We start from the raw sequence: 48,599 nt of genomic DNA, 5'->3' as shown, positions 1-48,599 counted from the left end.
TCGCGAACCATGACGGTGCGCTCGGCATCGGAGATCGCCTGCATGGCGCGCACCCAGCGCTCGTCCTTGATGTCGTACTTCCTCAGGTCGAGGATTTTCTGGCGATCGAGCTTGCCCTTCTTGTCGACCTCGAATGCGCCGAGGACGAGCGTCTTCAACTCCGCCGTCGCCTCCGATGTGATCTCGCGCAGGTATTCGTCGATCAGGGCCTTGGCCATGTGGATTTCCGGACCGAACTCCATGAATTTGCCGACCTTGAGCTCTACCCGCTGCAAGTCGTCGAATGTGCGCAGCGTGAAGTTCCCGCCTGGCCCGCCGATCGTCACGCCATATTCCTGCTCCAGGAGCGCGATGACGCCGTCGAGGTCCGCTCCTGTGTGGCGGCGGAAGCGGGATACCTGCGCGGATAAGTCCAGGGCATAAGCCATGATCTTGCGCACGACCTCGTCAATGAGCTGATCCTTCGGCTTCACCAGGGACCAATCGATCCAGCGGCCCTCGGCGTCCTGGACGTGGGGACGGCCGTTGATCTCGACGATGCCGACCGGGGGCGAGAGCTCCTCGTACTGGTCAGCCGGAATGAGGCGGCCGCGAATGTCCTCGATGTACGTCTTGCCGTTGACCTCGAAGGTCGGCCGGGCGGGCTTCTGATCTGCGATGATGCAGGCTTCCATGTTCAAAGTCCTTTCTTGGATGCCTCGACGGCGCGTCGAAGACCGGACGCGGCCGCAATGAGGGCGTGAATTGACGGGATTTCGTCGCGGGTGTTGTTGGCGGCGTCGACGCGGGCCGAAGCCCGCGCCACGTTCTGGATCGCCTGTTCAAGTGCGGCGTCGCGGTTGCGGATGCGACGGGCGAAGTCCCGCTCATGCTTTCGGGCCGCATCGACGTTCTCGGCGACAATGGCGCGGATGTCCTCGACCTGAAGGTCGAGGAGGAACGCCTTGTCGACCGGGTACGTGAGCAGGACGGTGCTCATGGCGTCCCGCCCTGTTCATCAGGCGTCCCGAGAACGAGCGTCCGGCCGGGAAAGCGGACGATATGCCCGCCAGCCTGCGCCTGGTCGCGAAAGTCGCGCAGCTCGCGGAGGTGAAGATCGTCCTCTAGGTCCTCTGCGAGGGCGATGAAGGTGTTGAACCGCTTGACGAGGTTGCGCACCTCGCATGGCCGGAGGAACAGCCGAAGCCCCGCGCGGCCGCGAAGGCTGGCCTGAGTGACCTTGAGGAGATCGGAAAGGGCAGTGTTCATTTCTTCCGCCCTCCGTCGAAATCGACCTTGACTACCTTGCCCTCCGGGTCACGGAGGAACTCGTCGAGTACGACCACGCTTTCGCGATCGAGGCCCGCCCGCGCCGTAGCGCCAGCCTCGCCGAGGCGGTGGATGGAAAGCTCCATCTCTACCTTCGTCGCGTAGCGCCGCAGGACGGACAGCCGCCTGACCAACTGCTCCGCGACGGTCGCCGGCATGGTCTTTCCGGGCGCCGTGTAGGGCAGGATCATCATGACAAGGTCGATGATGTCATTGCTGATTGTGTCGTCGTGGAGGACTGTGCTCATTGCATGTCCTCCACGTCGCGGTTGCGCCACGCGGCCTGCAGGTGCTTCAGCTGCAGCTCTTCGCCCAAGCCCATCGCCAGCATGTAGGCCAGCTTGACCGTCTTCTCGATCTGGCCGAGAGCACCGCCCTTGTGGCCGATGCCGAGCAGGAAACGAACGCAGTCTTCGGCCGTGATGTCCCAAGCCGCGACATAGGCTTTCACGTCCTCCGGATAGGGCTTCGACAGCTTGAGCCGCTTGCCGATCCTCCGCTTGAGCTGCGCATAGCTTGGCCCGCCGTTGGCCTTGCCGAACCGGCTGTATACCTCCTCGTTGCCGACGAGCGCGATGCCGCAGCCGTAGATGTCCATGAAGTGCCGGAGCTGGTTGATGGCGTCGTCTACGAGGTTCTGCGCCTCGTCGACGATCAGGAGCGTGCCGCCGCCGATCCGCTGCAGCTTCGCCCCGATCGCCCTGGTCAGTTTCGCGGGGTTCAACTCGCGCACGTCGAGCTCCGCCGCGAGCTCGACGAGCATACCGTGCACGGTCTTGGTGTGGGGGCTGACGGTGGCATGATAGACGTGGGGCCGGGTCGCCGCATAACGGCGGCATGCGGCCGTCTTGCCCATGCCGGCGCCGATCGTGATCATGACCATGTCGCTGGCGATCTGCGCCCATTGCAGGGTTTCGAAGATCTCGGTCCCGATCCGCGTCGTGATATAGTCGGGCGATGCAGGGATTTTCGCTGATGTTGCGGCGCCATCCTCGAAGGCGTCCAACCAGTTGGCGACCATACGGTTGTAAGGTTCCAAACGGCCAGTATAGGTGCCCGAGTACCATTGGCTGAAGGTGCCTTCCTTCATCCCGGTGCGCCGCGTGACCTCCGCCTTCGAGAAGTCGTTGGCAACAGCGATGCGCTGCACGCGCTCGGTGAGACCCTGCCAGTCGCGGATGTCCTCGTCGGAATGCTTGGCAAGGAAGTCCGAGGAAGGCCTCGGGCGATCCCAAGGGCTGCCTGCGGCTGGTCTTGTGGTGACATGCTTATTCATCTAAAAGGTTCCTTGTCAGATGCCCTTTGGGGCTGATTGGGCGGGACTGGTCTCCCGCCCTGTTTTTTGTCGGAACCGAACTCACTACATCTGCGGTTCATGCGGGCGGCCGAACGCACTATTTGTCGGCCGTATTCCCTTTCGGGAATTCGAGGATCGAGGCGCCGCCGGTGACCTGTGACAGCGCCTTCGAGAAACTTTCGGAAAATTGCTCGTCGCTGATTGCCTCTTGGGCGACTGGCGCGAGGTTGCCGGTAAAGAGGCGGGTGACGGCGGGACGCACGGGCTCCGGCCGCTCGGAGACCTGCTTGCCCTTGTCGAGCAGCGCGCCGAGCTCCATGGGAGAAAGCTTGCGATGCGCCTTCGCCAGCGCGGCATGCGCCTTGTGGAACTCGGCGCGGTTCCGGGCGTGCGTGCGGGCGGCGTTCTGGGTGTCGAAGCCCGTATCCGCGATGCACTCGGCGTCGCAGATGAAGCGATTATCGAGGTCGTAGACCTTGATCGGCTTCGCCAGTTGGTCGGGATCGAAGCGGATCGTCACCTGCTTGCCCATGTACTGGTTGAGCGCGACGTGCCAGTAGCGGTTGCCCATGAAATGGACTTCCCCCGAGCCCTTGTGCGTGCGGATCGCCTCGGAGGCGAGCAGCCACAAGAAGCGCTGCGCCTCGGTCGGCTGGCGGACCATCGTGGTGGGCTGGCGCATGCTCTCGGCGAACACTTCGTCAAAGGAGCGGCCCTGCGCGGTCTCCGCCCTGCGGCCCTTGCGGGCATTGTGTTCGGCGACCATTTCAGCGACCAGGCGTGTGAGGCGGTCTATATCGATCGCCGTTTGCGCGTAGTTCTCGGGCTTGTCGTTGGGATTTTTGCCCGTATAGGCTCCCGCGCAGATGGGATGCTTGGAAACCTCCTCCGCGAAATCGCGCCATGCGCGTTCGACGGGCTTCGACTGGCCGGAGTAGGGCAGCACGAAATGCGTCTCAATCTGCAGGGCGGTAAGCAAACCCTGCGGATCCTCGGGCCGCACCTTGAAGCGATAGCGGCTCCGCGTGCCGCCCGAGATCTTCTTGCTGGCGAAGGCGCGGCCATTGTCGAGATAGATGCGGTCCGGAATGCCGTAAGTCTCGACCATGTCGCCTATGACCAGGCGCACGACCTCCCACGTCTCGGCTTCGGCAAGTCGCCATGCGAGGATTTTACCGGAGTAAAGGTCCTGGATGCCGACGAGGTAAACGCGTGTGGGCTTGTCGCGGCCGGGAAGCCAGACGAAGAGGTCGAGTTTGTGACCGTCCATATTGACCGCCTCCATCGCATGGAGGTGGCGGCGGGTGCGGCGCTGAGCCGGATAGAGCGTCTTCGCCCGTTCCTTGCCTTCGCGGGTCAGCACCTGGATTGCCTTCGGCACCTCCTTCTCCAGCCGCCGGCGCAAGGCGCGTTCAGACGGGATCGGCGACCAGGCGTGCTCCGCAGCCGCCGAGAGCATCCGGCGATAGCAGGACGAGAAACCGGGCTTCTCCGGCCGCAGATAGTCGGACTTCAGGAAATCCCAGGCGGCGGGATGGCAATCCGCCATCTGTGGCACGATGCCGTCTCCGGCCGGCGACGAAGGTGCGAGGGCGGCAATCCAGTCTTCCGGGTCGAGCCCCTCGACCGCCTTGCGCCAGGCGTAATAGGCGGACTTCTGGACGCCGGCATCGAGCGTGGCCGCGGCGACGGCCGCCGCGCGTGTCAAGCCGGCATCGCGGACGAGCTGCTCGACGCGGTTGAGGACCTTCAGCCGGGTTTCGCAGACGGCTTTCTGCGCCTTCGAAAGGCTGTTGAAGCGGGTCCAGAGCAGGTTCTTGCGCGCACGTGCCTCCTCCCAGGAGGCCGCCGTGGGCGTCTGCCGCAGCCGGAACTGCGCCGACGCGGGCAGAAGGGAAACATGGTATTCCCATCCGCCGCCGCGGCCGGCGCGCCGCCGCGCCTTTTCCGTGGAACGCCACCCGGACTGGCTGATCATGAACTCGACGCCCTGGCGCGTCTGCGGAAGATCGGGGAGCCGTGCGTCGGCAATCTCCGCGGAGCTGTACCACTCCTTCATGCTGCACCTGCCTTCTTCGCAGCCATGTAGGCTCGGATGGCGGCTTCGTGCTCGCGGCAGAACATCAACGTGGCCCGGATCGCAAGGATGCGGTCCATCAGCATGACGCGCTGCTCTTCCTTCATCCGTCCTTCCCGGACGAGGCGGGGGTAGAGCTTTTCGCGCTCGGCGATTTCGCGGTCGATTTCGGCAATCTGGCCGATGATGGAAATCTTGCCGGCCATCAGAGCGTCCTCCGGATGGTGACCGGTGTCGCCTTGAGCGAGCGCAACTCGGCGCGGATGCGCTCCTGCTCCTGCTGCAGGCGGGCGATTTCGGCGAGGCGGGCCTCGTCTCCGACGAGCAGGGTCGCGCCTTGGTCGGATACGGCCTCGTCCCAAAGCCACATGGCGCCGGTCGCGTGCACGAAGGCGGCGAAGCGGGGCAGGGTGATGTCGTGCCCTGTCTTGCTCTCGGCCGTGTAGGCGTCGAGCATCGCCTTGCTGATGGACGGCAGGCCGAGATATTGCGCCATGCGCGCGGCGATGGTCGGCCGGTCATAGGGGCACTCACGGATGGCCCGCGCCATCGCCCGCTTCATCTTCGAGCGATAGCGGTCGATATCGATGCGAGCGACCGGCGTGCGAACCGGGAAAAGTGGTTGTGCGAAGAAATCGAGTTGAGCGGGATCGCGCTTCATTCCGCGGCCTCCAGGAAGGAGACGTCGCGCATGTCACCGATATGATGCAGGATACGAACAAGCGTGGCGTCGTCAGCCTTGGAGAGCAGGGCGGCGACCTTCTGGAATATCTCTTCCTGCGGGTCGACTTTCGCCTTTTCGCCCTTCAGGCCCGCCAGGACCTTCCTGATGTTCCGCTCCTCGCGCAGCATGCCGGCAATGGTGGCCTGTTCGGACGGGCCTTTCTTGGCGAGCTTCAGGAGGAGGGACTGGTCATCCTCGGCCCCGGTCCCTCGAAGGAGCGCGCGTAGGTCCGGATGCAGGTTCTGGCCGATGCGGGTGACCTTCTTGTAGGTGGTTTCCCCGAAGCCAAGGCGCTCCCGCACCTGTTTGGACAGCTCGCGACCGGGAGCGAAAATAACAGGGCACTCGGTGCCCTGTTTTCCGGGCCGCCCCCCTTTCGGGTCGATCTTCCCGTGCTTCTCCTCCCAAAGCTCCCGGTACTTCAGAACGAAGATGGCGCGATCCAGGGCGGACAGCTCGTTGCGGTAGAGGTTTTCGGACAGCTCCACGAGCTGCGCCTCGACGGCGTCGGCCGACACGATGATGGCGTCGAGCTCGTCCCAGCCGTTGATTACCGCGCCGCGCAGGCGGTGCCCGCCGGCGACCAGCGTCAGGGGCGTCTTTCCCCGGTTCGCGTTCGGCGTCCGGCGCACGGTGATCGGATTGATCTGGCCCCGCTCGGCCATGGAGGCGGCAATCGCCTGGGCGTGTCCCTCGTCGATCGGGCGGGCGCGGTCGATGACGTTGATTTCGGAAATCTTGGCGCGGATAAGCTCGGCCATTATGCGGCTGCCTTTCTCACTTGGTGTGTGAAGATGGCCTTCGCCCGCGCGGCAATGCGGCGATAGGCCTTGGCGAAGACGGGGCAGCCAAGACGTTCGTCGATGCGCTGGATGGCGAAGGAGATGGAGGTGCGCTGCCGCGCCTGCATCTTTACGATGCGGCGCCGGGGCACTCCGAACTCGACGTGAAGGATGTGGATCGCGATCTGCCGGGCGAGTGCCGCATCGAAGAGATCGCGTGGCGGCTCGACGATGTCGCGAACGGCGAGGTGGGAGAAGTGCGACTGCACCGCCTTGATGCAGCACGCAAGCATGACCTCTAGCCGCTGCACTTCGTCGTAGGGGTTCAGCATGCAACCCTCGCAAGGGCGATGATGGCGGCGGCGAGGCCCATCAGCGCTACGCAGAACACAAGCGCTGTCTGGGCAGCGGTGCAGGCGGGATCGCGGGCCGGGATGAAGTAGTTTTCCATGTCTAGACCCGCGCCTCTTTTTGCCGTTGCCGCATGGTCGGCGGGCACTCATAGTTCTCCCGCGGCTGAGGTGATCGCCGCTGACCGGAGGGCCGGTAACGGCTCGGCCACAGGAGGTGGGCCTTTGTACCGAGAGCAGCGGCGATCGCCCGTTCACCTGCCGAGTTGGGCTTCTGCAGCGTCGCTGTGACGGTCCCTTTTGGTAGGTTGTAGCGGCGGTCGATTTCATAGCCGGTGAGGCCCGCGAACTGGAGTTTCGCCTTGATCGCGACCAGTTCGGCGACCTTGTCGATTGTCGCGACGCGTGGCTTGTCCGTCGTTGGGGACCGATGCATAGTTGCTCCTCGTTTTGAAAAGGGAGGCCCTGGCCGGCCTCCCTTTTCAGGGGTGTGGTGTTTTACGAACGTAGAGAGGAATAAGCACATTTGTGCTTTTTTGCAAGCATAAATATGCTTTTGCGGGATGGCGGACACAAAGCAATTGGAAACCCTGGGCGGTCGCGCGCTTTGGGTTCGTTCGGAGTTGCGGCTTCAGCAACAGGAGATCGCTGACAAGCTCGGCATTTCGCTTCGCGCGTGGCAAAAGATGGAGCGTAATGAAGGCGTTCCGAGCGGCGAGACGTTGCTGCAGTTCAGAAAGATCGGCATCAATCCGGGATGGGTTTTGTCAGGGCAGGGACCGAGACGCGATGACGCAGAGGCGCCTGTCACTGATGCGGTGGATGTGGTGTTGCTTCAAAGGCTTGGTGACGTTGTGCAGGCAACGTTCGCCGACGTGAAGCAATCACCTCCCACAAGGGCGATAACGGCAGAAACGGGGCGGCTCTACAATGAGTTGCTGCAGATGGTCGCTGATGTCCGGGATGTCGAGGTCGTCGACGCGATGATCCCGGTTCTTCGTGCCCGTTTCAAGAAGCGGTTGGAGGAGGCTGCTGCTACGCCTGGTGGAGGCAAACGCTCGGCTTCATGATCGTGCGGGGGGCCATTCTAGTGTTGTGCCTGTATGAGACACTACGTGGTTATCGCGCGGTTGCAATTTGAAGCTTTGAGTATAGTAAATGGTAGAAATCAACTTCGGGGTATCTAGTTTGTGGTGGATGGCTAGCCTCTATTGCTGGGCGGCTTCCGCGTTCGTCGCGGCCGGTCTAGGACGCAGATATGGGCGGGATGCCATCCTGTGGTTTTTGTTCGGGGCCGCCGCTGGTCCGCTTTCATTTGCCATTCTATATTTTTGCGGACCCGTCCCAGCGTCTCGTCGCTTTGCCCTCGATAGTGCTCAACGTGATCGTTGGGAGGCATGGATCCGCATGGACCCGGAGGTTGCAGCTGCGGCGAAGACGGCTCGAACGATCAGCCCCGTATGCGAGGCCGACTTGGCGCAACTCTTCCTTACCATCGGCGATAGACGTTGCCTTCGAGCCGCGCTTACGAGGGCGGAGGAAGCTGCTAAGCAGCGCGTTTCGCGGAGAAGATGACCCCCGCCCGGTGACGTCAAAGAGCGGAGGCAGCGAACCTGCAAAAGACCGCCGAAGATGCGATGCGCATTTGCATGTTCGTGGAAGTGCCATCAGCGGCCTACCGCATTGATTTCGCAAAAGAAACGACGCTGAATGGGCAAAGATGCAAGACGCTTGCATGTTCGGTTTGGCTTTTTGGCACGCCGCGAGCCGGAGAAACAGCCATGTGTCGCGCCTCCCGGAAAGCTTCAAAGGCGGTTTTTCAGGCGTTTGAGGATTTTTTGAAGGCTACCGTGCAGATTTTGAAGGCGACTTGAGACCAGGCGCTGTTTCCGGCATAAATCGTTGCCGAACCGGCGGCTTTGACACCGGCCCCGTCAAAGCCGCCGCCGCGCGTCGAACCGTGTTGTTCCGCCCAACGCCTTGATCTCTCGGCCGTTTTCGCCTCTTCCCGGATATTCCCGGCTAATCCCGCCTTTTCCGGTATCCTCTGTCAAACAACAAGCCCTCTAGAGGATATGGGCCGACCGTCTGGCCGGCCCGGCTCCCGTTATCGGCCCTGGATGACGCGAATGAACCGCGGGCTCTTCGTCCTGAAGTCGCTGTAGGTGATGCGGCCGCTGGCGATGCCGTCGAATGCGCGCTGGCAATAGACGCGGGCGACGTCGCGGCGCGGGCTGACGTTCATGATCTTCGCCATCTCGGCCTTGCGGGCAGGAGAAGCCCTGCGGGCGCCGGCATAGCACTTGTTCACGCCGTCCCGTTTCATGGCGGGGCTGCCCCTGACAATTTCCTGAGCGCGGTTATAGCTGGTCTCCGTGACGCATCCCGTGAGGAACAGGGATGCAGACGCGAGGGCCACCATCGTCATCAGCCGCATGAAAAACTCCTCCTGCTGGTTAATCGACGGGGCTGAGGATATATTGCGGGTTGCAGAATTCAATACCGCCTCGAATCCTCGCCGAATCGCGGGGCGCGTGTTCGGTCATGGCACGGCTTTTCCTTTCCGGGTAACCATATCTTCAAGAGATCGCTGCACTGTCTCGGGCAGGAGACAGGCGATGGTGAAGAAGACGACGAGAAGGAAGAAGGCGTCGGGAGCGAAACGCTCCGGCATGCGGCGGGGCGGCATGGCGCATTGGTATGTGCTCGGCGCGGCCGTCGTCGGCGGGATCCTTTACATGGACAACCGGGCGCCGGGACCGGAGACGGCCGCGACGGCGATCCGCACCGCCTCCATCGAGCGCAGGGAGAAGAAGCCCGAGCGCGAGACGGCGTTGGTGCGGCCCCGCCAGAAGCCGGCCGAGAAGGCCGAGGAGAAGTTGCCGGCGGAGGAGAAACTGCCGTCCTTCTCCGGCAAATGGTTCATCTGCACGACGCAGACCGATTATTGCGTGCTCGACGGCAGCACCATCCTCTATGCCGGCCGGAAGGTCCGGCTTGCCGATATCGACGCGCCGGCGATCGCCGAAGCGCGCTGCGATGCGGAGCGCTCGCGCGGCGGCGATGCAAAGCTGCGCCTGCGCGAGATCCTCAACGAGGGGAACGTCACGCTCGTCGCGGCGAAAGGCGGCGCCTCCGCCCGGGCGGACGCGGCGCCGCATCTCGTGCTCCAGGACGGCCGGTCGATCGGCCCCAGGCTCGTGCGCGAAGGCTTCGCCAGGCCCTGGACGGGCCGGCATCAATCCTGGTGCGGATGACCGTTTTCTCCTTGCGGATCCTGTGCCTTTCCGGCACAAGCCAGACGCAAGCCTGCGTCCCTAAGCTTTCCGTCAACCGGGATGGTGCCGGCTGGAAAGGGACAATGACATGTCGAACGACCTTGAGCGCTACAGCGATCCGGACAATGCAACGGTCGCGCTCTTCCTCCTCGAAAACGATGCCGACGAACTGACGGACATTCTGGTGGCCGCGCTGGACGAAGCCTTCCGCATTCTCGACGACGAGGCGTCGAACGCGACCGTTCACTGATTGCCGACACGAAAGAGGGGGCCTTCCAAGCCCCCAGCTTGTTGGCAAACCTCGCTCCAAGCATTCCGTCATCCTCGGGCTTGACCCGAGGATCCATTCTTTTCAAAGGCTTATGGATGGTCGGGTCAAGTCCGACCATGACGGAGGAGAGGTTCGGTGGACTTTGTCAGCAGCCTGAGGGACCTTCCAAGCCCTTGCTTTCCTCCGGCGGATATCGTCAGCCTGCGGCCACCAGCTGGCGCTGCACGCCGAGGCCGGCGATGGAAACCTCCATGCGATCGCCGGGCTTCAGGTAACGCGGCGGCTTCATGCCCATGCCGACGCCGGGCGGCGTGCCGGTGGTGATGATGTCGCCGGGCTCCAGAATCATGAACTGCGAGATGTAATGCACGAGGAAGGGCACCTTGAAGACCATGGTGCTCGATGAACCGTTCTGAACCAGTTCGCCGTTGACGCTGAGCTTCATGGCGAGGTCGCTCGTGTCGATCTCATCCTTCGTCACCAGCCAGGGGCCGATGGGGCCGAAGGTCGGGCACCCCTTGCCCTTGGTCCACTGGCCGCCGCGCTCCAGCTGGTAGGCACGTTCGGAAATGTCGTTGCAGATACAGTAGCCCGCCACGTGGTCGAGCGCCTCGGCCTGCGAAACATAGGACGCGCGCTCGCCGATGACGACGGCAAGCTCCACCTCCCAGTCGGTCTTTTCCGAGCCGCGCGGGATGAGGATCGTATCGTCCGGGCCGACGATGCAGGACGGGGCCTTGTTGAACAGCACCGGCTCGCTCGGCACAGCCATGCCGCTTTCGGCGGCGTGGTCGGCATAGTTGAGGCCGACGGCAATGAAATTGCCGACGCGGCCGACGCAGGCGCCGAAGCGGCTATCCTGCGGCGCGAGCGGCAGGTCCTTAGGATCAAGGGCGCGCAGGCGGGCCAGGCCGTCGCGGCCAAGCACGTCGCCCGCAATATCGGGCACCACCGCGGAAAGGTCGCGTACCTTGCCGTCCGCATCGATCAGTCCGGGCTTTTCCGCGCCCGCCGCGCCAAAGCGCACCAGCTTCATGATTTCCTCCGTCGAATGCCGGCCCTTGCCGATTTCTGTTGCGCCTACCTTTCATCCGGTTTTACATCGAGTCAATGATTTTCGAAAATCCTTCCAGGTTTATAAGATATGCGGGACCAGACGGACCAGAGGCGGGGAGGGGCTCGGACGCTTGCGGGAGGCGCCTATGAGGCGATCCGCCAGGCGATCCGCGGTGGACGCTTCAAGCCGGGCGACCGTTTGCGTTTCGCCGATCTCCAGGCACTGTGCGGCATGAGCGTGACGCCGGTGCGCGAAGCCCTGGCGCGGCTGACGGCGGAAGGCTTCACGGTGCTGGACGATCATCGCGGTTACAGCGTCGCCAGCCTGTCGCTCGAGGAGCTTCGCGACATCACCGCTGCGCGGCAGCTCTGCGAGAGCGAGGCGCTGCGGCTTTCGGTGGCAAGGGGGGATGCGGATTGGGAGGCGCGGGTGATCGCCGCCCATCATCTGATGGTGCGGATCCCGCAGGCACGCGAGGACATTCCCTCGGCGATGCGGGAGGACTGGGAGGCGCGGCACGCGGCCTTCCATGCGGCGCTGATTTCGGCGTGCGGTTCGCCGATCCTGCTGGAGATCTGCGAGAAGCTGTTCTCGCGTGCGGACCGTTACCGCCGCATGTCGGTCAGCCTGTCGGGCGCCACGCGGAATGTGGAGGGCGAGCATCGCCAGCTGATGGACCTCGCGCTTGCACGCGACGCCGAAGGAGCGGCAACGGCCCTTCGCGCGCACTACGGCCGGACAGCCGCAGCACTGGAGAGCTTCCTCGAAGACAAGAGCGGCGGCCCGCCTGAAGGCGAACCGCCGCTCTGATTCCTGCCTCGCGACGCCAAGCCTTCGGCCCGGCCGCGAATGCTTTATCCTACTTGCTGGCGATCGTGGCCGCCACCGAACCGACCTCGGCCCCGCCGCCGATCGCCACGTTGAGCGCGACATAGTCGCGGGCGAGCTGGCGGATCGCGGACGCGAGCGACAAGCGGGCCGAGGCGACGTTGCGCTCGGCATCGAGCACGTCGAGGATCGTGCTGGCGCCGCCGCGATAGCTTTCGCGGGCAAGGTTCAGCGTCTGCTCGTAGGACTGCACGACCTTGCGCAGCGCGGCGACCGTCTGGCCGTCGCGGATGAGCGCCGTCTGTGCGTTCTCCACTTCCTCGACCGCGTTCAAGACCGTGGACTTCCAGGTCAGGTACTGCTGCTCGGCTTCCGAGCGGGCGACCTTGACCTGCGCCTTCAATGCGCCGCCGTTGAAGATCGGCAGGGTCAGCGACGGGCCGAAGGACCAGCTGGTGACGTTGCCCGTGGCGGCGTTGGTGAAGTTGCGCGTCGCACCGATCGAACCGCCGAGCTCGATGCTCGGGTAGAGCTGCGATTCGGCGACGCCGATCTGGGCCGTCGCCGCCTGCAGGCGACGCTCGGCCGCGCGGATGTCGGGACGGTTGCGGATGAGGTCGGCCGGAATGCCGGTGCGGGTCGAATAGCGCGGCATCGGCTGGGCGGAGCCCTTGATCAGGCTGGACGTGATCGTGCTGGCCGGCACGCCGAGCAGGGTGGCGATGTGGTTCGCCGCCTGGTGGAAGCCGGTTTCCAGTGCGGGCAGGTCGGCCAGCGTCTGGTTGACAAGGCCTTCGGCCTGCAGCACGTCGAGGCTGGAGGCGGCGCCCGCTTCCTTGATCTCGTTGGTCAGCTTCAGCGTCTCGCGGCGCGAGACGAGGTTCTTGCGGGAGAGCGCCAGCGCTTCCTGGTAGTAGCGCGCGTTCACATAGCTCGATACGAGATCGGACAGGTAGGCGAGGCGCGCGACGTTGACGTCGTCATAGGCGGCGTCGAGCGAGGCATTGGCCGCTTCCTTCGACCGGCGATACTGGCCGAAGAAGTCGAGCAGCCACGAGGCGCTCGCGCCGGCACTCATCGATTTCGACGACGACGAATCGCGGCCGGAGGTCCTGCGCAGGTAGCTGCCGTCCTGGCCGCTCGCCGTCGCGTCCGCGGAGGCGCCGATGCTCGGCAGGGAACCCGCGCCGGCGATGACGACGTTCGCCTCGGCGGCCTCGATGCGCTCCAGTGCCTGCCGGACCGTCAGGTTTTCCGCCATGCCCTGGTGGACGAGATCGTTGAGGCGCCTGTCGCGGAAGGATTCCCACCAGGGATTGAGCGTCACGTTCTCGGCGCTTGCCGCCTTGCTTTCGGAGAACTTGGCCGGAAGCGCGGTCTCGGGCTTCTGATAATCGGGGCCGACGACGCAGCCCGACAGGAGGAGCATGCTCAGAGGAAAAAGCGTCCTGGTGAAATTCATGGTCATACCCTGCCGGCCATCCTGGCTTACTAACTGAACAAAATCGCGATTCACTCTTTATTCATGTTTAGGCCGAAGATCGAGCCTCCTCACCAAAAAGAATGGTCCCACATCGTTTTTTTCCCCGCTTCGCTGGGAGGGTGTGTCCGCGGTGCAACTCGGGCATCCGCCCGTCTGCCGGGCTTTCTCCTGCAACGCGAGGAAGGCCTTTTGGGCCTGCGCCGCCAGGTTGCGCCACGGCATTTCCCCGGAATGTTCGTCTTCGCGACATATTTTCCTGAAAAATGCTGCATCCGCGAAAAGTATTTTGCGATTCGAATTGTCACACTAATCCGGCAGCAATTTATTCCAAAATTCTCCGGATTCCATTGACAAAGAGAGGAGACCCGATTATGTGTTGGAGCATCGCATGAGGGCTGCATGCATTTTATTCCGGCCTATCCCTGACGCACCCATTTTTCAGCGTCAGCGCCAACCAGAGAGGGAGTGTGTCATGTACGATATGAACTGCATCGCCTCCGTGCGTGTGGCGTGCTCCTGTCGTGAAACGGTTAAAGGGAAAGCGCATACGGCCTTCTGCCGAATGTGATCTGATTTCCCCTCATCGATTAAGCGCAAGATTTTGAATTGGCTGTGCCCTTGGGGTGCGGCAGGAGTTGTTATGCAAAAGCAGGTTATCGAAATCGGTGGTGAGGCTGTCGGCGTCGTCGTTCCCGATGAGGATCGGCTGAAGTTCGTCGCCGTCAAATATTCCGTATGGGACCTGGATTCGCAGCGTTTTTCGTCGGCAGACGAGGTGCGCGCGGCGATCCGCCGTCTTCTCAACGATCCGTCCGCTGCCAACCGGGCGATGCCGGCGGCCAATGTTGCGGCCGCCTGAGCACGAATTCCGACGAGCCGGCACGGATCGTGCCGGACACCGACCGGCCTCGCCATCAGCGGGGCCGGTTTCATTTTGTGGACAGTCCATTCACCGGGCACCGGCTGGTGCGCGGAGCCAAATCCTGATTGGGTGCCGGCGAAAGGAGGTGCCCCATGGTGAGCGGCATCCATCACATCACGGCGATCACCCGGAAGATCCAGGCGAACGTCGATTTTTACGCCGGCTTCCTCGGCCTCAGGCTCGTCAAGCGGACGGCGGGTTACGAAGACGCCGACCAGCTCCATCTCTTCTACGGCGATGCGGCGGCAAGCCCCGGTTCGCTGATCACGTTCCTTGCCTGGGAAGACGGTTCTCCCGGCCGGGTCGGGCTCGGCCAGCCGTCGGAGATCGCCCTTGCCGTCCGCCCGGAGGCGATCGGCTTCTGGCTGACGCGCGCGTTGACGCACAACGTCGCCATGAGCGGCCCGGCGCAGGAGTTCGGCGAGCCCGTGCTGCGGCTCAGGGACCCGGACGGCATCATCGTCAAGCTCGTCGGGGAAGCGGGCGTGGAAGGCCCCGCGCCGCACGCCACGGAGCGCATCGCCGCTGCGGACGCCATCCAGCGCATCCGCGGCGCGACGGTCCTGTCGGAAAGGCCGGCGGAGACGGCGGCGTTCATCGCCGGGCATTTCGGCTTTCGCAAGGCGGGCGAAGCAAACGGCATCGTCCGGCTTGCCGGCGAGGCGGGCGACGTGCTCGACATCCGCGATGCGGGCGGCTTCTGGACGTCGGCGCCCGGCACCGGCACGATCGACCATATCGCGCTGCGCGCGCCGGACCGGCCTGCCGTCGAGGCCATGGCCGGCCGGCTCGCCGCGGAGGACGCCGGCGCCACCAACATGCACGACCGCACCTATTTCTACTCGCTCTATGTCCGCGAGCCCGGCGGCGCGCTGCTGGAATATGCGACGGAAGGTCCCGGCATGACGGTCGACGAGCCCCTGGACGCGCTCGGCCGCACGCTGTTCGTCCCGAAACATTTCCATGCCGATCCGGACGACGTCCGGGCCCGGCTCCCGCAATTTTCCCTGCCGGGAGAAGAAAGAATGCGCGAAAGAGAGCTGCCCTTCATCCACCGGGTGCATCGCCCGGCAAATCCGGACGGCACGGCCGTCGTGCTCCTGCACGGCACCGGCGGCAACGAGACCAGCCTTCTGCCCTTCGGCGCGCGTCTGGCGCCCGATGCCGTGCTGCTCAGCCCGCGCGGACGCAGCGTGGACGAAGGCTATCCGCGCTTCTTCCGCCGCCTGTCCGCCGTTACCTTCGACCAGAAGGATATCGTCGGCGAAGCGGAAGCCTTCGCCGCCTTCATGGACGGGGCGAACGCGGCCTACGGGCTCGATCCGGAAAAGACGCTGTTCGTCGGCTACTCGAACGGTGCGAACATGATCGGCGCGGTCATGCTGCTGCATCCGGGCCTCATCCGCAACGCTGTGCTGCTGCGCGGCATGAATGTGTTGGAGAATGTGCCCCAGGCCGATCTTTCCGGGGCGAACGTGCTGATGGTGACCGGCCGGTCGGACCCTTACGGCCGCTATGCGGAAGACCTCGATGCGCATCTGAGGGCCGCCGGCGCGACGGTCGAAAACAAGCTGCTCGCGGCCGGCCACGACATCGGCCCGGCCGACCTCGATCTGGCGAGGGCCTACAAGGAGCGTGTCATCGGCTGACGGCAGAAGGGAAGGGGGCGCACCGCGACGTGCGCCCCGCTGTTCGAGCCGGTTATGCCACCTCGGCGGGTTTCCCGGCGGGGGCGGGCGTTTCGCCCTCCTTCTCCTCGGGCTTGATGCGGAACCAGGCGATGTAGAGCGCCGGCAGGAAGAGCAGCGTCAGCACCGTGCCGACGATAATGCCGCCCATCATGGCATAGGCCATCGGCCCCCAGAACACTTCGCGCGAGATGGGGATGAGCGCGAGGCTGGCGGCGGCGGCGGTCAGCATGATCGGCCGCATGCGGTGCTCGGTCGCCTCCCGCACCGCGTCCCAGGCGTGCCTGCCCTCCCGTCTCAGGTCCTCGATCTGCACGACGAGGATGACCGAGTTGCGGATGAGGATGCCGATCAGCGCCAGGACGCCGAGGATCGCGACGAAACCGAGCGGCGCTCCGCTGCCGAGCAGGGCGATGACCACCCCGATGAGCGCCAGCGGCGCCACTGCGAAGACGAGGAAGAGCCGCGAGAAGCTCTGCAATTGCAGCATCAGGATCGTCGCCATGGCGAAGAGCATCAGCGGCACGACGGCGACGATCGGCGCCTGGCTGTTGGCGCTTTCCTCGACGGTACCGCCGACGGCGACGTCGTAGCCGGACGGCAGGTTCTCGCGGAAGGCCGAAACGTCCTTCTCCATCTGCGAGACGATCGTCGCCGGCTGCACGCCGCCGGTGATGCTCGCCTTGACGGTGATGGTGGGTTGGCGGGAGCGGCGCCAGACGACCGGCTGCTCCATCTCGTAGCGGAAGTTGGCGACTGCCGCGAGCGGCACGGCGGTGCCGTTCGCCGTCGGCAGCTGGAGCTGGCGCAGCGTCTCGATGGATTGGCGCTCGGTCGCCCGTGCCCGGCCGATGACGTCGATCAGGTAGACGTCGTCGCGGATCTGGGTGACGGTCGTGCCGCCGACGACGCCGTTGAGCGCCGAGGCGATGTCCTGCGAGGTGACGCCGAGCTGGCGGGCCTTGTCCTGGAGCACGTCGACCTTCACGACGCGCGCCGGCTCGTTCCAGTCGTAGACGATGTCGCCGAGGCGGTCGTTCCTGCCGAGGAGTTCGCCGAAGGCGAGCGCCTGCTTGCGCACCTCCTGGATGTCCGGGCCGCTGACGCGGTACTGGATCGGCCGGCCGACCGGCGGGCCGATATCGAGCAGCTTGACGAGCGCATCCGTGCCGACGAACGTCTTGCGCAGATAGTCCTCCAGGTCCGCCTTGAGGCGGTCGCGCGCCTCGAGGTCCTTGCTGACGATGATCGTCTGGCCGAAGGCCGGTGAGGGCGGCTGCACGTCGAAGGAAAGCAGGAAGCGCACCGCGCCCTCTCCCACATAGGAGGACCAGCGCTCGATATCCGGATTGCCCTTCAGCTTCTCCTCCTCCAGCTTGGCGATCTGCGCATTGGTCTCGGCGATCGAGGCGTTCTGCGGCAGCGCCCAGTCGATGACGAGCTCCGGCCGGTCGGAGGACGGGAAGAACTGCTCCTGTACGAAGCGCATGCCGAAGACCGAGACGAGGAAGACGGCGACCGTCGCGACGATCGTGGTCCACTTCCAGCGCATGCACACATCGAGGATGCGCGCGAAGGTGCGGGCGAACCAGCCCTTCTCCTCGTGGTGCTTCTTCATCGTCTTCGGCAGGATGGTGACGCCGAGCAGCGGCGTGAAGACGACCGCGACCACCCACGACACGACGAGCGAGATGGCGATGACGACGAAAAGGCTGAACGTGAACTCGCCGGCCGCGCTGTTGTTGAGGCCGATCGGGATGAAGCCCGCCACCGTCACCAGCGTGCCGGTGAGCATGGGGAAGGCGGTGGAGGTGTAGACGTAGGTCGCCGCCTTGCGCAGCGAATCCCCGACTTCCAGCCGCGCCACCATCATCTCGACGGCAATCATCGCATCGTCGACGAGGAGCCCGAGCGCGATGATCAGCGCTCCGAGCGACACGCGCTGCAGGGATATGTCGTCGTAGTACATGAAGACGAAGGTGATGCCCAGCGTCAGCGGGATGGAGAGCGCCACGACGAGGCCGGCGCGAAGGCCGAGGCTGACGAAGCTGACGATGAGGACGATGGCGACGGCCTCGAACAGCGCCCGCGTGAAGCCGGAGACGGCCTCCTCCACGACCTTCGGCTGGTCGGAGACGAGGTGGACGTCCACGCCGACCGGAAGCTCGTGCGACAAAAGCTCGATCTGCCGTTCCACCGCCGCGCCGAATTCGAGAAGGTTCGAGCCCTGCTTCATGCCGATGGCAAGGCCGATCGCCGGCTCCCCGTTGAAGCGGAAGAGCGCGGAGGGCGGATCCTGGTAGCCGCGGGTGATGGTGGCGATGTCGCTCAAGCGGAAGAAGCGATTGTTGACGCGCAGGTTCACGTCGCGAAGGCTCGCCTCCGAGGTGAACTGCCCGCCGACGCGCACGCTGACGCGTTCGCCGCCGGCCTGCACCACGCCGGAGGGCGCAATCGCGTTCTGCGCCTGCAGGGTCGCGACGACCTCCTGGGTCGAGATGCCGAGCGCGGCGAGCTGGCGCGTGGAGAATTCCAGATAGATCACCTCGTCCTGCGCGCCGATGAGGTCGACCTTGCCGATGTTCGGCACGGTGAGGATGCGCGTGCGGGCATCCTCCACATAGTCGCGCAGCTGTCGCGGCGTCAGGCCGTCGGCGGTGAAGGCGTAGATATTGCCGAAAACGTCGCCGAAGCGGTCGTTGAAGGCCGGGCCGACGACGCCGGAAGGGAACTCGCCGCGGATGTCGTTGATCATGTTGCGGACGGTCTGCCAGGTCGGCGCCACGTCGCGCGCGCGGGTGGTCGGCTTCAGGTTGACGAAGACCAGCGTCTGGCCGGGCGTCGTCATGCTGCGGCTGAAATCGAGCGATTCCAGCTCCTCCAGCTTGCGCTCGATGCGCTCGGTCACCTGCCGCGTCGTTTCCTCGACGGAGGCGCCCGGCCAGGCGGCGCTGATCGTCATCGTCTTGATGACGAAGGACGGATCCTCTTCCCGCCCGAGGTTTTGATAGGTGAAGAAGCCGAGCAGGGCAAAGACGATCATGAAGTACCAGACGAGCGACGCATGGTCGAGCGCCCAGTCCGAAAGGTTGAATTTCTTCATAGACTTGCCTCGTCCTCGATCTTCACTTTCTGGCCTTCTTCGAGGCTGTTCACCCCGGCGGTGACGACGCGGTCGCCCTCCTTCAGGCCGCTCGCCACCGGAAGGTGGCGTCCGACGGCCGCGCCCGTCTCGATCGGAGCAAGGCGCACCTCGCCCTTCTCGCCGTCGACGAGCCAGACGTGCGGCTTGCCGTCCTTTTGCAGGACGGCGGTTTCCGGCACCATGATGGCGGTGAGGTCCGGCCCTTCGAGCTCGGCGGTGATCGTCGTGCCGAGCCGGACCGTATCGGGCGGGTTTTCCAGCGCGATCTTGACACGGCGCGTGCGGGTCGCGGCATCGGCGGAGGGCGCGACCTCGCGCACGACGCCCTTGACGGTGACGGCCGGGTTGATCTGCAGGGAAACCCGGAAACGGCTGCCGACGGCGATGGCCTCCGCCGTCTCCGGAATGTCGACGACCGCATCGCGCTCGTCCGGCCGGGCGACGGTGACGATGGCTTCGCCCGGCGAAACGGTCTGTCCGACCTCGGCGCCCGTCGCGACGACGACGCCGTCGAATTCGGCGAGGATCCGGGTGTAGGAAAGCTGTTCCTCCGCCTTCACCAGCGCCGTGCGGGCGCGGATGAGGCCGGCGTCGGCCGCCTCGCGCGATTGCTCGGCGCTCTCGACGGCGGCCTTTGCCGCGGCATTGGACTGGAGCAGCGTCTTCTGTCGTTCCTCGGTCGCGACCGCGCTTGCGAGCGTCGCCTCGGCGCTGGAAAGCTCCGCGCGGGCGGAACGCACGGCAAGCTCGTAGGCCGTCGCATCGAGCACGGCGAGCACGTCGCCCTTCTTCACCAGATCACCGACATGGACGGTGCGCGAAACGAGGCGGCCGGCAACGCGCGAGCCGAGCGCGGCCTGCACCTTCGCCTGCACCGTGCCGGCAAAGCGGGTGCCCGGCAGCGCGGACGGCGTGACGACCATGGACAGCACCGGCCGGGGCGGGGCGGCCGCTTCCTCTTCCTTCTGGCAGCCGGCAAGCGCCATGGCCCCGGCAACGGCCAGGCTCAGCGGGATAATCATCCTCATTGGGCGGCTCCTTCGATCGCGGTGACGGTCTGGCCCGGCCGCAGCAGCTTCGTGCCATCGGCGACGTAGGTCTCCCCCTCCGTCACGCCGCCCGTGACGAGCGCGGTCCCGGTCTCGAAGGACAGGACCTCGACCGGGCGCAGGCTGACCGTGTTGTTCGTCTTGTCGACGATCCAGAGCGCAGGCTTGCCCTCGACGCCGGAAAGCGCCTGCCACGGCACGGCCGCGACCCGGCGCGGCGCCAGCGCGCCGACGCCGACCACGGAGGCGCCGAGGGTCATTTCCGGGGGCGTCTTGTCCATGGCGATCTTCACCCGCACCGTGCCGGTCTGGCTATCGATGGTCGGCGAGACCTCGCGCACATTGCCGGTGGTGCGCACCCTGTCGTCGCTGAGCAGCGTGACGACCACGCCGTCCTTCGCGGGCTGCGCGAAGAACAGCGATTCGTAGACATTGAAGACCGCGTCACGGGGACCGTTGTCGGCGATAGTGAACATGGTCTGCGCTGCCTGCGCCACCTGGCCGGATTCGGCGAAACGTGCGGTGACGATGCCGTCGGCAGGCGCGCGCAGTTCCGTATAGGAAAGCACTTCCTTCGCCGTATCGCGCTGGGCGATCGCCGCCTCGCGGGCGCTTTCGGCGGTGCGCAGCGCCGTCTCGGCGTCATCGAAATCGCGCCGCGTGCTGATGCCGTCGTTCAGCAGCGACCGCTGGCGTTCGAAATTGGTGCGGGCGAGCTTGAGCTGCGCGTCCGCCGCGCGCACGCCCGCTTCCGCGGCCTCGACATCCGCCTTCTGCTCCTCCGGATCGAGCCGCGCCAGCACCTGGCCCTCCTTGACCGCATCGCCCACATCGACGAACCAGCCGGTAATGCGCCCGCCGACGCGGAAGGAAAGATCCGTCTCCACCCGGGCGATCACTTCGCCGGTGATGGTGATCGACTGTTCGCGGTCCTCGAAATGCACCGGCGCGATGCGCACCGGCCGCGCCACGCCATCGGCCCAGGCCGGCAAGGCGGCGGCGGAAAGCAGGATCGCCGCCAGCATCGTTCTACCCGATCGGGTCATCGTCGTCTCCACCGTTGCAGAAACCCCATTTAATGTGGGTCCTCATTATATCGCAAAGAGCAGACTGGCAAGCCTTCAACACCATCAGGCGTTGAGCATGCCGCAGGCGAGTGTGGCGGAGTCCTTGCAAAAAGCCAATCGGGAAGGCGGCGTGCCGGAAAAATACAATAAATCATATTTTTCAGCAGCCTAGCGCGATGCGACGCCGAGGCCGCAAAACAAGAAAGCCGCCGGCAGCCTCGAAACCTCTTTCGGTTTCCATAAAGCTGCACGACGGCTTTGCCGGAGCGTCGTTCTTTGGACGCTTCTATCTCGGTCCCCTCTGGACCTATCGACAGGAAAGCAGGAAGCGTGCCAATTGGGAGCGGTGCAAGATAAAGCAATTATTTCAGTTTATTAAATGAATTTCTAATGAGTTGGCCGGCGCAGGGAGAGGTGCGGCGTGTTCAAATCCTGTGCATTGCGCAAAACCCGCCCGCTCCTCCGCCCAACAAAAAGGCGGCCGTCGCCGGCCGCCTTCCTTCCCGAACCCGCGTTGGAACGCTCAAAACTCCTCCCAGTCCTGCGCTGCCGCGGCCTGCCCGCCTCCGAAGGCGCGGGCGAGCTTGTTGCCGAGCGCCCTTGCCCCCGAGGCGGCCGGGCGGTTTTCCGTGGCGGAGGGCGCTGCCGGGCGGGCCGCTGCGGCGTTCGCGCCCAGGCGGAACTGCGCGATAAGGCTGTTCAGCGCCGCTGCCTCGGTTGCCAGCGCATGGCTTGCGGCCGTCTGCTCCTCCACCATGGCCGCATTCTTCTGCGTGCCCTGGTCGATGGAGTTCACCGCCGCGCTGATCTCGTTGAGGCCGGTCGACTGCTCGCGGGCCGAACGCACGATGGCCGCGACATTCTGATCGATCTCCTGCACCTGGTTGACGATCTCCGTGAGCGCGGAGCCGGTCTCGCCGACGAGCGCGACGCCGAGATGCACCTGCTCGCCGGACTTGGTGATGAGCGCCTTGATCTCCTTGGCTGCATTGGCCGAGCGCTGGGCGAGCTCGCGCACCTCCTGCGCGACGACCGCAAAGCCCTTGCCGGCTTCGCCTGCGCGTGCCGCCTCGACGCCGGCATTGAGCGCCAGCAGGTTGGTCTGGAAGGCGATCTCGTCGATGACGCCGATGATGTTGGAGATTTCGCGCGAGGAGGTCTCGATGCCGCTCATCGCGTTCACGGCGCGGCGGACGACCTCGCCCGACTTCTCCGCGCCGGCGCGCGTGCGCTCGACGAGCTGGCCGGCGTCCTCCGCCCGCTTGGTGGCGTCCTTGAGCGAGGTGGTGATCTGTTCCAGCGCCGCTGCCGTTTCCTCGACGGAAGCCGCCTGCTGCTCGGTGCGCTTGGCAAGGTCGTCGGAGGCGGAGCGGATCTCCGCAGAGCCGGCCTGGATGGCGTTGGCGTTGCTGCCGACCGATCGAAGCGCCGCCTGCAGCTTTTCCACCGAGGCGTTGAAATCGAGGCGGACCTGGTCGAGCGAGCCGGCGAAGGCCTGCTCGATCCGGTGCGTCATGTCGCCGTCGGCGAGCTTCTGCAGGCCTTCGGCAAGCGCCTCGACGGCGACGCGCGTCTGGCGCTCGCGTTCGGCCGCCTCCTCGGCGCGCTGGCGACGTTCCTCTTCCGAAAGCGCCCGGTTCTGCTCGGCCTCTCCTTCAAGGCGGATCTTGGCAAGCGTGGCGTCGCGCAGCACGGCGAGCGAGCGGGCCATCTCGCCGATCTCGTCCTGGCGGGCCGATTCGGAAAGGTCGACATCCGTGCGGCCCCGGGCGATTTCGCTCGTCGCGGCGATGACCGTGCCAAGCCGCTTGCGGAAGCGGGCTGCAAGGAGCCAGCCGATCGAGATCATCAGGCCCGTGGCCACCGCAATGACGATGATGGACGTGATGGCGAGCATCGAGAGGCTGGCGAAGAGGACGGACTTCGGCACCGAAACGATGGCGAACCAGGTGGTGCCGGGCTGCAGCGGCACCGGGACGGCAACGGCCATGGAGGCGCCGCCGGCGGCATCGGCCATCTCGAAAACCTTGCCGGGATTGTCGATCAGCCGCTGCCAGGCGGCGACGTCGAGGCCGGAATCCTTCAGCGTCTTGCCAAGCGTCGCCGCATCGGGGTGGCTGACGATGCTGCCACCCTGGCTGAGCAGCGCGACAAAACCTTCGCCGAGCGGCTTCAGCCCGGCCATGTCGGCGGCGAGCGCATCGAGCGCGACGTCGACGCCGGCCACCGCCTTGAAGGTGCCGTCGAACATCAGCGGCACCATGAAGGACGTCATCAGCGTGTCCTTTCCGCCGACATTATAGATGTAGGGTTCCGTCAGCAGGTCCTTGCCGGTCTTCTTCGGCACCTGGTAGTAGTCGCCGGGGCCGTCCTTGTCGTAGTCGACCAGCGCTTCGATCACGGCAGCGCCGTCATTGCGGATGATGTAGGGGACATAGCGGCCGCTCGCGTCATGGCCGGGCTTTCCCTTGTAGTCGGCATCCTTGCCGTCGAAGGCGTCCGGCTCCCAGCCCGTGCTGAGGCCGACGGCGAAGGGGTTGTCCATCAGGAGGCGCTTCATCATGGCGTCGGCCGCCTCGCGGCTCGGCGCGCCGGTGTCCTTCATGGCAAAGAGCGACGAGCGGATGTTCCAGCCCAGCGTCTTCACCTGCGCGAAGGTCGTCTCCACCTTGCCCGCACTTGCCTGGGCCGCGTTGACCATCTCCGAAATCGATCGCTCCTCCACGGCATGGTAGGAAAGCCAAAGCAGGACGCCCGCTGTGGCCACGGTCGTGGCAACACCGGCCGCCACGATGGCGAGCATGTTTCGGGCAGTCGCAGTCTTTGGCAGCATCGATCGTCTCCTGGCGGGCGCGAGAACGGCGCCGGCATTCGATGGGAAAATGGCGGGACATGCCGGCTTTGCGGCGAGGCAGGGACGAATTCATTTCGCAGGCAGGCAGCGTAGGCGCATGCTGGTTTATGAAACGCTAAAATTTGAACGATCTAACGTTAGAACAGAATGGGCGGACAGGCGTTCTCTCCGGACGGCGGTTTTGCGCGGGTGACGCGGCCGTTCGGCGTCGTGCATGCGCATCGGGATGCCGTTCAGGAAAAGTGAACAATCCGTTCGCCCGGTCCGATCTTCCGGGAGGGCAGGCAAGGGGCGATATTCGCTTCAACGCAAGGCCCCGATAGCGGGGCACGCACCAGAACACCCCGGATGTTTCCGGAGAGGAGTTTATCATGGCCCTTCAGCTCACAGGCATCCATCACCTGACGGCGATCACCGCGAACGCGCGGGAGAACCTGCGCTTCTATACGCAGGTCCTTGGCCTGCGCCTCGTCAAGAAGACCGTCAACCAGGACGATACGAGCGCCTACCATCTCTTCTACGCCGACGGGCTTGCCTCGCCCGGCACGGACCTCACCTTCTTCGACTGGCCGGTGGGCCACGAGCGGCGCGGCACGCACAGCGTTTCGCGTACGGGCCTGCGCGTTGCAAGCCTCGCCACGCTCGAATGGTGGAAGGCGCGCTTTGCCGAGCGGAAGGTGAAGGCGGGCGAGATCCGCGATGTCGGCGGCCGCGCCTCGCTGGATTTCGAGGACGGCGAGGGCCAGCGCTTCCGCCTCGTCGCCGACGATGCTGGTGCGCCTTCCAACCCGTGGGAAAAGAGCCCGGTTCCGGCCGAACACCAGATCAAGGGCCTCGGACCGATCACGCTCAGCGTGCCGGACATCCGCAACACACAAACAGTGCTCGTCCATGTGATGAACATGAAGGAGACCTCGACCTATCCCAACCCGGAGGGGGCGGGCGACGTCCATGTCTTCTCGATGGGTGAAGGCGGCCCCGCCGCCGAGCTGCACGTCGCCGTCGAGCCGGACCTGCCGGCCGCCCACCAGGGCGCCGGCGCCGTGCACCATGTCGCCTTCCGCGCGCCGGACGTCGAGGCGCTGCACGCGTGGACGGAGCGGCTGCGCGGCTTCCGCCTGCCGTCGAGCGGGGAGGTCGAGCGCTTCTACTTCCGCTCGCTCTATTTCCGCGAGCCGAACGGGATCCTGTTCGAGATCGCCACGGACGGGCCCGGCTTTGTCGTGGACGAGCCGCTCGAGACCCTGGGCGAGAGCCTGTCGCTGCCGCCCTTCCTGGAACCGCGCCGCGCGCAGATCGAGGCCCGGCTGAAACCGCTCGCCTGACCTGAAACGAAAGCCCCGGCGCGGCAGGCCGCCCGCCGGGGTTTTGCCGGACCCATCGAATGGAGAGGTGACATGACGAAACTGGTGGCAATCTCGGGCAGCCTGCGCAAGGGCTCCTTCAACACGGCGCTGCTGCGCGCCGCCCTGACCATGGCGCCGGAGGGTGTCGGGATCGCCGAGGGCTCGATCCGGGGCATCCCGCTCTACGACGGCGACGCGGAAGCGCAGGACGGCATCCCCGAGGCGGTCTCGCGCCTCAAGGATCTCGTCGCGGCGGCGGATGGCGTCATCCTCTTCACGCCCGAATACAACAACGGCATTCCCGGCGTCTTCAAGAACGCCATCGACTGGATGAGCCGCCCGTCCGCCGACATTCCCCGCGTCTTCGCCGGCAAGCCCTTCGCCATCACCGGCGCCTCGCCGGGCAATTTCGGCACCCTGCTGTCGCAGGAGGCCTGGCTGCCCGTCATGCGCACGCTCGGCACCGTCCCGTGGTTCGGAACGAAGTTGATGGTCTCGCGCGCCGGAACCGTCATCCAGGACGGCAAGATCGCCGACGAGGCGACGGAGAAGAAGCTCCGCGATTTCGTCGCGGGCTTTGCGGCCTTCGTCGCGGAGTACCGCCGGTAGGTCGCGTTCACTTCGCCCCGGCGGCTGCGCCGATGCTCCAGCCGGCACCGGCGGCGATGAAGTTCGGATTGGCGAAATCGGCGTCGTGCGGCTGGTTCCGCTTGCCGTAGGCGAGCAGGTCCCCGGCCAGCGTGCGCGTCTCGCCGCCGGCGGCGCGCAGCACGGCGTCGCCGGCCGCCGTGTCCCATTCCATCGTGCGACTGAAGCGGGGATAGACGTCGGCAAGGCCCTCGGCGACGAGGCAGAACTTCAGCGACGAGCCGATGGCGGTGCAGGCATCGATGCCGTGATCGTCGAGGAAGCGGGCGGTCTGCGGCGTGTCGTGCGAGCGGCTGGCGACGGCGGTCAGCGCCGTGCCCCGACTGCGGCAGCCGATCGGCCGGCGTTCGCCCACGGCGAAATCGCCCGTCACCGTGAAGCGCTCGGCGCGGTTTTCCACCGCCACGAAGCCGCTCGACAGGGCCGGCGCCAGCACGATGCCGGCGATGGGCACGCCCTTGCGCACAAGGGCGATGTTGACGGTGAACTCGTTGCGGCCGGCGACGAATTCCTTGGTGCCGTCGAGCGGGTCGACAAGGAAAAACAGGCCGCCGGAAATGTCCGGGACGAGGCCGGCCGCGACCGCCTCCTCGGCGACGACCGGTACGCTCGGGAAATGCCGCACCATGGCGGCGAGGATCAGCCGCTCGGCCTCCTCGTCCGCCGCGGTCACGGGCGAGCTGTCCGGCTTGTACTGCACGTCCGGCCCGGCGCTGTGGACGGCCATGATCGCGCGGGCGGCAGCGAGCGCTGCGCTCTCCATCACCCGTTTCAGTTCCGCGGCGTCTGGCTGCATGGTCTCCGGCCTCTTCTGCCCATGGCTTAGACGCGCGCCGGTGCGAAAGCAATGTCCTGCGCCGTCGCGCTCATGTGGAAAGAGTCGCACCTGCGCGGGGCTGCGACGCCGCCCCGTCTTGCTGTTTGTGCTGCATATGCGAATGTGGCGCGACTGACCCGGGATTTCGCATGCGCTACTCCGCCCTTTCGATCTTCAAGCAAGCCTTTGCCGGAAACCTCGGCTGGAAGCCCGCCTGGCGGGAGCCGCAGCCGAAGCCGCATTACGACGTGATCATCGTCGGCGGCGGCGGCCACGGCCTGGCGACGGCCTATTACCTTGCCAGGGAATTCGGCGTGCGCAACGTCGCGGTGGTGGAGAAGGGCTATCTCGGCTCCGGCAATGTCGGGCGCAACACGACCATCGTGCGCTCGAACTACATGCTGCCCGGCAACGAACCGTTCTACGAGTTCTCGATGAAGCTCTGGGAGGGGCTGGAGAAGGAGCTCAACTACAATGTGATGTTCTCGCAGCGCGGCCTCATCAGCCTCTTCCACAACGACGGCCAGCGCGACCACTATATCCGGCGCGGCAACGCCATGATGATGGAGGGCGTCCCGGCCGAGCTTCTCGACCGCGAAACGCTGAAGAAGATGCTGCCCTTCCTCAATTTCGACCATGCCCGCTTCCCGATCGTCGGCGGCCTCCTGCAGCGGCGCGCGGGCACGGCGCGGCACGATGCGGTCGCCTGGGGCTTTGCGCGCGGCGCCGACCGGCTCGGCGTCGATCTCATCCAGAACTGCGAGGTCACCGGCATCCGCCGCGAAAACGGAACCGTCACCGGCGTGGAGACGACGAAGGGCTTCATCGGCTGCAACAGGCTGGCGCTGGCGGCGGCCGGCAACTCCTCCCGCGTCGGCGAGATGGCCGGCCTGAAGCTGCCGCTCGAGAGCCATGTCCTGCAGGCCTTCGTGACCGAGGGCCTGAAACCCTGCATCGACCACGTCATCACCTATGGCGCGGGACACTTCTATATCTCGCAGTCCGACAAGGGCGGCCTCGTCTTCGGCGCGGAGATCGACGGCTATTCCTCCTATGCCCAGCGCGGCAACCTTGCGACCGTGGAACACGTCATGGAGGAGGGGGTGACGATGATCCCCGGCCTTTCGCGCGTGCGCGTGCTGCGCGCCTGGGGCGGCGTGATGGACATGTCGATGGACGGTTCGCCGATCATCGACCGCACGCCCATCGACAACCTCTATCTCAACTGCGGCTGGTGCTACGGCGGTTTCAAGGCGACGCCGGCCTCGGGCTTCTGTTTTGCGCATCTGATCGCCAGGGGAGAGAGCCATCACGTGGCGCGCGCGCTCCGGCTCGATCGCTTCGAGCGCGGTTTTCCGATCGACGAGGCGGGTGCGGGCACCCAGCCGAACCTGCATTGAGCTGAGCCATGGCGAGCCTGATTTCCTGTCCGCACTGCGGCACGCGCCCCAAGGAGGAGTTCTCCATTCGCGGCGATGCCACGCCCGTCCGCCCCGCGCCGATGGCCGCGGACGAGGCCTGGCACGACTATGTGCATATCCGCGCCAATCCGCGCGGGCGCATTCGCGAGCACTGGCAGCATGTCGGAGGCTGCCGGCGCTGGCTGGTGGTGGAGCGGGACAATTTCACCCACGAGGTGTTTTCCGTGACCGATGCCGCCGCAGAGAGGGGAGGCGCACAGTGACCGCCCATCGCCTGCCTTCCGGCGGCCTTATCGACCGCAGCCATGCCGTCCGGTTCTCCTTCGACGGCACGGATCTCACGGGGCATGCCGGGGACACGCTCGCCTCGGCGCTCATCGCCAACGACAGGCTGCTCGTCGGCCGCAGCTTCAAGTACCATCGCCCGCGCGGCATCGTGACGGCCGGCCCGTCGGAGCCGAACGCGCTCGTCACCATCGGCAGCGGCGCCCGGCGTGACCCGAACACAAAGGCGACGGTCGCGGAGCTCTACGACGGCCTCGTCGCGGCCAGCCAGAATCGCTGGCCAAGCCTTGCCTACGATGTCGGTGCGGTGAACGACCGCCTGTCGCGGTTCCTCTCCGCCGGCTTCTACTACAAGACCTTCATGTGGCCCGCCGCCTTCTGGGAGAAGGTCTACGAGCCGCTGATCCGGCGCGCCGCGGGCCTTGGCCGCACGGACCTGCCGCGCGATCCGGACTCCTATGAGAAGAGCTGGGCGCATTGCGACCTGCTGGTCGTCGGCTCGGGTCCTGCGGGCCTTGCCGCGGCGCTCGTCGCAGCCCGCTCGGGCCTGCGCGTCATCCTGGCCGAGCAGGATTTCGTCCTCGGGGGCGCGCTGCTCTACGAAACGACCCGGCTGGACGGCGAGGCGCCCTTCGTCTTCGCCCGCCGTGCGGTCGAAGAGCTCCAGAACAGCCCGAACGTCACCCTGCTGCCGCGCACTACCGTTTTCGGCTGGTACGACGACAATGTCTTCGGTGCCGTCGAACGGGTGCAGAAGCACAGTGCGGCCGTGGACGCGGCCAAACCCGCCGAGCGCCTGTGGCGCATCGTGGCGAAGCGCGCGGTCCTCGCCGCCGGCGCGGAGGAGCGGCCGCTGGTCTTCGGCGGCAACGACCGGCCGGGCATCCTGACGGCCAGCGCCGCCAGCACCTATGCCAACCGTTTCGGCGTCGCCGTCGGCACGTCGGTCGCCGTCTACACCAACGGCTCTTCCGGCTATCGCACCGCACGGGACCTTGCGGCGCAGGGCATCGGGATCGCCGCGCTCATCGACAGCCGCGCGGACGCCGCCGACAGGGCGCCGGACGGGGTCCGGCTTATTCGCGGCGGCTCCATCGTCGACACCCGGGGCCGCCGGCGGGTCCGCGCGATCGTCGCGGACCGCGGCGGTTTCGAGGAACTGATCGCCTGCGATGCGGTCGCCATGTCCGGCGGCTGGAGCCCGGTCATCCACCTTGCCTGCCAGCGCGGCGGCCGGCCGGTCTGGTCCGAGGCGCTGCAGGCGTTCCTGGCGCCGGATGTCGGCCCGGGCCTCGTGACGGCGGGTGCGGCGGCGGGCCGCTATCGTCTCCGCGAATGCCTCGACGACGGCGCGCAGAAGGCGGCGGCCGCCGTGGAGGCTCTTGGCCGCCCCGTCGCCGGCTTCGAGCGTCCCGCCGTCGGCGAGGAGATCGATCCGTCCTTCACGGCGCTCTGGCACGTGCCGGGCGCGAAATCCAAAGCCTTCGTCGATTTCCAGAACGACGTGCACACCAAGGACCTCGGCCTCGCCGTGCGCGAGGGCTTCGGCCATGTCGAGCACGCCAAGCGCTACACGACGGGCGGCATGGCGACGGACCAGGGCAAGCTCGGCAACATCAACGCGGTCGGCATCCTCGCCGCCATGCGGGGCGTCAGCCCCGCGGAGGTCGGCACGACGACGTTCCGGCCGTTCTATACGCCCGTCTCCTTCGGCGCGCTCGCCGGCACGGCGCGCGACGAGCATGCCATGCCCGTCCGCCGCTCGCCCCTGCATGGCTGGGCGGCGCGCAACGGCGCGGCCTTCGTGGATGCCGGACTCTGGTACCGCGCGTCCTGGTTCCCGAAGGCCGGCGAGAAGACCTGGCGCGAGAGCGTCGACCGCGAGGTGCGCACGGTGCGCGAGAATGCCGGGCTCTGCGACGTCTCGACGCTCGGCAAGATCGAGGTCTTCGGGCCCGATGCGGCCGAATTCCTCAACCGGCTCTATTGCAATCCCGTGCTGAAGCTGCCCGTCGGCAAGGCGCGCTACGGCCTGATGCTGCGCGAGGACGGCATGGTCTACGACGACGGCACGGTGAGCCGGCTGGCCGAGACGCATTTCATCGTCACCACCACGACGGCGATGGCGGCCGGGGTGCTGTCGCATATGGAATATGCAGCGCAGGTGCTCTGGCCGCAATTGCGCGTGCGTTTCCTCTCCGTTTCGGACCAGTGGGCGCAGATGTCGATCGCCGGGCCGAAGGCGCGCGCGATCCTGCAGGCCGTCGTCGAGGACGACCTTTCCAACGCGGCCTTTCCGTTCCTCGCCGCCCGCGAGGTGCGGCTGAAGGGCAATCTCAAGGCGCGGCTTTTCCGCATCTCCTTTTCCGGCGAGCTCGCCTATGAGCTGGCGGTGCCGGCAGGCTACGGCGAGGCGGTGGCGGATGCGCTGATGCGGGCGGGCGCGCCGCACGGCATCTGCGCCTACGGCGTCGAGGCGCTGAACGTGCTGCGCATCGAGAAGGGCCACGTGACCCATGCCGAACTCGACGGCCGCGTGACGCCGGACGATGCGGGCCTCGGCCGCATGATGGCGGGCAGCAAGCCGGATTTCATCGGCAAGCGGCTCTCCGGCCGCTTCGGCCTGACGGCGGCGGACCGCGCGCAGCTCGTCGGGCTCAAGGCCCTGGAAGGGGACAGGGACATGCGGGCCGGCGCGCACCTGCTCAAGGACGGTGCCAAGCCCTCGACGCTGAACGACCAGGGCTGGGTCAGCTCCGCCTGCTTCTCGCCGACGATCGGCAGCCATATCGCGCTCGCCTTCCTCAAGTCCGGCCGCGAGCGCTACGGCGAGAAGATCGTGGTCTGGGATCAGCTGCGCGGTGTCGAGACCATGGCGGAGGTCTGCGATCCCGTCTTCGTCGACCCGGAAAACCGCAAGCTGATGGCGTGAGGTGAGGACGATGGCTTACGATTACCAGGCGGTGCATGCGCTGGACGGCACGATCGGAGCGATTTCCGAGCGGCGGGCGAACCATCTCGCCGTCCACCGCGCGACGGCGATCGCCATGGTGTTGGCGGCGCCCGGCCGGACGGCCGAGGCAGCAGGCATTCTCGTCGCGGACGGCGCGTTCGAGGCCCGCTTTTCCGGCCCCGGCGAATGGCTGGCGCTGTCCGAGGTTCATGCGCCGGAAACGCTCGCCGCCGAGCTTGCCGTCCGGCTCGGCGACTTCGCCTATGTCGTCGACCAGAGCCATGGGCGCGTCGCGTTGACGCTGTCCGGTCCGCACGTCGCCCGCATCCTTGCGAACGGCATTGCCGCCGATCTTCATCCGGCCGCCTTTCCGGTCGGCCGCGCGGCGAACGTGCTGTGCAATCGCGTGCCGGTCAACCTCGCCCGCACCGGCGAAGACTGCTTCGACCTCGTCGTGACGCGCAGCTTCGCCGAGGCGCTGGTGGACGACCTGAAGGTGATGGCCCGCAGCTTCGGCCTGTCGGTGGACTTCGCCACGCGCTGACAAAACATCCCGAGCGACACGGCGCTTCGCACCAGGGGCTTGTGAGGCATGCCGGGGACCCCATAGGCTGCGTTGCGTCCGCAGTATCGCAATCCCTTCAACCCGCCGAAGCCGGAGTTTTCCATGAAGAGCCATGCAAGGGTCGTCGTCATCGGGGGCGGCGTCGTCGGCTGTTCCGTCCTCTATCATCTCACGAAATTCGGCTGGACCGACGTGGTGCTCGTGGAACGCTCGGAGCTGACCTCCGGCTCGACCTGGCGGGGCTGGAGCGCTTCGTGGCTCTCGGCAAGCCGGCGGACTTCATCGGCAAGGCGGCCGCGAAGGCCGAGCGGGAGGCGGGCGGCGCGCTGCGGCTGCGAACGTTCATCGTCGAGGCGAGGGACGCGGACGTCATCGGCGACGAGCCGATCTACCTGGACGGGCAGGTGCGCGGCTGGGTGACGTCCGGCGGCTATGCCCATGCCGCCGGCGTCTCCGTTGCGGTGGGCTATGTCCCGAAGGAGGTCGCGGACGTCGAGGCGGGCTGGTCGATCGAGCTTCTGGGCGAGATGCTGCCCGCGCGCTTGCAGCCTGAGCCGCTCTTCGATCCTTCCGGTGAAAGAATGCGTGGCTGAGCGATACGCGTCACGGGAGAGGGTGTTTCAGATCGGAACGCCGCTCCTGCGCTCCGGTGCATCTTTTTGGGCAAGGGCGCCGTTTTCCGTGCCGGTTTTTTGGTTTCCATGGCGTTAAATGCGTCATTTAACGCTTCCCGCTAAAGAAATTGTCGATCACGGCTTTTTGGGCTTCCTTTTTGTATCGAAAGCGGTATGGAATCCGCATTGACTAAACAAGCTCAAAAAACGAGCGGCAAGAACAAGAGATGCGGCCCTCAGGAACCGCATCCAGGGGATTATATATGGAGTATTTCGTCCAGCAGCTCGTCAACGGGCTGACGCTTGGTTCGATTTATGGTCTGATAGCCATCGGCTACACCATGGTTTACGGCATCATCGGCATGATCAATTTCGCCCATGGCGATATCTTCATGCTGGGTGGATTTGCCGCTCTCATCACCTTCCTGGTCCTCACCAGCGTGTTCGTCGGCCTGCCGGTCGTCCTTCTGCTGCTGGTCATGATCGCCGCGGCGATGCTCACGGCATCGCTGTGGAACTGGACGATCGAGAAGGTGGCCTACCGGCCCTTGCGCGGCTCCTTCCGCCTCGCGCCGCTCATCACCGCGATCGGCATGTCGATCGCGCTGTCGAACTTCATCCAGGTCACGCAGGGTCCGCGCAACAAGCCGATCCCGCCGCTGGTGTCGTCGGTCTACAACGTCTTCGGCATCGCGATATCGCTCAAGCAGATCATCATCATGCTGCTGACGGTCATCCTGCTCACGACCTTCTGGTACATCGTCAACAAGACCTCGCTCGGCAGGGCCCAGCGCGCGACGGAACAGGACCGCAAGATGGCGGCCCTGCTCGGCATCGACGTCGACCGGACGATCTCCGTGACCTTCATCATGGGTGCGAGCCTCGCCGCCGTCGCCGGCACGATGTACCTGATGTATTACGGCGTGACCGTCTTCACCGACGGCTTCATTCCGGGCGTCAAGGCCTTCACGGCCGCGGTCCTGGGCGGCATCGGCTCGCTTCCGGGCGCGGTTCTGGGCGGCATGCTCATCGGCCTCATCGAGAGCCTGTGGTCCGCCTACTTCACCATCGACTACAAGGACGTCGCGACGTTCTCCATCCTCGCCATCGTCCTGATCTTCAAGCCGTCCGGCATCCTCGGACGACCGGAAGTCGAGAAGGTTTGATTCATGTCCAACATCTCCAACACCCATGAGAGCGCCGGCGGGAACCTGACGGCGCGGGCTCTGCGCGAGGGCTTTTACGCCGGCCTCGTCTCGCTCGGCCTGTTCGTTCTCTTCGTCGGTCTCGAGACCACGCAGAACATCCGCAACGAGCTCGTGCTGAACCAGCGCTGGGGGCTGCTCGCGGTCTTCGTGATCGTCGCCGCCGTCGGCCGCTTCCTCACCGTCGCCTACGTCCGCCCCTGGATGGCCGCCCGCAAGGCCGCCGCCGTGGCGAAGATCGGCGAGGAGGTCGAGGAAGGCTTCTTCAAGCGCAATTTCAGCAAGATCGCCATCGTCGCCCTCATCCTCTACCCGATTGCCGCCATGTTGATCTTCGGCGTGCAGGGCTCGCTGAAGTGGGTCGACAACTTCGGCATCCAGATCCTCATCTACGTGATGCTCGCCTGGGGCCTGAACATCGTGGTCGGCCTTGCCGGCCTGCTCGACCTCGGCTACGTCGCCTTCTATGCGGTCGGCGCCTATTCCTACGCGCTGCTGTCGCAGCAGTTCGGCTTCTCCTTCTGGATCCTCCTGCCGCTTGCCGGCATCCTCGCCGCCTTCTGGGGCATGATCCTCGGCTTTCCGGTGCTGCGCCTCAAGGGCGACTACCTCGCCATCGTGACGCTGGCCTTCGGCGAGATCATCCGTCTCGTCCTCATCAACTGGACGGAAGTGACCAGGGGCACCTTCGGCGTCTCGGGCATTCCGAAGGCTTCGGTCTTCGGCATCTGGTCCTTCGACGTCAGCGCGCCGAACAACTTCGCCAAGGCCTTCGACCTGCCGATGTCCTCGGCCTACTACAAGGTCTTCCTCTTCTACCTCATCCTGGCGCTCGCGCTTCTGACCGCCTACGTGACGATCCGCCTGCGCCGCATGCCGATCGGCAGGGCCTGGGAAGCGCTGCGCGAGGACGAGATCGCCTGCCGCTCGCTCGGCATCAACACGGTGATGACCAAGCTGACGGCATTCGCCATCGGCGCGATGTTCGGCGGCTTCGCCGGCTCCTTCTTCGCCGTGCGCCAGGGCTTCGTCTCGCCGGAATCCTTCGTCTTCCTCGAATCGGCGATCATCCTCGCCATCGTGGTTCTCGGCGGCATGGGTTCGCTCGTCGGCATCGCCGTCGCCGCGGTGGTGATGGTCGGCGGTACCGAGCTCCTGCGCGAGATGCAGTTCCTGAAGCAGATCTTCGGGCCCGACTTCACGCCGGAACTGTACCGCATGCTGATCTTCGGTCTTGCGATGGTGACCGTCATGGTCTGGAAGCCGCGCGGCTTCGTCGGAAGCCGCGAGCCGACCGCGTTCCTGAAGGAGCGCAAGGCGGTCGCCGGCAGCTTCACCAAGGAAGGGCACGGTTGATGGCCTCCGGGACGAATACGGTAGCGACGAACACGATGACGAACGATCCCATCCTGAAAGTCGAGCATCTCTCGATGCGCTTCGGTGGCCTGATGGCCATCAACGACCTCTCCTTCGAGGCCGAGCGCGGCGAGATCACGGCGCTCATCGGCCCGAACGGGGCCGGCAAGACCACGGTCTTCAACTGCGTGACCGGCTTCTACAAGCCGACCATGGGCATGATCACCATGCGCCAGAAGGGAGGCACGAGCTTCCTTCTGGAACGCATGGCCGATTTCGAGATCACCCGCGACGCGAAGGTCGCGCGTACGTTCCAGAACATTCGGCTCTTCTCGGGCCTGACGGTTCTGGAGAACCTGCTCGTCGCCCAGCACAACATGCTGATGAAGGCGTCCGGCTACACCATCCTCGGCCTCCTCGGCATGCCGGCCTACAAGAAGGCCTCGGCGGAATCCATCGATGTCGCGAAATACTGGCTGGAAAAGGCGAACCTCATCGCGCGCGCCGACGATCCGGCGGGCGACCTTCCCTATGGCGCACAGCGGCGCCTGGAAATCGCCCGCGCCATGTGCACCGGGCCGGAGTTCCTGTGCCTCGACGAGCCGGCGGCCGGCCTCAACCCGCGCGAATCGTTGGCGCTCAACGAGCTCCTGCGCTCCATCCGCAAGGACAGCGGCACGTCGATCCTGCTCATCGAGCACGACATGTCGGTCGTCATGGAGATTTCCGACCATGTGGTCGTGCTCGAATACGGGCAGAAGATTTCGGACGGCACGCCGGACCATGTGAAGAACGATCCGAAGGTTATCGCGGCCTATCTCGGTGTCGAAGATGATGAGGTCGAAGAGGTGATCGAGGAAATCGAGGAGATCGAAAGCACTGAGGGAGGTACGCACCAATGAGCGATACGCTTCTCAGCGTTCAGGGCGTGGAAACCTACTACGGCAACATCCGCGCGCTCGCGGGCGTCAACGTCGAGGTGAAGAGGGGCGAGATCATCAGCCTCATCGGTGCGAACGGCGCCGGCAAGTCGACCCTGATGATGACGATCTGCGGCAGCCCCCAGGCACGCACCGGCACCGTCACCTTCGACGGCGAGGACATCACCCGCCTGCCGACGCATCTCATCGCGCGGCGCCGCATCGCGCAGTCGCCGGAAGGCCGCCGCATCTTCCCGCGCATGACCGTGTACGAAAATCTCCAGATGGGCGCGAGCCTCGACAATCTGAAGTATTTCAACGAGGACGTGGAAAAGATCTACACGCTCTTCCCGCGGCTCAAGGAGCGCCAGAGCCAGCGCGGCGGCACGCTTTCCGGCGGCGAGCAGCAGATGCTGTCCATCGGCCGCGCGCTGATGGCGCGCCCGAAGCTGCTGCTGCTCGACGAGCCGTCGCTCGGCCTTGCGCCGCTGATCGTCAAGCAGATCTTCGACGCCATCAAGGTCTTGAACCAGGAGCAGGGGCTGACCGTGTTCCTCGTCGAGCAGAACGCTTTCGCCGCGCTGAAGCTCTCCGACCGGGCCTATGTGATGGTCAACGGGCAGGTGACGATGAGCGGCTCGGGCAAGGAGCTTCTGGCCAATCCGGAAGTGCGCGCGGCCTATCTCGAAGGCGGCAGGCACTGACGGGGAAGGGGTAAGACAATGCAGGGAATTCTCTACGAAGAGCCGTCCATCTGGCAGTTCCTGTTCATCACCGTCATCATGGGCGGGTGGACTGCCTGGCGCACCGGCAAGAGCGTCGCGGAAAACTGGCAGAACTACGGAACGCTCGTCGTCTACGTCCTTTTGCTGGGCGTCGCGATCCGCTTCATCCACCACGCGCTGTTCCACGGCACCATGCTGACGGTGCAGTACTATGTCGTGGACACGATCGTGCTTTTGTTGTTTGCTACGCTCGGCTACCGCTACTACCGTACGCGGCAAATGACCAACAACTACTACTGGCTCTATGAAAAGGCGTCGCCTTTTTCATGGAAGTCCAAATAACCAGAGGGAACTTCGCGGCCGGCACCGGCCGCGGCACGACGATATCGGCGCAATGAATGCGGGTATTGCGACCGGTTGAAACCAGCCCGCTATAAATTTGGGAGTAACAAGATGAAGAAGTCTCTCATGTCGGCTGTTGCTTTGGCTGCAATGGTCGCTTTCAGCGGCAGCGCCTGGGCCGACATCCTGATCGGCGTCGGCGGCCCGCTGACCGGTCCGAACGCCGCGTTCGGCGCACAGCTGCAGAAGGGTGCCGAGCAGGCCGCCGCCGACATCAATGCAGCCGGCGGCATCAACGGCGAGCAGATCAAGGTCGTGCTCGGCGACGACGTGTCGGACCCGAAGCAGGGCGTTTCGGTCGCCAACAAGTTCGTCGCTGACGGCGTTAAGTTCGTGGTCGGCCACTTCAACTCGGGCGTTTCCATCCCGGCTTCCGAAATCTACGCCGAAAACGGCATCCTGCAGATTTCGCCGGCTTCCACCAACCCGACCTATACCGAGCGCGGCCTGTGGAACACGTTCCGCACCTGCGGCCGTGACGACCAGCAGGGCGCGGTGGCAGGCTCCTTCATCGCTGCCAACTTCAAGGACGCGAAGGTCGCCGTGCTGCACGACAAGACCCCGTACGGCCAGGGCCTTGCCGACGAAACCAAGAAGTCGATGAACGAAGCCGGCGTCACCGAAGCCCTCTACGAAGGCGTCAACGTCGGCGACAAGGACTTTTCCGCTCTCATCGCCAAGATGAAGGAAGCCGGCGTCTCGGTCGTCTACTGGGGCGGCCTGCACACCGAGTTCGGCCTCATCGAGCGCCAGTCCGCCGACCAGGGCCTGAAGGCCACCTTCATCTCGGGCGACGGCATCGTCTCCAACGAACTGGCTTCCATCGCCGGCGATGCCGTTGACGGCACGCTGATGACGTTCGCGCCCGACCCGCGCAAGAACCCGGCTGCAAAGGACCTCGTCGAGAAGTTCCGCTCCGCCGGCTTCGAGCCGGAGGCCTACACGCTCTACGCTTATGCGGCCGTTCAGGTCATCGCCGAAGGCGCCAAGGCTGCCGGCGGCGTAGACCCGCAGGCCGTCGCCGAAGCCATCAAGTCGAAGGGTCCGTTCCAGACCGCCATCGGCGAGCTCGGCTTTGACGAGAAGGGCGACATCACCCGTCCGGACTACGTCATGTACACCTGGAAGAAGGGTGAGGACGGCAAGTTCACCTACGTCCAGAACGAGTAGTCGTTTCTTGTGGAACGGGCGGCACATGCATGCCGCCCGGCCGACCGGATCTCTGGCCCGGCCTTCGCGCCGGGCTTTTTCGTGGCGAGCCGCCGGCCGGCTTCTTTCGCCCGGAAACAGCGCGCCGATTTGCGGCGCATGCTTGCGCAACCCGCCGGCATCGTGGAACCTGCCGGAAAGTCGGGGCCCTGCCTCTTGTATCCGGCACTCGATGGATATGAACGCACACGTGGAACGACCGCTTGCTGACGAAGGGAAGGCGCAACGCGCGCGCGGCACGGGCAGGCTTGCCGCGAAGGCTTCCCATGCCGGCACGCGGCTCGACGTGCTCTACCAGGAGGGGTGCGCCAAGATCCGCCTGCCGAAAACCTTCGACGGCACGATGGAGGCCGTTCTCATCAACACGGCCGGCGGGCTGACGGGCGGCGACCGCATCGACTGGGCGTTCGAAGGGGGCGCGGGCACCCGCCTGACGGCGACGACGCAGGCCTGCGAACGGGTCTACAAGGCGAATGCCTCCACTGCGGCGGTCGAAACGCGGATCAAGGTGGGGGCGGGAGCGCGCGTGGATTGGCTGCCGCAGGAAACCATCCTCTTCGACCGCTCCGCCCTCGACCGCCGGCTGGAGGTCGACCTCGACGGGGATGCCGCCTTCCTGGCCGTCGAGGCCGTCCTGCTCGGCCGCAAGGCGATGGGCGAGCGGGTGGAAACGGGTCTCTTCCGCGACCGCTGGCGCGTCCGCCGCGCGGGAAAGCTGATCCATGCGGAAGAGACGCATCTGCACGGCGATGTCGCGGCGCTGACCGGCGACCGTGCCGTGCTCGCCGGTCAGCGCGCCTTTGCCACCGTGCTCTATTGCGGGGCCGATGCGGAAGCGTATCTGGCGCCGCTGCGCCGGCTTTTGGAAGGGGCCGAGGGCGGCGTCAGCCAATGGCAGGACAAGCTCGTTGCCCGCTTGGTCGCGGCCGACGGCTTCGCGCTCAGAAAAAAACTCGTTCCGCTTATTTCGCGCTTGCGCAACGGCGCGAGCGTGCCGAAAGTCTGGACTCTCTGAGGCGCGCATACGGCCTTTCGGATCGCGTGCCGTGCCCCGCTTCCTGTTTTGCGTATGTCGTGCGCGCAAGACGGCCGCATATATTGCACGGCAGCTTTGGGAACAACGCGATGGATCGCCCATGAACCTCACCCCCCGCGAGAAAGACAAACTGCTGATCGCCATGGCGGCGATCGTGGCCCGCAGACGGCTGGAACGCGGCGTGAAGCTGAACCACCCCGAGGCCATCGCGCTGATCACCGATTTCGTCGTCGAGGGCGCACGCGACGGCCGCCCCGTCGCCGAGCTGATGGAAGCGGGCGCCCATGTGCTGACGCGCGACCAGGTGATGGAGGGCATTGCCGAGATGATCCACGATATCCAGGTGGAAGCGACCTTTCCCGACGGCACGAAGCTCGTGACCGTGCACGAACCGATCCGGTGAGGCCATGCGTGAGGAAAAGCCATGATCCCGGGTGAAGTTATCGTCGCAGACGGCGACATCGAACTCAACGCCGGCCTGCCGGTCACGTCCCTCGACGTCTCCAATACCGGCGACCGGCCGATCCAGGTCGGCAGCCACTATCATTTCTACGAGACCAATCCCGCTCTTTCCTTCGATCGCGAGAAGACGCGGGGGCTGCGCCTCGACATTCCGGCCGGCACGGCCGTGCGCTTCGAGCCCGGCCAGACGCGCACCGTCCGCCTTGTTCCCTTCGCGGGCAAGCGGGAAATCTACGGCTTCCGCCAGAACGTGATGGGGAAACTCTGACATGTCTTCATGCTGCCGCTTACTGCTCGCCGTCCCTTTCCTTCTTTTCTCTGCCTCTTTCGCCCCGGCGCAGGACGGCGAGCCCGAGGTCAACTGCGACAAGGCCGTGACACAGTCCGATCTCAACATCTGCGCCCATCGCGAATACGAGGCGGCGGACGCCGAGCTGAACACCGTCTACAAGAAGGCGATGGACGCCGCCCGCGCGATGGATGAGGAGCTCAAGGACCTGGGCGAGCACTATGTCGGCGCCGTCGATGCGCTGAAGCGTGCCCAGCGGTCCTGGATCGGCTACCGCGACGGACAGTGCGAGCTGGCAGGTTTCGAGGCGAGGGGAGGCTCGATGGAGCCCATGCTCGTCTCCGGCTGCCTGGCCGATCTCACGCGCAAGCGCACCGCCGAGCTGAAAGCCGTCTACGAGACGGAAAACTGAGGAACGAACGGGTGTCGCGCAGGATCGCCATCGTCGGAAACGGCAACATTCCCGAAGGCCTGGCCGGTGCGATCGATTCTGCCGACATCGTGATCCGCTTCAACCTTTGCCGCTCGGCGGGTCCCGGCGGCACGAAGACGGATGTCGTCGCCGTCTGCAACACCGGCCGCCCGGCGCTGGAGATGCTCGCTGGCGGACGATGGAAGGCGAGCGATGCGGTGCGGCAGGCTAAGGAAATCTGGTGCGTGCGCACATCGGAGATGTTCGCCGCCATGCGCTCGCCGCTTGCGGAAAGCCATCCCGATCTCGATGATTTCTGCGACGACTACACGATCGGTTTCGACACCTTCGCGCGCGTCACCGGCCGGCGGCTGGACGTCGTTCCCGCGGCTGTCCACCGGGCCGTCGATGCTTCGCTCGCCGCATTCGATCCGCCGCCCTATGTGGTGGCGAGCTCCGGCCTGATCGTGATCGCCCATGTGCTCGACAATGTCGCAAAGGACGGCGATCGCGTCTCGATCGCCGGCTTCGGCCATGAAGGCTGGCAATGGCACCCCTTCGCCGCCGAGCGGCGCTGGGTGGATGCGCGCATCGCCGCCGGCCGTCTCGACCGCCTCGACCACCAGAACAAGACTCCTGCCTCCCGGGGAAGCTGACCATGTCCTACAGAATGTCCCGCGCCGCCTATGCCGGCATGTTCGGCCCCACCACCGGCGACAAGGTGCGCCTTGCCGACACGGAGCTTTTCGCCGAGGTGGAGAGGGATTTCACCGCTTACGGCGACGAGGTGAAGTTCGGCGGCGGCAAGGTCATCCGCGACGGCATGGGCCAGAGCCAGGCGACGCGCGCCGAGGGGGCCGTCGACACGGTCATCACCAATGCCCTCGTCATCGACCATGCAGGCATCTTCAAGGCCGATGTGGGCCTCAAGGACGGACGCATCGCCGCTCTCGGCAAGGCCGGCAATCCCGATACGCAACCGGGCGTCACCATCATCGTCGGCCCTTCGACGGAGGTGATCGCCGGCGAAGGGAAGATCCTTACGGCGGGCGGCATGGATGCGCATATCCACTACATCTGCCCGCAGCAGATCGAGGAGGCGCTTTCGAGCGGCATCACCATGATGCTCGGCGGCGGCACCGGCCCGGCGCACGGCACGCTCGCGACCACCTGCACCGGCGCCTGGCACATAGAGCGCATGATCGAGAGCTTCGACGCCTTCCCGATGAACCTCGCGCTCGCCGGCAAGGGCAACGCCTCGCTGCCGGCGCCGCTCGAAGAGATGGTGAAGGCCGGGGCCTCCTCGCTTAAGCTGCACGAGGACTGGGGCACCACGCCGGCCGCCATCGACTGCTGCCTCTCCGTCGCCGACGACTACGACGTGCAGGTGATGATCCACACGGACACGCTCAACGAAAGCGGCTTCGTGGAGGACACGATCGCCGCCATCAAGGGCCGCACGATCCACGCCTTCCACACCGAAGGAGCGGGCGGCGGGCACGCGCCGGACATCATCAAGGTCTGCGGCCATGCCAACGTCATCCCGTCCTCCACCAATCCGACCAGGCCCTACACGGTCAACACGATCGCCGAGCATCTCGACATGCTGATGGTCTGCCATCACCTGTCGCCGTCGATCCCCGAGGACATCGCGTTCGCGGAGAGCCGCATCCGCAAGGAGACGATCGCGGCGGAGGACATCCTGCACGATATCGGCGCCTTCTCGATCATCTCTTCCGACAGCCAGGCCATGGGCCGCGTCGGCGAGGTGGCGATCCGCACCTGGCAGACCGCCGATAAGATGAAGCGGCAGCGCGGTCGGCTCGCCGGCGAGACCGGCGACAACGACAACCTGCGTATCCGCCGCTATATCGCGAAATACACGATCAATCCCGCGATCGCCCACGGCCTCAGCCATGAGATCGGTTCCATCGAGGTCGGCAAGCGGGCGGACCTCGTCCTGTGGAATCCGGCCTTCTTCGGCGTGAAGCCGGACATGGTCCTGCTCGGCGGCTCCATCGCGATGGCGCCCATGGGCGATCCCAATGCCTCGATCCCCACGCCGCAGCCGGTGCACTACCGTCCGATGTTCGGCGCCTTCGGCAAGAGCCGCACGAATTCCTCCGTCACCTTCGTTTCGCAGGCGGCGATCGACGCGGGCCTTCGCGGGCGACTGGGGGTGGCCAAGCAGCTTCTGCCGGTGCGCAACACGCGCAACATCTCCAAGGCCTCGATGATCCTCAACGATCTGACACCGGACATCGAGGTCGATCCGGAGACCTACGAGGTACGGGCGGATGGCGAACTGCTCACCTGCGAGCCTGCTGCCGTTCTGCCCATGGCGCAGCGATACTTCCTTTTCTGATATGGGACGGTTAAATTTCTATCGAATGAATTAGCTGTATCTGAAAGAAGATGCCGTAGGATCTCTCCGTTCACTATGGAGAGATGTATGCGCGGCAGGCTGGCCCTCTGGCTGAGGGCCCAGATCGAACTCGGCGTTTTCGAAACGAAGGCCGACATCTCCGCCTTCGTTCTGAACACCGTCCTGGTGGCGACGGCGCTTGCGACCGCGGCCTACCTGATGGTTGCCGCCATCCTCGCGCATTTCGGGTTCCTGCCGTATTCGTTCCGTGCCGCCATCGGCTTCGGCGGCTCGACGACCATCGTGATCGCCGCAAGCGTCACGGCGCTGCTTGCCTGGCTGGTCGGCACGGCAATCCACGAGCTGTCGCTCTCCCGTGCCGAATTGGAGCGGCAGGGCCGGTTGGACGCGCTGTCCGGCCTCTACAACCGGCGGGCCTTCACCGAAGCCTTCGCGGCAACGGCGGCGGACGGTTTCTTCGTGCTGTTCGATGTCGACCGCTTCAAGGCCGTCAACAACAGGCACGGCCATGCCGTGGGCGATGACGTCGTCGTCGCCGTCTCGCAGGAGCTGCGGCGGGTTTTCCTGCCGGCGCATCTCGTCGGCCGCTTCGACGGCGGGGAGTTTGCCGTGTTCATCCGGGACGGGGACCGGTGCGACTGCTGGATGCTGGTGGAGGAGGCCCGCCGATCGGTCGCCACGCGCCGGATCGAGGCGGATGGCGGGGCGATTGCCGTCACCTTGTCCGCCGGCATTGCCGACCGAACGGCCGGCCGGCCGCTCGAGGCGGTCTTGGAGGCCGCGGGCCAGGCGCTCCATCTCGCCAAATCGCTCGGCCGCGACCGGGTTGTCCATGAGGACGAAGGGGAAACGCTCCTGGCGAAGCGCCGTGAGGGGAAGGGGGACAAGCGCCGACGCTGAGGTTGGCCTGCGCCAAATGACGTAGAGCGATGCATCGGCGGTTTCCTTGGCCGGGCAAACATGCTTTTCTCGGTGCACGCCATCGACGCCAGAGATCGCCCTTTGCCCTATCGCTCCACGGAAATCCTGCCGCACGGCACAGGCGGAAGCCGCACGCCCATCGACATCGTCGTGCTGACGCACGACCAGCGCCATGTGCGCCGCAAGCTCCTGCATATGCAGCATGACGATGTCGTCATGCTCGATTTGAGGGAGCCGGTCCAGCTTGCCCATGGCGATCTCCTGCTGACCGAGACGGGGGAGACCATAGAGGTGATCGCGGCCGAGGAGGAACTGTACGAGGTGACGCCGAAGGACCGGCTGCATCTCGTCGAACTCGCCTGGCACCTCGGCAACCGCCACTTGTCGGCGCAGATCGAGGAGGCGCGCATCGTCATCCTGCGGGACCACGTCATCCGCGACATGCTGATCGGGCTCGGCGCGTCCGTGCGCGAGATTTCCGAGCCGTTCCATCCGCTGCGGGGTGCCTATCACGGCGCGGGACATGGCCATCATCATCACGGCCATGGCTGACACGGCGGCGCTCGTGCGGCTGATGACCTGGCTGTCGCCGGCCTTCCCGGTCGGCGCCTTCGCCTATTCCGGCGGGCTGGAGCAGGCGGTGAGCGACGGCGACATCCGCGATGCGGCGACGCTGAACGACTGGCTTTGCAGCCTGCTCGGCCGCGGCAACCTCTGGAACGACGCCGTGCTCTTCGCCGAAGCGCACCGCTCCTTCCAGGATGGGGAGCGGCTGGCGGAGGTGGCGGCCTTGGCGGCGGCGCTTTCCGGCTCGGCGGAGCGGCACCGCGAGACGATGCTGCAGGGCGAGGCCTTCCTCGCCGCCGCGTCGAGCTGGCCCCATCCGGTCCTCGGCGGGCTTGTGGCCGCGGCCTATCCGGTTGCCGTCGGGGCGGTTGCCGGCGCGCATGGCATTTTGGGCGAGGCGGCGCTGGCCGCTTATCTCCATGCCGTGGCCTCGAACCTCGTCTCGGCCGCCATACGCTGCGGCGCCATCGGCCAGCGGGACGGCGTGGCGGTGCTGGCCGGGCTGGAGGCGCGGATCGTCGCGCTTGCGGGGATCGCATCCGCTTCGACGCTTGCCGATCTCGGTTCCTCGACGATCCGTGCCGATATCGCCAGCCTCCGGCACGAGACCTTGCCGACGCGGCTGTTCCGCTCGTGAGCGCGCTTGCGGCACCGCCCGCGCGGGCGCAGATTTTCATCCAGGGCGCGGCGGCATTCCCGTCCGCCGCCCGTTCCAGATCCTCCGGAGGTTCATGATGACATCGAAAAACGGTCCCCTGCGTGTCGGCATCGGCGGTCCGGTCGGCTCGGGCAAGACGGCGCTCACCGAAAAGCTCTGCAAGGCGATGCGCGGGCGCTATTCCGTCGCCGTCGTCACCAATGACATCTATACGAAGGAGGATGCCGAAGCGCTGGTGCGCATGCAGGCGCTGCCTTCGGACCGCATCGTCGGCGTGGAGACGGGCGGCTGCCCGCACACGGCGATCCGCGAGGACGCCTCGATCAACCTTCAGGCCATCGCCGATCTCAACCGGCGTTTTCCCGATCTCGACGTGGTCTTCATCGAATCGGGCGGGGACAACCTGGCGGCGACCTTCTCGCCGGACCTCGCCGACCTGACGATCTACGTGATTTCCGTCTGCCAGGGCGAGGAAATCCCGCGAAAGGGCGGGCCAGGCATCACACGCTCGGACCTTCTCGTCATCAACAAGAAGGATTTGGCGCCGCATGTGGGCGCGGATCTGGATGTGATGGAACGGGATACGGAACGCATGCGCGCCGCGCGCCCCTTCGTCTTTTCCGACATGAAGCGCGGGGAGGGGGTCGACCGCATCGTCGATTTCCTGCGCGTGCAGGGCGGGCTTTAGGGTCAGACCCTGCGCAAGGCTTCCGGATCGCCGATATGGACGAGGCGGCCGCGCACGTTGACGCCGTGGTTGCGCAACAGGGAGAAGGCGCGGGAGAGGGCTTCCGGCGCAAGACCGAGCTTCCCGGCGAGCAGGCTCTTCTGGTAGGGCAGGCGGAAGCTGGCCGCCTTGCCGTCCTGCGGGCAATAGGTGAGCAGATAGCGCGCCACGCGCTGCGGCGCGGTGTGCAGCCGGTCGTCGGCAAGGCTCGCGAAGGCCTTGGAAAGCTGGGCCGAAAGGGCCGTGGCAAGCACCACGGCAAGGTCCGGCCGGCGGCTGGCGAGCTCGCGCACGCGCTTGAGGTCGAAGCGGGCGATCAGCGAGGGTTCGGCCGCCTGGGCGGTGGCGGCATAGCGGCCGCCGTCGAGCACGACGCTGGCGCCGATCAGGTCTCCGGGGCCGTAGAGCTCTACATCCGCTTCCCGGCCGTCCGGATCGAGCTTGTAGACGCGGACATACCCCGAGAGCACGCAATGCAGCGTATCGGCAGGTTCGCCTTCACGGAACAGCATCTGGCGGGCCGGCAGGTTGCCGATGACCGCGATCTCCATCATCCCCGTGACGCTTTCAACGCCCAGCGCAGAAAGAAGGCCTGAGTTCAGCAGGGTCTCGCGCTCCCGTGCGCCCGGTTTCATCAGCCTGTTCATCGATCTCACTCCGTGCTCCCGCAGGCGTCGTTCGGTCTTCGATGACAAGACGATAGTCGAGGTCGTGGAAGTCTTACTTGATTTCGATCAATGAAGATGAAAACGGCCGGCCCCGCGTCTGCCGGGCCGGCCGTTTCGTTCCGGGACCAGGGGGGCTACTCGGCGGCGAGCGGCGAGTGGTGCACGACGCTGAAGGGCTTGCGCTCGCCGTTTTTCCTTTCGAGCGTCTCGATGCGCTTTTCGAGTTCCGCCACCTCGCGCGCGGTCTGGTCGGCAAGGCGGGTGAGGGCTTCCGGCTCCATGGCCAGCAGCTCCTCGTCCTTCTTGCCGACGAAGCGGCCGAAGAGCCAGGCGAGCACGCGCGAGAGGTCGTCCATGATCAGGAAGAAGGACGGCACGACGACCAGCGAGAGCACCGTCGAGACGATGATGCCGCCGATCACCGCGATCGCCATGGGCGAGCGGAAAGAGCCGCCCTCGCCGACGCCGAGCGCCGAGGGCAGCATGCCGGCCGACATGGCGATGGAGGTCATGACGATCGGACGGGCGCGCTTGCGGCCGGCCTCGATCATGGCCTGCACCCGCTCCATGCCGTGGTGCATCATCTCGATGGCGAAGTCGACGAGCAGGATCGCGTTCTTCGTCACGATGCCCATCAGCATGAGGATGCCGATGAGAACGGGCATGGAAAGCGCGTTCTGCGTCAGGATCAGGCCCGCCGCCACGCCGCCGATGGCGAGCGGCAGCGACAGGAGGATGGTGAAGGGCTGGATCACGTCCTTGAAGAGCAGGATCAGCACCATCAGGACGAGCAGCAGGCCGAGCAGCATGGCATTGGCGAAGGACTGCTGCATCTCCGCCTGGATTTCCGCATCGCCGCTTTCGGCGAACTGCACGGTCGGCGGCATGTCGACGCTGGAGGCGATTTCCTTGAAGCGGGCGATCGCCGTATCGAGCGCCACGCCCTGCCGGAGGTCGGAGCCGATCGAAACGACGCGGTTGCGGTTGTGCCGCTTCACCGAGCTCGGGCCTTCCGAATAGTCGATGTCCGCGACGGAGGAGAGCGGCACGAACTGGCCGCCGGCCGCCTGGATCTTGAGGTTGCGGATCGCCGCGAGGTCGGCACGGAAGCTGCGGTCGACCTGGACGCGGATCGGGATCAGGCGGTCGTCGAGCGAGACCTTGGAGAGCTGGGAATCGATGTCGCCGATGGTGGCGACACGGATGACCTCCGAGATCTGCGCCGTCGTGATGCCGAGGCGGGCCATCTGGTCGTCACGCGGGCGGATCTGGAGTTCCGGCCGCGGCAGCGAGCCTTCCGAGCTGACATTGGCCAGCAGCGGATCGGCGCGCAGCTTGGATTCCAGCACGGCGACGGTGTCGCTGAGGTCCGCCTCGTTGTTGGAGAGCAGGTTGAACGCAAGGTCACGCTCGCCGCGGTCGTTGAGCTTGATGACGCGCACGTCCGGGATATTGCGGAGCGTCGCGAAGATTTCCTTCTCGATGTCCCATTGCGGGCGCAGGCGTCCCTTCGCCTCCAGTTTCGGCAGGTACTGGCCGATCACCGGGATATGGCCGAGCACGTCGTTCACCAGCCTGTGGGAAAGCGAATGCTCGAGCCTGTCGAGGATGACGGTCACCGAGGCGCGGCGCAGTTCCAGGTCTCCCTTCGGCGAGGAGCCGCCCAGGACGAAGACGCTCTGGATGCCGTCGATGTCCTTGATACGCTCGTAGATCTGCGTGGTCGTGCGGTCGGTATCCTCCAGCATCGCGTCCGGCGGCAGCTCGACGGAGAGCACGACGCGCGAGGCGTCTTCCGGCGGCAGGAAGCTGCCGGGCACCGTGAAG

51 protein-coding genes and 2 pseudogenes (1 of these 53 only partly in view) are annotated in these 48,599 nt (G+C 65.6%); 31 read left to right on the top strand and 22 right to left on the bottom strand.

The genetic code is table 11. The features are described from left to right. The 12 genes from ACIIOY_RS16305 to ACIIOY_RS16250 all read right to left on the bottom strand — a co-directional run. Positions 1-674: DUF3164 family protein (locus tag ACIIOY_RS16305; protein ID WP_411035727.1), on the bottom strand; the 674-nt coding region annotated here is incomplete at its 3' end. Between the two features lie 2 nt (positions 675-676). After that, a complete protein-coding gene (locus ACIIOY_RS16300; protein ID WP_411035726.1) occupies positions 677-979 on the bottom strand; it encodes a hypothetical protein in 303 nt (100 codons plus the stop codon). Further along, positions 976-1,248, bottom strand: a complete 273-nt coding sequence (locus ACIIOY_RS16295; RefSeq protein ID WP_411035725.1) for a hypothetical protein — start codon at positions 1,246-1,248, stop codon at positions 976-978. The genes ACIIOY_RS16300 and ACIIOY_RS16295 overlap by 4 nt, the downstream gene beginning before the upstream one ends. Beyond that, positions 1,245-1,556, bottom strand: a complete 312-nt coding sequence (locus ACIIOY_RS16290; RefSeq protein WP_411035724.1) for a hypothetical protein — start codon at positions 1,554-1,556, stop codon at positions 1,245-1,247. The genes ACIIOY_RS16295 and ACIIOY_RS16290 overlap by 4 nt, the downstream gene beginning before the upstream one ends. Beyond that, positions 1,553-2,584, bottom strand: coding sequence for an AAA family ATPase (locus tag ACIIOY_RS16285; protein ID WP_411035723.1), 1,032 nt, complete (start codon positions 2,582-2,584; stop codon positions 1,553-1,555). Before ACIIOY_RS16285 ends, ACIIOY_RS16290 begins: the two co-directional genes overlap by 4 nt. Before the next feature lie 118 nt (positions 2,585-2,702). Beyond that, on the bottom strand, positions 2,703-4,664 hold the full coding sequence (locus ACIIOY_RS16280; protein WP_411035722.1) for a transposase domain-containing protein: 1,962 nt from the start codon (positions 4,662-4,664) through the stop codon (positions 2,703-2,705). Then, the gene (locus tag ACIIOY_RS16275) at positions 4,661-4,888 is read right to left on the bottom strand and encodes a hypothetical protein (protein ID WP_411035721.1); all 228 of its coding nucleotides are present in this window, start codon (positions 4,886-4,888) and stop codon (positions 4,661-4,663) included. Before ACIIOY_RS16275 ends, ACIIOY_RS16280 begins: the two co-directional genes overlap by 4 nt. Beyond that, positions 4,888-5,343 (bottom strand): hypothetical protein, encoded by a 456-nt coding sequence (locus ACIIOY_RS16270; RefSeq protein WP_411035720.1) that lies wholly within the window; start codon positions 5,341-5,343, stop codon positions 4,888-4,890. The genes ACIIOY_RS16275 and ACIIOY_RS16270 overlap by 1 nt, the downstream gene beginning before the upstream one ends. After that, complete coding sequence (locus ACIIOY_RS16265; RefSeq protein ID WP_411035719.1) at positions 5,340-6,167, bottom strand: ParB N-terminal domain-containing protein; 828 nt, start codon at positions 6,165-6,167, stop codon at positions 5,340-5,342. The genes ACIIOY_RS16270 and ACIIOY_RS16265 overlap by 4 nt, the downstream gene beginning before the upstream one ends. After that, positions 6,167-6,520 carry a hypothetical protein gene (locus ACIIOY_RS16260; RefSeq protein ID WP_411035718.1) on the bottom strand — a complete coding sequence of 118 codons (354 nt, stop codon included), beginning with the start codon at positions 6,518-6,520 and terminating at the stop codon, positions 6,167-6,169. Before ACIIOY_RS16260 ends, ACIIOY_RS16265 begins: the two co-directional genes overlap by 1 nt. Further along, positions 6,514-6,639 (bottom strand): hypothetical protein, encoded by a 126-nt coding sequence (locus ACIIOY_RS16255; RefSeq protein ID WP_411035717.1) that lies wholly within the window; start codon positions 6,637-6,639, stop codon positions 6,514-6,516. The genes ACIIOY_RS16260 and ACIIOY_RS16255 overlap by 7 nt, the downstream gene beginning before the upstream one ends. 2 nt (positions 6,640-6,641) lie before the next feature. After that, positions 6,642-6,974 (bottom strand): helix-turn-helix domain-containing protein, encoded by a 333-nt coding sequence (locus ACIIOY_RS16250; protein ID WP_411035716.1) that lies wholly within the window; start codon positions 6,972-6,974, stop codon positions 6,642-6,644. A gap of 145 nt (positions 6,975-7,119) precedes the next feature. On the opposite strand from ACIIOY_RS16250, the gene ACIIOY_RS16245 reads away from it, so the two are divergent. Together ACIIOY_RS16245 and ACIIOY_RS16240 are read left to right on the top strand one after the other, a co-directional pair. Continuing rightward, positions 7,120-7,608 (top strand): helix-turn-helix domain-containing protein, encoded by a 489-nt coding sequence (locus ACIIOY_RS16245; RefSeq protein WP_411035715.1) that lies wholly within the window; start codon positions 7,120-7,122, stop codon positions 7,606-7,608. A gap of 567 nt (positions 7,609-8,175) precedes the next feature. Then, positions 8,176-8,412 (top strand): hypothetical protein, encoded by a 237-nt coding sequence (locus ACIIOY_RS16240; RefSeq protein ID WP_411035714.1) that lies wholly within the window; start codon positions 8,176-8,178, stop codon positions 8,410-8,412. Positions 8,413-8,645: 233 nt separating this feature from the next. Here ACIIOY_RS16240 and ACIIOY_RS16235 read toward each other — a convergent pair whose 3' ends face one another. Beyond that, on the bottom strand, positions 8,646-8,975 hold the full coding sequence (locus ACIIOY_RS16235; protein ID WP_411035713.1) for a hypothetical protein: 330 nt from the start codon (positions 8,973-8,975) through the stop codon (positions 8,646-8,648). A gap of 181 nt (positions 8,976-9,156) precedes the next feature. Between ACIIOY_RS16235 and ACIIOY_RS16230 the strand changes: the two genes are divergently transcribed. Continuing rightward, positions 9,157-9,795 (top strand): thermonuclease family protein, encoded by a 639-nt coding sequence (locus ACIIOY_RS16230; protein ID WP_411035712.1) that lies wholly within the window; start codon positions 9,157-9,159, stop codon positions 9,793-9,795. 109 nt (positions 9,796-9,904) lie between these two features. Next, positions 9,905-10,066 carry a hypothetical protein gene (locus ACIIOY_RS16225; protein ID WP_411035711.1) on the top strand — a complete coding sequence of 54 codons (162 nt, stop codon included), beginning with the start codon at positions 9,905-9,907 and terminating at the stop codon, positions 10,064-10,066. 217 nt (positions 10,067-10,283) lie between these two features. Here ACIIOY_RS16225 and ACIIOY_RS16220 read toward each other — a convergent pair whose 3' ends face one another. After that, on the bottom strand, positions 10,284-11,123 hold the full coding sequence (locus ACIIOY_RS16220) for a fumarylacetoacetate hydrolase family protein (protein WP_411035710.1): 840 nt from the start codon (positions 11,121-11,123) through the stop codon (positions 10,284-10,286). A 108-nt stretch (positions 11,124-11,231) separates the two neighbouring features. Here ACIIOY_RS16220 and ACIIOY_RS16215 point away from each other — a divergent pair, with 108 nt between their 5' ends. Next, positions 11,232-11,954, top strand: a complete 723-nt coding sequence (locus ACIIOY_RS16215; protein WP_411035709.1) for a GntR family transcriptional regulator — start codon at positions 11,232-11,234, stop codon at positions 11,952-11,954. Between the two features lie 49 nt (positions 11,955-12,003). Here the strand turns inward: ACIIOY_RS16215 and ACIIOY_RS16210 are convergent, their stop codons facing one another. Beyond that, positions 12,004-13,434, bottom strand: a complete 1,431-nt coding sequence (locus ACIIOY_RS16210) for an efflux transporter outer membrane subunit (RefSeq protein ID WP_411035708.1) — start codon at positions 13,432-13,434, stop codon at positions 12,004-12,006. A gap of 661 nt (positions 13,435-14,095) precedes the next feature. Between ACIIOY_RS16210 and ACIIOY_RS16205 the strand changes: the two genes are divergently transcribed. Both ACIIOY_RS16205 and ACIIOY_RS16200 read left to right on the top strand, forming a co-directional pair. Continuing rightward, positions 14,096-14,314, top strand: a complete 219-nt coding sequence (locus ACIIOY_RS16205) for a hypothetical protein (protein ID WP_411035707.1) — start codon at positions 14,096-14,098, stop codon at positions 14,312-14,314. A 155-nt stretch (positions 14,315-14,469) separates the two neighbouring features. Then, positions 14,470-16,026, top strand: coding sequence for a VOC family protein (locus ACIIOY_RS16200; RefSeq protein ID WP_411035706.1), 1,557 nt, complete (start codon positions 14,470-14,472; stop codon positions 16,024-16,026). A 52-nt stretch (positions 16,027-16,078) separates the two neighbouring features. Here the strand turns inward: ACIIOY_RS16200 and ACIIOY_RS16195 are convergent, their stop codons facing one another. The 4 genes from ACIIOY_RS16195 to ACIIOY_RS16180 all read right to left on the bottom strand — a co-directional run bounded on the left by ACIIOY_RS16195 (position 16,079) and on the right by ACIIOY_RS16180 (position 24,159). After that, a complete protein-coding gene (locus ACIIOY_RS16195) occupies positions 16,079-19,168 on the bottom strand; it encodes an efflux RND transporter permease subunit (protein ID WP_411035705.1) in 3,090 nt (1,029 codons plus the stop codon). Beyond that, positions 19,165-20,238 (bottom strand): efflux RND transporter periplasmic adaptor subunit, encoded by a 1,074-nt coding sequence (locus tag ACIIOY_RS16190; protein WP_411035704.1) that lies wholly within the window; start codon positions 20,236-20,238, stop codon positions 19,165-19,167. The genes ACIIOY_RS16195 and ACIIOY_RS16190 overlap by 4 nt, the downstream gene beginning before the upstream one ends. After that, positions 20,235-21,305: an efflux RND transporter periplasmic adaptor subunit gene (locus ACIIOY_RS16185; RefSeq protein ID WP_411035703.1), complete on the bottom strand. Its 1,071-nt coding sequence runs from the start codon at positions 21,303-21,305 to the stop codon at positions 20,235-20,237. The genes ACIIOY_RS16190 and ACIIOY_RS16185 overlap by 4 nt, the downstream gene beginning before the upstream one ends. A gap of 544 nt (positions 21,306-21,849) precedes the next feature. Continuing rightward, the gene (locus ACIIOY_RS16180) at positions 21,850-24,159 is read right to left on the bottom strand and encodes a methyl-accepting chemotaxis protein (RefSeq protein WP_411035702.1); all 2,310 of its coding nucleotides are present in this window, start codon (positions 24,157-24,159) and stop codon (positions 21,850-21,852) included. A gap of 392 nt (positions 24,160-24,551) precedes the next feature. On the opposite strand from ACIIOY_RS16180, the gene ACIIOY_RS16175 reads away from it, so the two are divergent. Together ACIIOY_RS16175 and ACIIOY_RS16170 are read left to right on the top strand one after the other, a co-directional pair. Next, positions 24,552-25,505, top strand: coding sequence for a ring-cleaving dioxygenase (locus ACIIOY_RS16175; protein WP_411035701.1), 954 nt, complete (start codon positions 24,552-24,554; stop codon positions 25,503-25,505). Positions 25,506-25,577: 72 nt separating this feature from the next. Then, complete coding sequence (locus tag ACIIOY_RS16170) at positions 25,578-26,135, top strand: NADPH-dependent FMN reductase (RefSeq protein WP_411035700.1); 558 nt, start codon at positions 25,578-25,580, stop codon at positions 26,133-26,135. A gap of 7 nt (positions 26,136-26,142) precedes the next feature. On the opposite strand, the gene cysQ is transcribed toward ACIIOY_RS16170, so the two are convergent. Further along, on the bottom strand, positions 26,143-26,970 hold the full coding sequence (gene cysQ, locus ACIIOY_RS16165; RefSeq protein WP_411035699.1) for a 3'(2'),5'-bisphosphate nucleotidase CysQ: 828 nt from the start codon (positions 26,968-26,970) through the stop codon (positions 26,143-26,145). A gap of 170 nt (positions 26,971-27,140) precedes the next feature. Between cysQ and ACIIOY_RS16160 the strand changes: the two genes are divergently transcribed. The 22 genes and pseudogenes from ACIIOY_RS16160 (at position 27,141) to ureG (ending at position 46,065) form a co-directional block, all read left to right on the top strand. Next, positions 27,141-28,391, top strand: a complete 1,251-nt coding sequence (locus tag ACIIOY_RS16160; protein WP_411035698.1) for a sarcosine oxidase subunit beta family protein — start codon at positions 27,141-27,143, stop codon at positions 28,389-28,391. Between the two features lie 8 nt (positions 28,392-28,399). Beyond that, a complete protein-coding gene (locus tag ACIIOY_RS16155; RefSeq protein WP_411035697.1) occupies positions 28,400-28,675 on the top strand; it encodes a sarcosine oxidase subunit delta in 276 nt (91 codons plus the stop codon). Continuing rightward, positions 28,672-31,629, top strand: a complete 2,958-nt coding sequence (locus ACIIOY_RS16150; RefSeq protein ID WP_411035696.1) for a sarcosine oxidase subunit alpha family protein — start codon at positions 28,672-28,674, stop codon at positions 31,627-31,629. The genes ACIIOY_RS16155 and ACIIOY_RS16150 overlap by 4 nt, the downstream gene beginning before the upstream one ends. Positions 31,630-31,639: 10 nt before the next feature. Beyond that, positions 31,640-32,194 (top strand): sarcosine oxidase subunit gamma, encoded by a 555-nt coding sequence (locus ACIIOY_RS16145; RefSeq protein WP_411035695.1) that lies wholly within the window; start codon positions 31,640-31,642, stop codon positions 32,192-32,194. A 123-nt stretch (positions 32,195-32,317) separates the two neighbouring features. Next, positions 32,318-32,452: pseudogene (locus ACIIOY_RS16140) on the top strand (FAD-dependent oxidoreductase); the annotation flags it as partial. Continuing rightward, a pseudogene (locus ACIIOY_RS16135) lies at positions 32,452-32,808 on the top strand (glycine cleavage T C-terminal barrel domain-containing protein); the annotation flags it as partial. The pseudogenes ACIIOY_RS16140 and ACIIOY_RS16135, both read left to right, overlap by 1 nt. Before the next feature lie 284 nt (positions 32,809-33,092). Next, positions 33,093-33,995, top strand: coding sequence for a branched-chain amino acid ABC transporter permease (locus ACIIOY_RS16130; RefSeq protein ID WP_306032213.1), 903 nt, complete (start codon positions 33,093-33,095; stop codon positions 33,993-33,995). A gap of 3 nt (positions 33,996-33,998) precedes the next feature. Beyond that, positions 33,999-35,390: a high-affinity branched-chain amino acid ABC transporter permease LivM gene (livM, locus tag ACIIOY_RS16125; RefSeq protein ID WP_411035694.1), complete on the top strand. Its 1,392-nt coding sequence runs from the start codon at positions 33,999-34,001 to the stop codon at positions 35,388-35,390. Further along, on the top strand, positions 35,390-36,292 hold the full coding sequence (locus tag ACIIOY_RS16120) for an ABC transporter ATP-binding protein (protein ID WP_411035693.1): 903 nt from the start codon (positions 35,390-35,392) through the stop codon (positions 36,290-36,292). The genes livM and ACIIOY_RS16120 overlap by 1 nt, the downstream gene beginning before the upstream one ends. Next, a complete protein-coding gene (locus ACIIOY_RS16115; RefSeq protein WP_411035692.1) occupies positions 36,289-37,014 on the top strand; it encodes an ABC transporter ATP-binding protein in 726 nt (241 codons plus the stop codon). Before ACIIOY_RS16120 ends, ACIIOY_RS16115 begins: the two co-directional genes overlap by 4 nt. An 18-nt stretch (positions 37,015-37,032) precedes the next feature. Next, entirely contained in the window at positions 37,033-37,377 is a 345-nt protein-coding gene (locus tag ACIIOY_RS16110; RefSeq protein ID WP_411035691.1) for a DUF6867 family protein, read from the top strand. Between the two features lie 111 nt (positions 37,378-37,488). Continuing rightward, positions 37,489-38,607, top strand: a complete 1,119-nt coding sequence (locus ACIIOY_RS16105) for a branched-chain amino acid ABC transporter substrate-binding protein (protein ID WP_411035690.1) — start codon at positions 37,489-37,491, stop codon at positions 38,605-38,607. A 217-nt stretch (positions 38,608-38,824) separates the two neighbouring features. Further along, positions 38,825-39,661: an urease accessory protein UreD gene (locus tag ACIIOY_RS16100; RefSeq protein ID WP_411035689.1), complete on the top strand. Its 837-nt coding sequence runs from the start codon at positions 38,825-38,827 to the stop codon at positions 39,659-39,661. Positions 39,662-39,782: 121 nt separating this feature from the next. Beyond that, positions 39,783-40,085, top strand: a complete 303-nt coding sequence (locus ACIIOY_RS16095; RefSeq protein WP_411035688.1) for an urease subunit gamma — start codon at positions 39,783-39,785, stop codon at positions 40,083-40,085. Positions 40,086-40,106: 21 nt separating this feature from the next. Beyond that, positions 40,107-40,412, top strand: a complete 306-nt coding sequence (locus tag ACIIOY_RS16090; protein WP_411035687.1) for an urease subunit beta — start codon at positions 40,107-40,109, stop codon at positions 40,410-40,412. A 1-nt stretch (position 40,413) separates the two neighbouring features. Continuing rightward, positions 40,414-40,845, top strand: coding sequence for a lysozyme inhibitor LprI family protein (locus ACIIOY_RS16085; RefSeq protein ID WP_411035686.1), 432 nt, complete (start codon positions 40,414-40,416; stop codon positions 40,843-40,845). Positions 40,846-40,856: 11 nt separating this feature from the next. Next, positions 40,857-41,501, top strand: a complete 645-nt coding sequence (locus tag ACIIOY_RS16080) for a Urease operon accessory protein (protein WP_411035685.1) — start codon at positions 40,857-40,859, stop codon at positions 41,499-41,501. Positions 41,502-41,503: 2 nt separating this feature from the next. Next, on the top strand, positions 41,504-43,210 hold the full coding sequence (gene ureC / locus ACIIOY_RS16075) for an urease subunit alpha (protein WP_411035684.1): 1,707 nt from the start codon (positions 41,504-41,506) through the stop codon (positions 43,208-43,210). Between the two features lie 87 nt (positions 43,211-43,297). Continuing rightward, positions 43,298-44,131: a GGDEF domain-containing protein gene (locus tag ACIIOY_RS16070; RefSeq protein WP_411035683.1), complete on the top strand. Its 834-nt coding sequence runs from the start codon at positions 43,298-43,300 to the stop codon at positions 44,129-44,131. Positions 44,132-44,191: 60 nt separating this feature from the next. Next, positions 44,192-44,704, top strand: coding sequence for an urease accessory protein UreE (ureE, locus tag ACIIOY_RS16065; protein WP_411035682.1), 513 nt, complete (start codon positions 44,192-44,194; stop codon positions 44,702-44,704). Continuing rightward, positions 44,688-45,356 carry an urease accessory protein UreF gene (locus ACIIOY_RS16060; RefSeq protein ID WP_411035734.1) on the top strand — a complete coding sequence of 223 codons (669 nt, stop codon included), beginning with the start codon at positions 44,688-44,690 and terminating at the stop codon, positions 45,354-45,356. The genes ureE and ACIIOY_RS16060 overlap by 17 nt, the downstream gene beginning before the upstream one ends. A gap of 97 nt (positions 45,357-45,453) precedes the next feature. After that, a complete protein-coding gene (gene ureG, locus ACIIOY_RS16055) occupies positions 45,454-46,065 on the top strand; it encodes an urease accessory protein UreG (RefSeq protein ID WP_411035681.1) in 612 nt (203 codons plus the stop codon). Between the two features lie 2 nt (positions 46,066-46,067). On the opposite strand, the gene ACIIOY_RS16050 is transcribed toward ureG, so the two are convergent. Both ACIIOY_RS16050 and ACIIOY_RS16045 read right to left on the bottom strand, forming a co-directional pair. Next, positions 46,068-46,751, bottom strand: a complete 684-nt coding sequence (locus tag ACIIOY_RS16050) for a Crp/Fnr family transcriptional regulator (RefSeq protein ID WP_411035680.1) — start codon at positions 46,749-46,751, stop codon at positions 46,068-46,070. Positions 46,752-46,906: 155 nt separating this feature from the next. Next, on the bottom strand, positions 46,907-48,599 hold the 3' portion of the coding sequence (locus tag ACIIOY_RS16045; RefSeq protein ID WP_411035679.1) for an efflux RND transporter permease subunit. The gene runs 1,619 nt beyond the window's last position; only the last 1,693 of its 3,312 coding nucleotides appear in the window; its start codon lies off the right edge, out of view — the gene reads right to left on this strand; it ends in the stop codon at positions 46,907-46,909.

This window comes from Shinella agrisoli (assembly GCF_046557955.1).
GTDB lineage: Bacteria > Pseudomonadota > Alphaproteobacteria > Rhizobiales > Rhizobiaceae > Shinella.
Note: the sequence above shows the minus strand (reverse complement) of the source record. Positions and strands in the feature narration are given on the sequence as shown.

Excerpts from the sequence above, each read along its gene's own strand:
- ACIIOY_RS16255 (WP_411035717.1), bottom strand. The coding sequence starts at position 6,639 with ATGGAAAACTACTTCATCCCGGCCCGCGATCCCGCCTGCACCGCTGCC.
- ACIIOY_RS16145 (WP_411035695.1), top strand. The coding sequence starts at position 31,640 with ATGGCTTACGATTACCAGGCGGTGCATGCGCTGGACGGCACGATCGGA.
- ACIIOY_RS16205 (WP_411035707.1), top strand. The coding sequence starts at position 14,096 with ATGCAAAAGCAGGTTATCGAAATCGGTGGTGAGGCTGTCGGCGTCGTC.
- ACIIOY_RS16050 (WP_411035680.1), bottom strand. The coding sequence starts at position 46,751 with ATGAACAGGCTGATGAAACCGGGCGCACGGGAGCGCGAGACCCTGCTG.
- ACIIOY_RS16275 (WP_411035721.1), bottom strand. The coding sequence starts at position 4,888 with ATGGCCGGCAAGATTTCCATCATCGGCCAGATTGCCGAAATCGACCGC.
- livM (WP_411035694.1), top strand. The coding sequence starts at position 33,999 with ATGTCCAACATCTCCAACACCCATGAGAGCGCCGGCGGGAACCTGACG.
- ACIIOY_RS16250 (WP_411035716.1), bottom strand. The coding sequence starts at position 6,974 with ATGCATCGGTCCCCAACGACGGACAAGCCACGCGTCGCGACAATCGAC.
- ACIIOY_RS16105 (WP_411035690.1), top strand. The coding sequence starts at position 37,489 with ATGAAGAAGTCTCTCATGTCGGCTGTTGCTTTGGCTGCAATGGTCGCT.
- ACIIOY_RS16130 (WP_306032213.1), top strand. The coding sequence starts at position 33,093 with ATGGAGTATTTCGTCCAGCAGCTCGTCAACGGGCTGACGCTTGGTTCG.
- ACIIOY_RS16090 (WP_411035687.1), top strand. The coding sequence starts at position 40,107 with ATGATCCCGGGTGAAGTTATCGTCGCAGACGGCGACATCGAACTCAAC.
- ACIIOY_RS16195 (WP_411035705.1), bottom strand. The coding sequence starts at position 19,168 with ATGAAGAAATTCAACCTTTCGGACTGGGCGCTCGACCATGCGTCGCTC.
- ACIIOY_RS16175 (WP_411035701.1), top strand. The coding sequence starts at position 24,552 with ATGGCCCTTCAGCTCACAGGCATCCATCACCTGACGGCGATCACCGCG.
- ACIIOY_RS16110 (WP_411035691.1), top strand. The coding sequence starts at position 37,033 with ATGCAGGGAATTCTCTACGAAGAGCCGTCCATCTGGCAGTTCCTGTTC.
- ACIIOY_RS16270 (WP_411035720.1), bottom strand. The coding sequence starts at position 5,343 with ATGAAGCGCGATCCCGCTCAACTCGATTTCTTCGCACAACCACTTTTC.
- ACIIOY_RS16185 (WP_411035703.1), bottom strand. The coding sequence starts at position 21,305 with ATGACCCGATCGGGTAGAACGATGCTGGCGGCGATCCTGCTTTCCGCC.
- ACIIOY_RS16285 (WP_411035723.1), bottom strand. The coding sequence starts at position 2,584 with ATGAATAAGCATGTCACCACAAGACCAGCCGCAGGCAGCCCTTGGGAT.
- ACIIOY_RS16190 (WP_411035704.1), bottom strand. The coding sequence starts at position 20,238 with ATGAGGATGATTATCCCGCTGAGCCTGGCCGTTGCCGGGGCCATGGCG.
- ACIIOY_RS16120 (WP_411035693.1), top strand. The coding sequence starts at position 35,390 with ATGGCCTCCGGGACGAATACGGTAGCGACGAACACGATGACGAACGAT.
- ACIIOY_RS16115 (WP_411035692.1), top strand. The coding sequence starts at position 36,289 with ATGAGCGATACGCTTCTCAGCGTTCAGGGCGTGGAAACCTACTACGGC.
- ureE (WP_411035682.1), top strand. The coding sequence starts at position 44,192 with ATGCTTTTCTCGGTGCACGCCATCGACGCCAGAGATCGCCCTTTGCCC.
- ACIIOY_RS16210 (WP_411035708.1), bottom strand. The coding sequence starts at position 13,434 with ATGAATTTCACCAGGACGCTTTTTCCTCTGAGCATGCTCCTCCTGTCG.
- ACIIOY_RS16265 (WP_411035719.1), bottom strand. The coding sequence starts at position 6,167 with ATGGCCGAGCTTATCCGCGCCAAGATTTCCGAAATCAACGTCATCGAC.
- ACIIOY_RS16170 (WP_411035700.1), top strand. The coding sequence starts at position 25,578 with ATGACGAAACTGGTGGCAATCTCGGGCAGCCTGCGCAAGGGCTCCTTC.
- ACIIOY_RS16300 (WP_411035726.1), bottom strand. The coding sequence starts at position 979 with ATGAGCACCGTCCTGCTCACGTACCCGGTCGACAAGGCGTTCCTCCTC.
- ACIIOY_RS16160 (WP_411035698.1), top strand. The coding sequence starts at position 27,141 with ATGCGCTACTCCGCCCTTTCGATCTTCAAGCAAGCCTTTGCCGGAAAC.
- ACIIOY_RS16220 (WP_411035710.1), bottom strand. The coding sequence starts at position 11,123 with ATGAAGCTGGTGCGCTTTGGCGCGGCGGGCGCGGAAAAGCCCGGACTG.
- ACIIOY_RS16095 (WP_411035688.1), top strand. The coding sequence starts at position 39,783 with ATGAACCTCACCCCCCGCGAGAAAGACAAACTGCTGATCGCCATGGCG.
- ACIIOY_RS16070 (WP_411035683.1), top strand. The coding sequence starts at position 43,298 with ATGCGCGGCAGGCTGGCCCTCTGGCTGAGGGCCCAGATCGAACTCGGC.
- ACIIOY_RS16215 (WP_411035709.1), top strand. The coding sequence starts at position 11,232 with ATGCGGGACCAGACGGACCAGAGGCGGGGAGGGGCTCGGACGCTTGCG.
- ACIIOY_RS16200 (WP_411035706.1), top strand. The coding sequence starts at position 14,470 with ATGGTGAGCGGCATCCATCACATCACGGCGATCACCCGGAAGATCCAG.
- ACIIOY_RS16295 (WP_411035725.1), bottom strand. The coding sequence starts at position 1,248 with ATGAACACTGCCCTTTCCGATCTCCTCAAGGTCACTCAGGCCAGCCTT.
- ureC (WP_411035684.1), top strand. The coding sequence starts at position 41,504 with ATGTCCTACAGAATGTCCCGCGCCGCCTATGCCGGCATGTTCGGCCCC.
- ACIIOY_RS16180 (WP_411035702.1), bottom strand. The coding sequence starts at position 24,159 with ATGCTGCCAAAGACTGCGACTGCCCGAAACATGCTCGCCATCGTGGCG.
- ACIIOY_RS16155 (WP_411035697.1), top strand. The coding sequence starts at position 28,400 with ATGGCGAGCCTGATTTCCTGTCCGCACTGCGGCACGCGCCCCAAGGAG.
- ureG (WP_411035681.1), top strand. The coding sequence starts at position 45,454 with ATGACATCGAAAAACGGTCCCCTGCGTGTCGGCATCGGCGGTCCGGTC.
- ACIIOY_RS16085 (WP_411035686.1), top strand. The coding sequence starts at position 40,414 with ATGTCTTCATGCTGCCGCTTACTGCTCGCCGTCCCTTTCCTTCTTTTC.
- cysQ (WP_411035699.1), bottom strand. The coding sequence starts at position 26,970 with ATGCAGCCAGACGCCGCGGAACTGAAACGGGTGATGGAGAGCGCAGCG.
- ACIIOY_RS16240 (WP_411035714.1), top strand. The coding sequence starts at position 8,176 with ATGCGCATTTGCATGTTCGTGGAAGTGCCATCAGCGGCCTACCGCATT.
- ACIIOY_RS16100 (WP_411035689.1), top strand. The coding sequence starts at position 38,825 with ATGAACGCACACGTGGAACGACCGCTTGCTGACGAAGGGAAGGCGCAA.
- ACIIOY_RS16280 (WP_411035722.1), bottom strand. The coding sequence starts at position 4,664 with ATGAAGGAGTGGTACAGCTCCGCGGAGATTGCCGACGCACGGCTCCCC.
- ACIIOY_RS16260 (WP_411035718.1), bottom strand. The coding sequence starts at position 6,520 with ATGCTGAACCCCTACGACGAAGTGCAGCGGCTAGAGGTCATGCTTGCG.
- ACIIOY_RS16225 (WP_411035711.1), top strand. The coding sequence starts at position 9,905 with ATGTCGAACGACCTTGAGCGCTACAGCGATCCGGACAATGCAACGGTC.
- ACIIOY_RS16290 (WP_411035724.1), bottom strand. The coding sequence starts at position 1,556 with ATGAGCACAGTCCTCCACGACGACACAATCAGCAATGACATCATCGAC.
- ACIIOY_RS16235 (WP_411035713.1), bottom strand. The coding sequence starts at position 8,975 with ATGCGGCTGATGACGATGGTGGCCCTCGCGTCTGCATCCCTGTTCCTC.
- ACIIOY_RS16230 (WP_411035712.1), top strand. The coding sequence starts at position 9,157 with ATGGTGAAGAAGACGACGAGAAGGAAGAAGGCGTCGGGAGCGAAACGC.